Here is a 56598-nt window from a genome sequence, read left to right as displayed (position 1 = left end):
ACACCTCAAAAGGAGCTCCTGTTTTTACCGAAAAGGGAGTTTATGTCACCCGAGGCTGGACCGAGTGGACTCAGGGATTTCAGTTTGGCTCATCCATTTTACAGTTTGACGCTACCGGAGAAAAGGAATTCCTGGAGATTGGAAGGAAAAATACGGTCGAAAAAATGGCTCCTCATTTGACTCATACGGGCGTCCATGACCACGGCTTCAACAATGTGAGTACCTACGGAAATCTGCTCCGACTGATGCAGGAAGGGAAAATCGAGGGTTCAACTTGGGAGAAAGAGTTTTATCGGCTTGCTCTAAAAGTCACCGGGGCAGTCCAGGCGACTCGGTGGACCAAAATCCCCGGCGGAGGTTTTATTTACTCCTTCAATGGACCTCATTCCTTGTTTGTGGATACCATTCGCAGCTGTAGGGCATTGGTGGTTTCCCATCAGTTAGGCCATGTGCTGCAGGGTGAAAATGACGTCAAAATCTCTTTGATTCAGCGGGCCGTCCAGCATCTCCTGAGCACGGTGCGCTTTTCTGTTTTTTATGGAAAAGGAAGAGACAGCTACGATGTTCCCGGCAGAACGGCCCATGAGATCATTTTCAATACCAATGACGGAAACTGCCGCTGTCCCAATTCCCAGCAAGGCTACACCGGGTTCAGTACTTGGACGAGAGGCTTGGCTTGGGCAATTTGCGGAGTCGGAGAGACCTTGGAGATCTTGGATGAAATTCCGGAAGACGACTATGCCCCTGTGATCTCAAAAGCAGACTTGATTGCGGAACTTAAACAGGCTGCAGTTGCTACTGCCGAGTTTTATCTGGCAAATACGCCGACCGACGGGATACCTTATTGGGATACTGGAGCCCCGAATCTCCATCGAATGGGCGACTACCTCAACCGTCCTGCAGATCCCTTCAATGCCTTTGAACCGGTGGATAGCTCTGCGGCTTGCATAGCTGCACAAGGCCTCATTCGAATCGGGAATTTTCTAAAACCCTCGGATCCCGAACAGTCCAAGAGATATATTCAAGCGGGGATTCAGGTAGCGGGAGTACTTTTTGCCGAACCTTACCTTTCTACCGAAAAGGATCATCAGGGTTTGATTTTGCATTCGATTTATCACCAGCCCAACGGTTGGGATCATGTACCCGAAAAGGGGAAAGTCGCCCATGGTGAGTCCAGCATGTGGGGAGATTATCATGCTCGCGAATTGGCCCTGTTGATACAGCGAATGGCTAATAAGGACACCTATTACACCTATCTAAATTGCGTGGCAAAATGAGCGGAAAATACAAACCTCAATATCCCCGGGTGGCCCAGCTAAAGACTGCCGATCTGTTTCGACAGCATTTGGAGAAAGAGCGGATTCCTCTTGAATTTGATGAGGAACTGGAATCGGGAGACAAGTCTCCCTTTGCGAAGCCTCATATTCTCAAATCCGGCAAGAAAATCGGCAATGCCCTCTGCATTCTACCCATGGAAGGTTGGGACGGAACGGAAGATGGTCGGCCGAGTGAGTTGACCAAGCGCCGCTGGAAAAACTTTGCCCTCAGTGGCGCCAAATTGCTTTGGGGATGTGAGGCGGTAGCGGTACGCCCTGAGGGACGTGCCAATCCCAATCAGCTCATGCTGAATCCCTATACCTTTCCGGATTTTGTCGATTTATTCAAAATGCTTCAGGAAACGCATCAGGAGCATTTTGGGGATACATCGGACTTATTGATTGGCTTGCAGCTGACTCATTCGGGTCGCTTTTGCAAACCCAATGACAAGAAGAAGATGGAACCGAGGATTCTCTATCCCCACCCGGTTTTGAATTCCAAGTTTGGACTGCCAGAGGATTACCCAATCATGACTGACGAAGAGATAGAGGGGATCATAGAAGATTACATCAAAGCGGCGGTTTTGGCTCAAAAGGCAGGTTTTCACTTTGTGGATATCAAGCATTGTCATGGGTATTTGGGACATGAGTTTTTGAGTGCATACGATCGGGAGGGCAAGTATGGAGGAAGCTTTGAAAACCGGACCCGATTCCTAAGAGAGATTGTAGATGGCATCAGAAAAGCCGCTCCCGGACTGGAAATCGGGGTGAGAATGAGCATATTTGATTGGGTTCCTTTTCAGAAAGGGCCGGAGGAAAAGGGAATCCCGGCCATGGAAGCTCCCTACCGTTACGCTTTTGGAGGAGAGGAAAGCGGGATTCAAGCCAAAATGAGCGAATCCTTCCAGTTTATGGATGTCCTCAAAGAGATCGGGATCGAACTTTTCTGCACTACTGCAGGCAGTCCGTATTACAATCCCCACATCCAGAGACCTGCACTTTTTCCACCCTCTGACGGGTATTTGCCTCCTGAGGACCCTCTTCATGGAGTGGCCCGGCAGATTCAGGCTACAGCAGAGATCAAGGAGGCATATCCTGAGTTTTATGTGGTCGGTTCAGCTTATTCCTATCTACAGGAATGGCTTCCCAATGTAGGTCAGCACGTCTTGAGAACAGGAAAGGCAGATTCGATTGGCTTCGGGAGAATGGTACTCAGCTATCCGGACATGCCGGCAGATATCCTTAATGGGGAAGGATTGAAGCGGGGTAAAATCTGTAGAACCTTCTCCGATTGCACCACGGCGCCTAGAAATGGGATGATTTCCGGATGTTTTCCCCTAGATCCCCTATATAAGAAAATGCCTGAATACGAACAGCTAAAATTGGTAAAAGGAGAATGAGAAAAGTCGCACTAATCACCGGAGGCACCCGAGGCATTGGGCTTGGTATTGCTCAAAAGCTGGCTAAAGAAGGTATGGACTTGGCACTTAATGGAGTCAGGGCCAAAGAAGAGGTGGAGGAGGTGATCTCGGATTTGGAAAAAGAAGGCGTTCGAGTGGAATATTTTCCTGGAAATATTGCGGAGAAAAAGGACAGAGAATCCATTTTAGAAGGAGTCAAGGAAAAGTTTGGCCGGCTGAATTTCCTCGTGAACAATGCAGGAGTAGCCCCTCGAGTTCGGGCAGATGTATTGGAGGTGGAGGAGTCCGATTTTGATTACCTGATGGATATCAATCAAAGAGGAACATTCTTTCTTACCCAAGCAGTGGCAAAATGGATGGTAGAGCAAAAAAATGTTTCCCCGGCCTCTGACTTTGCTTTGGTGACCATTACTTCGGTATCGGCCAAACTGGCATCCACCAATCGGGTGGCCTATTGCATGTCCAAATCCGCTTTGTCCATGATGTCTCAGGTTTTTGCCGTGCGCTTGGCCAGTCAGCGGATACCGGTTTTTGAGGTGCAGCCCGGTGTGATCGAGACAGATATGACGGCCAAAGTGAAGGAGCTCTATGAGGAAAAAATCGCCCATGGCTTGACCTTGGAATCCAGAATGGGAACTCCAGAGGATGTGGGAAAAATCGTTGCAGCACTTTTGCGGGGAGATCTTTGTTATGCCACAGGTCAGATAATCGCCGTGGATGGAGGGATGATGGTGGGGAGATTGTAGTGAACCAATTTCATGCTCACTTAATTTAATGATTATCAGTTTTCTTTGTTAATTTATGCCATGCAAATTGAACGTTCAGATAAGGAAATAATCATTCGGGTTTCAGCAGAAACGGATTTAACCGGCTTGGAAAGAATTCTTGAATTTATCCGGTTTAGAGAGATTGCTTCCAAGAGTAAGGCTTCTTCAAAAGAAGTGGCAAAATTGGCAAAGGAGTCCAAAGAATCTTGGTGGGAGAAAAATAAGTCCAAGTTTTTGAAGTGAAAATTGTTGTAGATACGAATATAATTTTTAGTGGAATAATTAGCCCAAATGGTAAAATCAGCGATTTACTTTTGAATTCGGACGGTATTTATTCTTTTATCGCTCCGGAATTCATACTTGATGAACTTGATCGTCACCAATCCAAGCTTTTACACATCTCCAAATTGAAAGAGGACGAGCTTGAATTTCTAAAAAAGTCAATTTTTTCCAGACTTGAATTCTATAAATTAGAACAAATTGAATCGATTTTTTGGGAAAAGGCTTTTCAATTGACCTCCAAAGTCGATGAATTTGACACTCCGTTTGTAGCCTTAAGTTTAAAGCTAAAATCCAAATTATGGACTGGGGATCTCAAACTCAAAAAGGGCTTAGAATTGGCTGGTTTCAAGCTGATTATTGATACCAATCAACTGATTGAAGGCAGATTGCATTAATTCACTTTTTCTACCTATGAGATCCAATGAAAAGTCATTAAAAACCGAAATCCTAGCCGGCATCTCCACCTTTCTGGCCTGCTTTTACATCATCATCGTCAATCCGGCGATCCTGGCAGAAGCCGGAATGCCCTTTTCTGCAGTGCTTACGGCTACAGTTTTGGTATCGGCTTTCGGAAGCTTGATGATGGGGCTTTATGCCAAAAATCCCATCGTCGTCGCTCCGGGGATGGGCATCAACGCCTTTTTCACCTACACTGCCGTGATGGGCTTTGGATTGACTTTCGAGGAGGCTCTGGGAGCGGTCTTTTGGTCCGGGGTGATTTTCCTGGTTCTGTCGGTTTTCAAAACCCGGGAAAAAATCATTCAGGCTATTCCTCCGGCCATTCGGCACGCAGTTTCTGCCGGGATTGGCTTATTTATCTGCTTTATCGGCTTCCAAAACGCCCACTTTATTATCGGAAATGAGGCAACTCTGGTCGGAATGGCTGCATTCAAGGACCCTATCAGTCTCACCTTTTTGGCGGGACTCTTGTTTACCGGAGGATTGCTGGTTCGGAAGATTTCCGGTGCGATTATCTTCGGGATTCTCTTTACCACGGCCCTGGCTTGGCCTATCGGTCGATGGTGGGGAGATGCCTCCGCGGTGAATTTTGGGATACCCACTTTGGTCAACTTCTCCGGGGTCTTGGCTATGCCGGACTTCAGTTTGGTGGGAAAAGCGGATATCTTGGGTTCACTTCGGGTAGGTTACATTCCGGTCATTTTTGTATTCACCTTCACCATTCTCTTTGACGGGATTTCCACTTTTGTGGGGCTGTCGGAGGCTTCCGGTCTCAAGGACCCGGACGGAAGTCCGCAAAATATGCGCAAATCCCTGCTCACTGATTCCCTCGCCACGCTTTTTGCCGGACTGGTGGGAAGCAGCTCGGGTACGGCCTACATCGAATCCGCAGTGGGTATTGAAGAAGGAGGCAGGACAGGTTGGACGGCCGTGACGGCAGGCTTGCTTTTTCTTCCCTTTATGTTTTTCTCTCCGCTTTTATCCATCATCCCATCCATTGCGAGCTCGATTGCTTTGGTGTTGGTTGGGTCATTTATGGTGATTCCGCTGACCCAAATCCGCTGGAAAGATCCACAGGAGGCTCTCCCCTCTTTTTTGACCATTGTCCTGATTCCTTTCACCTATAGCCTTTCCGTTGGGATTTCATTTGGCTTTATTTCTTGGACGGTTTTACTTTTGCTCACCGGAAAAGCCTCCCAAATCAACCCCATTTTGGCAGTCATCAGCCTGCTTTCCCTCTTCTTCTTATGGATTTAAAAAAACTGATAATCACTCTTTTTCTATTTCTCTTCTTCGTAGAAATCCAAGCTCAGCGTATCGCCATCATGGGAGCCTTGGATGAAGAAATCGCCATTTTGAAGGAAGAGATGGGTAAATTCAAAACCCAAAACCGAGGAGGAATTGATTTCTTTTTGGGGAAGCTAAATGGGAAAAAGGTGGTCTTGCTGAAAGCCGGAGTGGGCAAGGTAAATGCCTCCTACAGCACGGCAGTCTTAACGGAAAACTATCAGCCCAAGGTCTTGATTTTTACCGGAGTTGCCGGCGGATTGGCGCCGGATGCCATGCCGGGAGATATTGTGATAGGCGACCAGTTGGTCCAATATGATTTTGGACAAATCGATTCCACGGGCTTTCAGGCATCTCCTTTTCGGAGGCTTACCGGAGGAAATCACGAGGATATTTTCATTTCGGCAGATCCTGAATTGGTTCAAAAAGCAAAAAATGCAGCCGAACAAGCCGACTTAGAAGCGATTTCTGGCCGAAAGCCGAGAGTTTTTCAGGGAGTCATCGCCACCGGAGATGTATTTGTCAGCAGCGATCAGAAAGCGAGGGAATTGTACGAGGAGTTTGGAGCTTTGGCTACAGAAATGGAAGGGGCAGCTATTGCCCACATTTGCCGGACTTTGGACATTCCCTTTGTCATTATCCGATCCTGCAGCGACAATGCCAACAATCACGCCCGCGTCATTTTCAATGCCTTTGTCGGCCCGGCTTCGGTCAACTCAGCCCGAATTGTGTTGGGAATTCTAGCTCAGTGATCCTGAGTATTTCACAAAACAGCTCTCAAGTGGCTTACTTTCCCTCGTATCCCACGTCCACTTTCAAATCTCGTCCTTCCGCCGCAGCCACCGCCAGCTGATCGCATCGCTCATTTTCGGGATGACCGGCATGGCCTTTCACCCAAAAAAACTTAGGCTTGAATTTGAGATGAAGGGGAATGTATCGCAGCCAAAGATCAGGATTCTTTTTGTCCTTGAAGCCCTTTTTTTGCCATCCCCAAAGCCAGCCCCTTTCGATGGCATCGACCACGTATTTGCTGTCCGAAAAAATCTGTACAGGATATTCTGTGGTATTCAATGCCTGAAGTCCTCGGATCACCGCCAAAAGCTCCATGCGGTTATTAGTCGTGAGCCTAAAGCCCTCAGAAAGCTCTTTTTCATGCTTGCCAAACTTCAGCACTACCCCATATCCTCCCGGACCTGGATTTCCCTTGGCAGCACCGTCTGTATAGATTTTGATCATAAGGAAAAAAGGAAAAGGTCACCCTTACATGGTGGAAATAGGGAAAGCATTGGATTTGAAAATCTTCACGGCAATGGACAGGAGGATGATTCCAAAAATCCTCCTCAGCACATCCACTCCGGTCTTGCCCAGCTTTCGCTCCAGCCAATTGGTGCTCTTGAGGACCACGTAGACAAAAATCAGGTTGAGTAATATGCCGATCGCGATATTGATCTGCTCAAATTCCGCCTTTAGCGTAAGGATCGTAGTCAAAGTACCTGCCCCTGCAATCAGGGGAAAAGCAATGGGCACGATGGAGGCACTGGAAGTAGCCTCCGGATCCGGCTTAAAAAGCTCGATCCCCAAAATCATCTCCGCCCCAAGGGCAAAAATGATCAAGGCACCGGCGATGGCAAAATCCTCCACTCCGATACCAAAAAGGCCCAAAATAGACTTTCCTACCAACAGAAAAGCAATCATCAAAACCCCTGCAGCCAGGGTAGCCTTTTCGGACTGGATATGGCCTACTTTTTTGCGGAGATTGATGATGATGGGAATAGAACCCAGAATATCAATCACCGAAAAAAGAATCAGGGAAACGGACAGAACTTCTTTCGCATCAAACATGCGGCAAAATTAAGGATTCCTTTTGGCCTAAGTGTAGAACATCCTATAAAGAAAAGGTAAATTCTAGGGGGCCAGTGTCTTAAGGTATTTTAATAGCTAATTGAAGAGCCAATTGTAAAAGGACTTCCAAACTATAAAAATGACTCACTTTGGAATAAGCTATAAAAAAACCCAAATCGGGGGATTTGGGTATTTGAGAATCACATCATTCGACTCCTCCGGTATGAATCTTCACTTCGTAAGCGGTAAATTTATGCTCGGGATTTAAGGAGCCTTTCACCAAATATTCATCTTGATAAATGATGTAGTACTTTTCATAGTTGAGCCGAAACCAATCCATATATCCCATTTCTGAATCAAACCAGACAATCATTTTATCCAATTCCCTTCTTTTTATTTGAATAGTATCCTGGTCAAGCCCATGAAATACACTGATATGAAGATTTGGATCATCGAAAGGAGGATCAAAATCCTCCCTCTTAAAATAGAAACTTTCTCTTGGATTATTTCCAAAACTATTTAACTCGGTTCTTTCTTTATTTCTGTCAAAAACAATTATTAGTTCGTTATTATTCAACTCCTGATTTATTATTTCAGAATCCATTACAACTGTTTTTTTTTCAGAACACAAACTAAATAGAATTAGAATAGAAAGAATGTAACAATTTCTCATGGTTAATTTTAATTACAATCATTACTCAAAGCAGCATTTGCTAGATCTTGATACTGTTCAAATGAATTTCTTTCAGGAAGGTTGTACTTCCACATATCAGTACTATGCAAACCCTTCCAAGCCAGCCCTTTATAGAAATTAGAATCAAATCCATTTTGGAAAACCATTTTAGTTTCTGGATGATTTAAAAATTGTTGCTTCCCCAAGTTAGAATGAATTAAAGAAAGTGTGGTAGCCATTTTATTGACAATATTCTCAGCCATGTAATTATGATGAACCACTGAATTCCCTTCACCATAATGTCTTTGAATATAAGTATTGAAATTGGCTTCAAAGTTTCCGTCAATTGAACTCCCTCCTTTATGAAAATTGGCCACAAAGAGTTCTGCATGGACTATTTCATGGAGAATGATTCTAGCTAGTTCGAGCGAACTTAGATTGACTCGATCTTTATTTATGGTTATTTGGATATGATACGGCCCTAAATCATCACTGGTTTCGGCGTTAGCTGCTGTCATTTGACCTGGCCTTTTTGGAACCTCACCAACTTTCAATATCACATTTCTCCCATTGGGAATTGTCCCGTCAAACAAAGCCAATCTTTCCACAAACTTTGTAAGCTGAAGTTTGCCCAAAATACAGTTTAAATACGCATTATCACTAAATGATTTATCTATTTGTATTCTCAAATTTGGACTAGGAGCAGGCACCTGAGGAGGATCATAGCAACTGCTACAAGTCCCGTTTCCATCTGTGGCTCCACCGGTACTAGAGGGCCCTCCTCCCGAAGGGAATCCGTAGTTACCTCCCGAGTTGATCCCTGATGAGCCTGAGCAGCTTGTGACGCCCACCATTCGCTCAATGGTCGTATGGCAAGTTCCGCCAGCACAGGTCTTGTATCCCACCGGATAATAAGTGATCGTGCATCGGATATCAAATCTGGAATAGTCCAGCTTCTTGTCTCCCTCATGGACTTGATATTGGTAGCTATGGTCCAATTCCCCTTCCAGAATGCGAAACCCAACAAAAAAACGCTCATCGTAGGTAAATAACTCCAACCTACCGCTCCATAGTAGAGGAATGCTCCCGTAGCTTATCCCCGCGAATTCCTCAATTTCATCTACTCCATCCGGATAATACCTCGCAATCAGCGGATCAAACCGCTCCTGTGTCGGATGCTTCACAAACAGTATATTCTGAATCACCAACTCCGCCGGATCTCTGTCAGGGAAGCTGTCCAGCATACTTGTCGGGAAATATTTGGTGGCATTTTCCAGGCTGACCTCAAAAACCTCCCGCCCATCGGGAAAGTAATAGTGATGAAACTGGTCCCAATCGGGTTCTTTTTCAAAAAAAGGCAAAATCAACTCCTGGGATTCCGTGCGGAAGTTGGAGCCTCGCTCGGGCAGACGGAGATTAGTTTTGTTTTCTTCAAACCAGCTCTTCACCTTGGCGAGCTGATCACTGGCATTAGGCTCAAGACGGGGAGCTTCGGGCTCTTGCACACAAGAAGTAAGCAGGGAATTCATGGTAATCAGGACAAGCAAAAGTGGTAAAAATCCGGATTTTCCTAATTTTTTGTACTTGGGGGGGCAAAAATGTTTTTCATAAAAAAGGGTTTTTGGTTGGTGAAAATTTGAACAAAAGATCAAAACGAATTTTATAAAAATCAAGGGTACAAACTACTTTTTTCCCCAAAAAACCCAAATCTCTCGACTAGTAAAGACCTCTACATCACCGATGCAAACAGTGGTCAGTCCAAAGTAACCATCGCAGATGTATGGCAGTCCAATGGAGTGATTCACTCAATGGATACTGTGGTGCTTCCTAAGATGTAATTGTTTGAATTCTATCCGAAAAGAAAAAATAGCCTAAATCAATCGATTTAGGCTATTTTGATTTATAATTCGAATTTTTGAATTGGATTTAACTTAGGTAATTCATAGCCGTGTTCAACTTATAAGTGCAACACCTAATTTTTGTTTGAGTTTTTGTATTGGACTAAGGTAATTAAACTTTCTAACGGGTCTGTTATTGATTTTAGCTTCGATTGCTTGTATTTGTTCTGTTGAGATTTCATTGAGGTCAGTTTTTTTAGGTAAGAAAGCTCTAATCAATCCTATTCTGTTTTCGACAGTTCCTTTATCCTGCGAAGTATATGGCCGAGTAAAGTAGGTTGGGATATTGTATTTGTCTCGAATCAAGTGATGGTTTGCAAAAGCCATGTCATTATCAAAGGTGATCGATTTGAAAAAGGAAGGCCCAATCCTTTCGATTCGCTTAGCTAATTTCTGTTCAATAGCATCAGCATTCTTACCGGATAATTTCTCCATAGTGGTAATCAGGGTAGCCCTATCTACCAAGACCAGAAGAGCAGACTGGTGGTTCTTACCCATCATCAGATCGACTTGTATATCGCCTATTCGCTCCCTTAGGGCTACAACAGCAGGTCGTTGTTCAATAGGCACTCTTTCCTTTATGATTCCTCTGGAATCTCTGTAATTGCCTCTTTTTCGCTTTCTTTTCCCATGGCGGAGGCATTTATAAAGCTCCCGATCTCTGGTCAATGACCAATGCTTACTTTTCTTGGCTTTCCAAATCCATTGATAAATGGTTTCATGGGACACGCCCGGGTTTCCATCCAATTCCCATTTGGCAGCAATCAATTCCGGACTCAGTTTTTCCTCCTTGAGCCAAACTCGAGCTTGTTCCTTTAGCTCAGCCTTGAAACGGATATTCTTGGGTTTAAGCTTATGCCGTTCATCGGTTCTGTTTTGAGCGACTCGAGCGACATATTCACCCACATTGCGCCCGCGTAGACCCGTGTTCCGACCAAGCTCCCGACAAATGGTGCTTTTATGAACTCTTAAAGCTCGGGCAATACCGGTCTGAGTCATCCCTTGTTTGATTAAAATTTCGATTTGGTACCTTTGCTCTGGGCTGAGATGATTGAATTTCTGCATGACAACACTAATTTAATTCTTCAGCCTAAGGAAGGAAGCCTAGGCTTCCTTCCTTAAACCTTTAGTGTTGCACTTATTACTTGAATCTGGGATAGTTTAAATTTCACCTTTTGAACTATAAGAAACTTCCAAGAACTGAAGGCTGTCTGAATTGGAATTAAACAGGTTTTTTTTTTCTATTAGGAAATAAGAATCATAGTTTACATAAAACCATTTAATGAAATCAAGTGCTGAATCGTATAGAATAGGATATCGATTTAGGTTTTCTCTCAAAATGATAATTTTTTTATGATCATAACTGTTTCCTATAGCGACTATTAGGTCTGGACTTCTCTTAAAATTTTTCCTGTAAGAAAACATTATTTTTTCCCCAATTTTCTCTTCTCTTTTGTAAGAAAGAGAATCTTCGGAGTCAAAAACAATTAGCAATGTATCTCCTTCTTCGGGATAGGTATTTGATTTATCTACATGAAAAGAATTCTTTTTATCGATTTGTTTGCAGGAGAAGATAAAACAAATGCAAATGATTGAATAAAAGCAAATTTTCATTGGATACAAGTTTTTGTTAACTCCCTGTCTAAATCTTGAAGATCTTGTAAAACCTTTCGATCGTTATATTTCATCTCATTCCATTCTTTTGTACTATTTAATCCATGCCAAGCTATTGCTGTATAAAAAGTTGGATTTATTCCTTTTTGCCATCGCGTTGTTCCTCCAACTTTCTGATAGAATTCACTAGCTCCCAATAATGGGTGAATTTCTTGAAGTGTTTTTGCGATTTTTTCAACTATATAATCGGCCATAAAATTGTGTTGCTGTAGGCTATTGTTGTTTGGATAAAGTTTTTTATACTCTTCGAAATTGTTCTGAAAATTTCCGACTAATAAGGACCCTCTTTTTTCACCAACTGCATTATAAATTTCTGCATGGATAATTTCGTGGAGCAAAACTCTAGCTACACCTAATGAACTCATATTATTCACTTTTTTTTCATTAAATGTGATTACAATATTATTGTGGCCATAAGTAGTCCCGTCAGTTTCAGCACTTGCATCTGGATTTTTTGTGGCTCCTATTCTCAATGTTACATTTTTTGGAGATGTTTTATTTGTAAACTCAGTTAGGCTATTAACAAATTTGGATAATGCCAACATCTCTTGAGCACACTTAAGGGTTTGGTTTTTTGAAAAACTAGAATCTATATAAATGGTCAACTTCGGCATAGGCACATCGGGTGGGCCATATCCTGCCGTTCCCCCACTGGTCACGAAGAAACCACCTCCATAGCTATAAGTGCCTGCACTTGGAGGTCCTCCTGAGTCATAGCTTCCCATGCCGCAAGAATACGAGTGGGTAGGTGAAAGTTGCTGAACCACCCAAGTGTTTGTTGCCTTCACATAGGAAATCTGGTACCAGTCTGTTGTCGTAATAGCGCACCTCACATCCTTGTTTTCTAGTCCAAGTGATTTACGGTTGTGGTCAGGTAGGGTCTCCATTTGGCGTGTAGCCAAAATCTGACCTTTGTGAATCTCAAAGCCCATAAAGTAATGCTCATCATAAGTGAAAAGGTCAACAGTGCCGCTCCACTTCTCATCGATCATTTGGTAATTGATCTCATCAAAATCCCTGGTTGAAGTTTCTTCATCAGGATAATATCGGACAATTAGGGGATCGAACCTGTTTTCTGAAGGGTGCTTTACAAAAAGAATATTTTGGATAATTCTCTGGGCGGCTTCCACATCAAAGGCTTCAGTTTCTGAGGATGGGAGGAATGCTTGTGCATTTTCCAGATTCATCTCAAATACCTCCCGCCCATCGGGAAAGTAATAGTGATGGAATTGGTCCCAATCGGGTTCTTTTTCAAAAAAAGGCAAAATCAACTCCTGAGATTCCGTGCGGAAGTTGGAGCCTCGCTCGGGCAGACGGAGATTAGTTTTGTTTTCTTCAAACCAGCTCTTCACCTTGGCGAGCTGATCACTGGTATTAGGCTCCAGCCGTGGAGCTTCGGGCTCTTGTACGCAAGAAGTAAGCAAAGAATTCATGGTAATCAGGAGAAGCAAAAGTGGTAAAAATCCGGATCTACCTAAATTTTTGTACTTGGGGGGGCAAAAATGTTTTTCATAAAACTGAGTTAGGTGGTTGATTAAAATTTCAGATCAAGATCAAAACGATCTTTTTAAAAGTCAAGCACTCCAGTAAAATTTGCCACAAAAAAAGCCCAAATCGGGGGATTTGGGCTTAGATTTTTTTGGAGATATTGGCACTCATTTACTCCATCCCCTTATCCCGCATCTTGGCGAATTCATCGAATCGACGGAAAATAGCCACGGTAAATCCTATCAACATCACGATAGTTCCTACCCAAAGCACATTGATATAAGGCTTCACGATAGCTTTCATCACCACGTAGTCCTTTTGGTACTGATTGACTTTGAAAACAAATTTGTTCTGATCAGGAAGGATATTCTCCAAGCTGACTCTGAGTCCCAACTCGGTATCAATCACCGGAAGCTTGCCCACTTGATTGTTTCGAATGATAAAGGTCGGCTCAAGCAGTTTTTCCACGTCATAATCCAACACTCTCAATTTTGCCTTGACTGCGACATCCCCTTCCTGTAGGACATAGCCTTCGATCTCCTTCATCACTTCCGCTCCGTCAAAATAGGTCACGAAATCCGCAATATGAAACTGCTCCCCGGGACTCACTTCATAAACTTCGTCCTCTTTCCATTCCGGATCGGAATAGTCATTCATCGCTGCCACATAGGTATACAGGTCCCGATTGAGGTAGATTTTCGAATCTGGAGAAGAGATTAGCCCTCCCATTCCTTCATTGAATTGAGACATGGGATTCAGGGAAAACTTCAAAGCCTCATTCTGAAAATAGTCAATCTTGAAGTAGTCATTTTCCTCCAAAACCAAATTGACCACATCCCCTTTTTTGAAGTAATCCTTGTAATCAACCAATGCAACCGCTTCGTTGACATTGCCGGTAGACTCCAGATACTTGGCAGGGACATACTCGGGAACGCCAACCACTTTCTTTTGTCTGCCGCGATAGACTACCGTGTAGTCCTTCATCTGTGTGGGCTTGTTGATCCAAAGCAGCACGTGCTCCTTGTTCATCTCGTCCTCCCAGCTGTTGCTGTAAGTCAATCCGGACATGTTGATGGAAATCACATCGGAATAGCCGGAGCTGAACATGATTCCGATCAGAATCATCCCCAAGCCGATGTGGGCCAGTGAGCCTCCTGCCAGTTTGAAGGTGGACTTTTTTAGCAGCTTAGCCAAAATCACCGAGTTGGCGACGATGGTAAACATCCCAGCCAATACGATAATGATGTATTTCCAGTCATAGACCTTAGCCAATACGATCACTGCAGCCGAAAGCAATACAGAGATGATGTAGGGAGTGACCAAAGCATCCTTGAGGGCTTTTTTGTCCATCTTTTGCCACCAGAAAAACTGCCCCACTGCAGTCAGCAGAGCCAAAGCAACGGCAAACCACAACTGGAACTTGGTATAAAACTCCACCTGATCCGCAGGAGGAGCCATATTGGAGATGCCTCCGAAGATTTCGACCAAAGCATTCCAAGCCGGAATCGAGGTAGGCAAAATGACTTGAAAAGACATCAATCCCAAGGTCACCGCACCCAAAAAGATCCAAAACTCACGGGAGTAGACGGAGGCTTCTTTTTCCGAAGTAGGAATATGCTTCCAAGCCCGAACCGCCAAAAAGACGGCAATAACGAGGAAAAACAACATGTAAATCAGCAACTGACCGGAAAGTCCCAAATCGGTAAAGGAATGCACCGAAGCATCACCCAAGACCCCGGATCTTACGAGGAAAGTCGCATACAAGACCAGGATAAAGCTCAGAATCACCAAGACGATCGATGTCTTCAGGGCGGTAGCGCTTTTCTTGAAAGTGATCATAGTATGAATAGCAGCCACCAAAATCAACCAAGGCACATAGACGGCGTTTTCTACCGGGTCCCAGTTCCAATAGCCTCCAAAGTTTAGGGTCACATAGGCCCAATATGCTCCCATAATGATTCCCATTCCCAAAATCATGGCAGAGAAGATCGCCCACGGCAAAGCCGGACGGATCCACTCCGAATAGCGCTTGGTCACCAATCCGCCTATCAGGAAGGCAAAAGGCACCAAAGTAGAAGCATAGCCCAAAAACAGTGTTGGCGGATGGATGACCATCCAGATATTCTGCAAAAGCGGGTTAAGGCCAGTGCCATCCTCCGGAACAAAGTCTGGATTCAACTCAAAAATCGGTGCTTGAGTAGCATCTCTCAACAGGATAAAAGGGGAACTGCCGATTTTCAAATCGCCAATTACTACACCCAGAATCATAGACACCAAGAAAGCCTGCACCAAAGCAAAAACCACCATTACAGGACCTTCCCAAAACTTATTGGTCTGAATCAGAATGATGCCCAAGACCACATTCCAGAAAGCCCAAAGGATAAACGCTCCCTCCTGTCCTTCCCAGAAGCTGGAAATCATGTAGTGAACCGGGAGTGCCTTGGAACTGTGGGAATAGGCGTAGAAATACTCGAAGCGGTGATTGTAGATGATTTCAAACAGGGAAAAAGCAATCATCGCCGTAGAACCGGCGTGAATGTAAAAACTGATCCGGCTGAATTTTCTCCAGCTGGCCTTTTCAATTTCATTGGCTCTGAAATACTGAAAATAGGCATAGGCGGTAACCAATGCACTGACGAAGGCCACGATGGTCATCAAGTGGCCCAGATTACCCATAAAGGTATTGATCATGATTTTTCCTTAGATAATAATCCCAACATCACATTCCTGCCGCCTGCACGTCTGTCTCCTGATATTTGGATGGACACTTCATCAGAATCTTATCAGCGACGAAGATGTCTTTGTCTCGATAAGATCCAATGACGACCACCTGCTCGGAGCGCTGGAAATCAGCCGGAACAGGCTCATTGTAAAATACTTTTTGCTCAGTACCCTCATTATCCACAAGGAGGAAAGTAAAGGAAGTTTTGTCTTCCCGCACCTCAATTCCAGTGACTTGACCGGCCATGTCTTTTTTGAGCTGACCCACCACATGAATGGCTTTATCTTCTCCATCTTCCTTCATTTCCCAAGCAGTATTGAAGCTTTCGTAGCTACTCGCATCGCCGATGGAGGTCATGATGATCACGATAGCAATGGCAATGATGCCCAATCCGATGATATGTCCTTTTTTCATGGTATGACTGATTTAAGAAGGAAGATTCTTTTCTAGTTTGGAGATTTTTCGATCCGTATTGATGATATAAACCACCATTCCGGCGAAAATGATCAGAATGATGCCCACCAATACATAAATTTTTCCATCGGCACGCATCTGATCGGCCATTTCCACTGTGTTGTTACTATAGTCAGCTTCAGTGACCTCGATTTTATCCTGAGCCTTGAGATTCAGGGAAAATAGAAGGAAGATTATTGCAAATAATTTTTTCATCAATCAGGAATTAAGAAATCTATCATGGATAACCCGCTCTACCCTACGAATTCTGACCCGAACGGTTGCCAGCCAAGCCCCCAAAAGAGTCCAAGCCAGGATTGCCGGGTAAAAGACCAGTCTGAGTTTGGAGTCCAGGTCATAGGCATTGAATCCGGGATTTCCCCCATTGCCGGGATGAAGGCTGTCTGTAAGCCTAGGGAGTACAAAAATTAATGGGATAAAGGCTGCAAAAGCGAAAATATTGTAAACGGCGCCGATTCTGCCTCGCTGCTGCGAATCTGCCAAGCTGCCCCGGAGAATCAGATAGGCAAAATACATCAAAAGCCCAATCGCAGCAGCGTTTTGCTTCGGGTCTCCACTCCAATAATCTCCCCAAGTAAATTTCGCCCAAAGCATTCCAGTCACAATACCCAATACTCCGAAAAGAATGGCCGCATTGGTAAATTCCAAAGCGAGATCATCATCTTCAAGTCGATTGCTACGCAAAAACCGAATGCTGTAATAAACTGAAACCATCAGCATCAGAATCATTCCAAACCACATGGTCACATGGAAATGCAGGGCTCGGATGGTCTCATTGAGAATCGGAAGACGGGGTACGTCCATCAATAGACCGGCAGTCAGGGTATAGATCAGCAAAGCGACCGCCAGGATTTTCCACCAGGATTGGCGCATAGGTTATTTTTGAATTGCAAGCGCAAAAATAAGGCATAAGTTCCTGAATCCCCCCTTTTTTTATGATAAAAGGCTCAAACCTACTTCATGAAAAAAACTTATTGAAATGAACTGAAGTCAACTTCCTAAAAGCTTAAAATCAGCAATTTTCCAATTTTGAAATTTTTCAATTTTCCAATCCTTAACTTTGCCCCGTGGAAAATCAAAAACAGGACATCCGAAAGCTATCTCTCGAAGAACTGGAAGCCTTCTTTTTGGCACACGGAGAAAAAAAATTCCGGGCCAAGCAGGTGTATGAGTGGCTTTGGCACAAGTCCCTGAAAAACTTTGATGACATGAGCAATATCTCCCTAGCTACCCGGGAACTGCTCAAATCCCACTTTATCATCAATCACATCCGGGTGGACCTCATGCAGCACAGCAATGATGGCACGATCAAAAACGCCGTCAAGCTTTTTGACAACAAAATCGTGGAGTCTGTGCTCATTCCCACCTCCAAGCGAATCACCGCCTGTGTATCTTCTCAGGTGGGATGCAGCTTGGATTGTAACTTCTGCGCCACAGCCCGACTGAAAAGAATGCGCAATCTCAATCCGGATGAGATCTACGATCAGGTGGTGGCAATCAAGGACGAAGCTGAAACCTATTTCCAGCGGCCCCTGACCAACATTGTCTTTATGGGAATGGGCGAGCCTCTGCTCAACTACAGCAACGTAGTCGAAGCCATAGATAAAATCACCTCTCCGGAGGGTCTGGGAATGGCTCCACGTAGAATCACCCTATCTACCGTTGGAATCCCAAAAATGATTCGGAAAATGGCAGATGACGGGGTGAAGTTCAATTTGGCCATTTCCCTCCACTCCGCAATCAATGAGACCCGTTCCCGGCTGATGCCCATCAACGATTCCAATCCTTTGGAAGACCTAGCTGAAGCGCTGAAGTACTGGTATCAGATGACCAAACGAAAAGTCACCTACGAATACGTCATCTGGGAAGGGGTCAATGACGATGAAAAACACGCCCGTGCACTTGCTAAGTTTTGCAAAATCATCCCCTCAAAGGTCAACATCATTCAGTACAATCCGATTGATGAGGGAGAATTTCGTCAGGCTAAGCAAGAGGCAGTAGACATGTACGTACGCATCTTGGAGTCGCAGGGAATCATCGCAAAGGTCCGAAAATCAAGGGGTCAGGATATCGATGCAGCCTGTGGGCAACTGGCCAATAAAAATGAAGTGGCAAATTTGGCGTAAACGTCGAATAATTTTTCTTGCAGTTTTATCAAACCTTAGTTTATTTACGGCCGTTTTTTAACCAAACCAACTATTTTAAAATGCCCAGATTTACTTTGAGAGCCATTCTGGCTGTCCTGTGCCTTTTCCCCTTCTGTCTAAAGGCTCAAGATGACCTCCCAACCCAAATCCAAAATTACCTTTCAGCCTATCAAGAGGAGTTTCCTGTAGAAAAAGCCTACCTCCATTTGGACAAGCACACCTTCACCCTGGGGGAGGATATTTGGTTCAGCGCCTACTTGGTGGCAGGAGGCACTCAGGTTCCTTCCCCGCTGAGTAAGACCCTGTATGTGGATTTTTTTGACGGGGATGGACTTTTGCTCTCGCAAAGAATCATTGAAATCGAAAACGGAAGAGGTGCAGGGGAATTCCAGATTCCCCGCTACGGAAAAACCGGTTTGTACCAAATAAAGGCATATACCTCTTGGATGCGAAATTTTGGTGAAACGTACTTTTTTGACCAATACATTCAGGTCGTAGACGGCGCAGGTGGATCTTTTCTCCCACAAATAGAATTCAAATCGGTCAGTTCTGAAGCTGGAAAAGCCAAATACGAAGTAGAACTCGTAGCGGTAAGTGCCACCGGAGAGCCTTTGGCCAATCAGGTACTTCAGCTGAGTGCCATAGCCGGACAGGAGCAGCTTTATCAACAACAAGTCCAACTGAATGGGCAGGGACAAGCTTCTTTCAGCTTCAGCATACCTGAAAAAGACCATCCCGAACAACACCTTGAGCTGAGCTATGAAGAAAACCCTGACTACATAGTCACCCAAAAAATCCAGCTTCCCTACACCCTCAATCAGGTCGATATCCAGTTCCTTCCCGAAGGTGGGAATTGGGTTCAGGGGAAAAAAGCCACCCTGGCATTTCGGGCTATTTATCCAGACGGAAGTCCTGCCCAAATATCCGGTTTAATCGAAGGAGTGGAAGAATCCTCGTTTGAGAGTCAATTTGGAGGTTTGGGCAAAATCACATTCACTCCTGAAAAGGCTAACTACACTGCACTGGTCAAGAGTCCCAATTCAAATGCGGAACGCAGGATTTCACTTCCCGCAGCAGCTGAGACTGGATTAAGTATCCAAGTTCAAAATAACCCAGATGCCTCCTTTATTTCCGTGTTTATTCAGGGAAATGGAGATCCCGGAGAGCTATTGCTTTTTTCCCATATTCGTGGCCTTCTCAACTACATGATTCAAGGTAAGCTCACCAATGGGGTTTGGGGAGTACGTATCCCGAAGCAAAATCTTCCTTCAGGAATCAACACAGTGACTGTGCTCAAAAAAGATGGGACTCCACTCCTCGAGCGCCTCATCTTTGTGCAAAATGGAGACAGACTGAACTTGAATGTGGAAAGTAAAGGAAATCTAAGCCCCAGAAGCAAATTCCAACTGGAACTGAAAAGCAGCAGCGGAGATACGCCAGCTCCGGGAAGTTTCTCCATAGCGGTGGCTGATGCGGATCAGGTCAAGGATGAAAGCCTGATTCACGGCACTATCTTTTCCCACCTGCTATTGACCTCTGATTTGCAGGGAAAAGTCTATCAACCGGGATATTATTTTCAGAATCAGGAACCTGCCACCTTGGAGCAGCTTGATTTGGTCATGATGACCCATGGTTGGAGGAGATTTACTGTTCCAGAGATTTTGGAGGAGGAGTTTCCCGAAAATGGCTTCTACATCGAGCAGGGAATCACCATCACAGGTCAGGTCAAGGAGCAGATAGAAACCAAAAAAGGCCTAGGCGGAGGAAAAATCAGCGCCTTGATCGGAGATGGAATTGAGCTGGTCGGCTCAGAATATGGACCTGACGGCAAATTTGTTTTTTCAGGGCTGAACTATCAGGATTCGGTCAGTGTGACTATCACTGCAGAAGATCAACGTGCCAAAAACTACATTGACTTAAGCGTGGAACAGCCTAAGCCAGTCTTTCCTTCTCTATCAGGAAGATATCCGGAAAAAATCATTTGGCCGGAAGAACTAGTGGCAACCTATCAGGCCCGAACCCTTATGCAGCAAATCACCGCCGAAGACGGAATTACAGACTTGGAAGGGGTAACCATAGAAGCTCAGACTCTTCAGGAAGAAGCCACTACCGCAAGAAAATTCTACGGAGAAGGGGATGCTTCTATTGAGCCCGACAAAATACCCGGCAGTGTAGGCTTTACCAATATCTTCCAGATGATTCAGGGAAGAGTAGCAGGGGTACGGGTAAGCATAAACGGAAATGGAGCGAGTGTCCAAATCCGTGGAGTAGGTTCCATTCAGGCAGGAACAGAGCCTTTGTATCTCTTGGACAATGTGCCGGTAGATGCTTCCCTCCTTTTCACCATCAACCCAAGGGATGTGCAAAGCATCGACGTGTTCAAAGACCCGGCAAGGACGGCCATTTTTGGGTCACAAGGAGCAAACGGAGTCATTGCCGTGTACACCAAAACCGGGGCTGGAATCAGTTACCAAAGTGTAGGGGGCACTCTCGTGGTCCAATATGGGGGATACCATGCCAGCAGGGAATTTTACTCCCCAAAATATGATCAGGTCACTCCCCAAACAGCCATCACTGACCAGAGGGCTACCCTCTTCTGGAATCCTTTGGTAGAAACGGATGCCAATGGTCAGGCTTCACTGGAATTTTTCAATTCGGATTTAGCCAAAAGACACCTCATCATCATCGAAGGAATGGATTCCTTGGGCAGACTCGGTAGAACCGTCAAATTGATCGAATAAGTATTGCATAGCTGAGCAAAGCCTTTTACCTTTTAGAAAAATCAGAACTTATGAAAAAGGCTTTGCTCGGTTTGTTTTTTTTGGTGCTTGTTTCCTTCACAGCATTGGCTCAGGAGAAAGGGGAAGCTCGAATCCATGCTTTTGGCACATATGGACTTAGAAATGATCAATTTGGATACGGGGGAGGAGTTGAATACTTTTTTGCAGACAAATTTGCCCTCATGCCCTCCTTCACCTGGATCAAACCCGAAGTAGGTAACCTGTCCAACTTCAGTTTTGATCTCCGCTACTACTTCACAGAAGGAGTTTCTCAAGTGTACGTTTTGGCAGGATACAGCCAAACCTTCGAAAACACGCAGCCAGGCAGTCCCGGTACGAGAAGGAATTTGGTTGGAGGGAATTTCGGTGCAGGCGCTTACATTCGGATTACCGACTGGGTAGGCTTTGTTTCAGAATTCCGCTTCCAAAGTCAGGGAATCCAACAAGTCGTAGCCAAAGCAGGCTTGGCCTTTCCGCTCTAGAATCCCACGGCTTTGTATAAGCCTGCAGCCAGCAATGCTCCAAGTAGAGGACCTAGAATCGGCACCCAAGAATAGCCCCAATCCGAACTTCCTTTTCCCTGAATCGGCAATAGCTGATGCATGAGTCGAGGTCCGAAATCTCTGGCTGGATTGATCGCATAGCCGGTTGTACCTCCCAAAGCCAAACCAATCACCCAAACTACAAAAGCTACTGGCAAAGCTCCTACAGAACCCAAGCCAATCGGGGTACCTTGCTCGTCCTCGATTTTAGCACCGGTGATGTAGAGGACTGCCAAAATCAAGACAAATGTGCCCAGAGCCTCGGAAATCACACTCGTCGGGAAATTTCTTATGGCAGGATCGGTGCAAAAGGAGGCTCTTTTCAGCTCGGGATTTTCTTCCAGGTCAAAGTGATGACGATACATCAGCCAAGCCAAGCCCGAACCCAACATAGCCCCTGCCAGCTGAGCTATAATATATCCCGGAGCCATACCCCAATCAAACTTACCAACTGCTGCCAGACCTATGGTCACGGCTGGATTCAGATGAGCGCCACTGTAGGGACCGGCTATGACCACCCCACAAAACACGGCCAAGGCCCATGCTGTGGTGATCACCATCAGCCCTCCACCATTTCCTTTTGTACCCGGTAAGAGGACGTTGGCTACGACTCCTGTCCCCAAAAGAAGCAGCACTCCCGTCCCGATCAATTCTGCAATGTATGGATTCATTCTTCTACCCAGTTTTTAGCTCGTTCTACAGCTTTGTTCCAAAAATGCACCAATTTTTCTTTTTTGGCTGAATCCATTTGGGGATGAAATTCCTTTTCCGGTTGCCAAAGATCCTGTAATTCTTCCTGATTTTTCCAAAATCCCACGGCCAAACCTGCTAAAAAAGCTGCCCCAATCGCAGTTGTTTCAATAATTTGGGGTCTTTTGATTTGGCAACCCAAGATATCTGCCTGAAACTGCATCAAAAAATTATTGGCTGTAGCTCCTCCGTCCACTCGAAGTTCTTGCGTGGGTTTTCCGGAATCTTTTTCCATAGCCTTAAGCACATCATGAACCTGATAGGCGATTGCTTCCAAGGCGGCTCGGGTCATGTGCGCAATGGTGGTGCCTCGGGTGATTCCAAAGAAAGCCCCCCGGGCATTTTGATCCCAATGAGGCGCTCCCAATCCAGCCAAAGCCGGAACAAAGTAGACCCCATCGTTGTCTTCCAGGCTGCTCGCCAATTTTTCAGTTTGCTTGGCATGGCTAAACAATTCCATCCCATCTCTCAGCCACTGAATCGCCGCTCCTCCGATAAAAACAGAGCCTTCTAAAGCATAATTGATCTCGCCCCCGATCTTCCATGCTACCGTGGTGAGCAATTGGTTTTTGGACCTTACTGCCTCTTTTCCTGTATTCATGACCAGAAAGCACCCCGTACCATAGGTGGTTTTGGCCATTCCCGGCTCTGTACATAACTGACCAAAGAGCGCCGCCTGCTGATCTCCGGCAACTCCGGAAATAGGGATTTTGGTTTTCAGCACATCTCCGGCTGTTTCGGTAAATACCTCGCTGCAGCTTTTCACCTCAGGAAGCATGGATTCAGGAATGCCAAAAAGATCCAGCAACTCCTTGTCCCAATCCTGAGAATGAATATTGAAGATCATGGTTCGGCTGGCATTGGTGATATCGGTAAGATGGCTTTTCCCGGCTGTGAGCTTCCAAATCAGCCAAGAATCAACTGTTCCAAAGGCCAATTCTCCGGCTTCTGCCTTTTCTCTTGCTCCCTCCACATTTTCCAGAATCCAGCGGATTTTGGTAGCAGAAAAGTAAGCGTCTATAATCAGCCCGGTTTTGCTTGCGATAAGCTCTGCATGACCTTTTTCTTTCAGCTCATTGCAATAGGCGGCAGTCCTTCGGTCTTGCCATACAATGGCGTTGTAGATGGGCTTACCCGTTTTGCGGTCCCAAACGATAGTCGTTTCCCGCTGATTGGTGATCCCGATTGCGGCAATCTGATCTGCACGAATTCCCTTATTGACCAGAGATTCGATCAATACCGCTGATTGGCTGGTCCAGATTTCTTCGGGGTCATGTTCTACCCAGCCCTGCTTGGGAAAATACTGTTTGAATTCCTTTTGGGCTACTGAGACTATCTGGCCTTTTTTATCAAAAATAATGGCTCTTGAGCTAGTAGTACCTTGGTCGAGAGCGAGAATGTAAGATGGATTTTGGGTCATTGTCGGGTTAATTTGGAAAAAGGAATCGAAAAAACTTCATTTTCCGATTAGGTTTTTATCAGATACTTGGTTGCTGTTTTTTGGAAATCTTCAAGTTCAGATGATATCCAGACTTCATCCTTTCCCATTTCCAAAGCCATCAGCTTGGCCACTTTTTCTGCAGAATCCAGTGCAGCTTTTGCATCCAGAATCAACATTCGAATTCTTCGTGACAGCACGTCATCGACTTTTTGAGCCATTTCATTTCTCACAGCCCAAATCACCTCAGCCCCGATATTCGGGAAATCAGGATGGATCTTTTCGGCCCAAGCTGGATTTTTCTTTGCCAAGTCTTGGATTTTTTGAGCATCAGAACCGTAGATTTTCCAGTGCCCCCCAGCTATTTCCTTGGAATATCCGTGCAAAAGAATGTCTTGAGACTTGGAGTCCGGCAAATTGAGTCCGGTGACTTTAGGAAAATAATCCACCGTATCCTCTCCCATTTTTCGAAAAGTAGTCCATTTTCCTCCAGTAATGGACACAAGACCGCTTTCAGAAAGGATAACTTTATGAGATCTGGAAATCTCTTTGGTCTTGGTGCTGCCTTCTTTAGGCCTTGCCAAAGGTCTCAAGCCAGCAAAGACTGCTTTGACATCCTCCCGGGTGGGTTTTCGGGTAAGATAGCCTGAGGCGGTTTCGAGCACGAAGTCAATTTCCTTTTGCAAGGCTTCCGGCTCAAGTTTCGCTTTTTCCCGAAGCGTGTCAGTCGTCCCTACTACCAATTTTCCGTGCCAAGGTACAGCAAATAGCACACGACCGTCTTTTGTCTTAGGGATCATCAGTGCGTCTTTTCCTCCTAAAAAACTCTGATCCAAAACCAAATGGATTCCCTGACTGGGCTGTATCGTTTTGGGAGCTTCCGGATTGTCCATCTGAAGGATTTTATCCGCAAAAACCCCTGTGGCATTGACGATCATTCGGGCCTGAATGGGATATTTTTTCCTGGAAATCTCGTCCTGAACATTCAATCCGGTGAGCTTACCCTGATCGTTTTTGTGAAGAGAAGTCACCTTGGTGTAATTGAGGATGCAAGCTCCTGCATGATCCGCAGTTTGGGCGATGGACAAAGCCAATCGGGCGTCATCAAACTGCCCATCGTAATACACAATCCCCCCAAAAAGATTTTTGGGCTCAATTCCAGGCATCCTTTTGAGCGTCTCCTCTTTGGATATGTAGCGGGAAGGCCCCAAGCTCAGATTGGCCGACATGTAATCGTAGATCTTCAGTCCGGCACTATACTGCACCCGATCCCAAAAATTATAGACAGGGATAATAAATGCCTGACTTTGGGTAAGATGAGGAGCATTTTTGATTAGCCGACCCCGCTCTTTTAGCGCTTCCAAAACGAGAAAAACATCTCCCTGAGCCAAATATCGAACCCCTCCGTGGAGAAGCTTGGTACTTCGACTTGAAGTGCCTTTGGCAAAATCCGCCTTTTCAAAAAGTGCTACGGAAAGCCCGCGGGATACGGCATCTAAGGCAACGCCTAAGCCGGAGGATCCCCCACCGATCACTGCGATATCCCAGATTTTATCCTTGTTGCTAAGTTGGTTTATGTTTTCCTCCCGGTTCATATTCTTTTCCTAATCTCGTCTTTCAAGATAAACGAAATGAAAACTTAACGGAAGAATACGGCTAAAAATCCTTGTAAACTTTGCGATTAACAGAAGACCCGCTTTTCTCTAAGGTCACCTCATAGATAAAATCATATTCTACATCCTGGAGGTCAGCATACTTCTCCCCTTCTCCTACAAAATAATTGGCCAATTGACTGACCGTATTGCTGTGCCCGACCACCAAGATATTTCCTTCCAGACTTCTTAACTGCTCAACTAGTGCATCCTGATTGGAAGGGTCGTAGGATTGAATAGTCAAGCCGGCTTGTTCCGCAGTTGGAGAAGCCGTTAGTCTAGTCCGCTTGTAATCGGTGCTGAAGACATGCTTGATATCCTTATTTTGGAGAATTTGGGCAAGTTTTTTAGCGCGAACCTGTCCCACCAAAAGCAGCTCGGGGTCATTGCCTGAAAGTTGCTTTTCGGCATGACGGACGATGTAAATGGTCTTGGGGGAATTCTGAGGGGTGCAGGAAAAGACAATCCCTAAAAGAATAAAACACGCTAGTAATTTTCGCATTTGAGCAATTAAATGGATAAGACTTTGGATACAAATTCACTCGGCCCCAGAATCAGGGTATTTCTGAAACTTGAAATCGAAAAATCCTGAAAATTTCCTGTAATCAAATAATCAGCCTTGGATTCTAGGCATAGTTCCAAAAATTTATTGTCACTCTGATCTTTTATGAGGCTTACTTTTCGTTTGGGTTGGAAGTAAAGACTGTGATTTTTCAAGAAGTGGAGCAAAAAAAGGGAATTCTCCACGAATTGTGGATATTTTGAAAATTTTGGCCTCTTTAGCACTTGTTGATATTCATCCCATACAGCATCTGAAAGACAAATTTTAACTTGATTTCCTTCGATTACTTTGTTTAAAATAATTGAAGAGGAGCCCTGTTTGATCAAGGCAGAAATAAGAATATTGGTATCAAGAACCACCCTCATTCCGGAAAGCCTTGATTTCATCGTTTATCTCCTCGATAGAGAGCTTATCCAAACCGGCCTTTTGGGATTCTTCATGAGCTTGCTGAAGGGCCGTTTTTGCAAAATCAATGGTTATCTTCTCCACTAAGTCCTTGAATTCCATGGTCAATTTGTCTTCAAGGCCATACTTAGAGGCATCTTTAGAATTGATTTTCACGGAAATTGTCTTCATAGGACAAAGAGAGTTAAGTTAAACCTTCGTTAGGAAAGATGGATATCCTCTTTTTTGTAGCAGAGTCATTGGGATTCAAATTAAAAAATCCTCCCGAATTAATTAAAAATATCCATTACTAATCCACTTCGGAAATGGAATTACCCTGAAAAGGTATTATCCAAGTGCTGATCCTTGGCTTTGATGTTTTCAAACTCCAAAAACTGCTCCCAAAACTCATTTTCTGGAAGGGCGGCTCTCATGTAGAGCTTTTCTTTTCGGATCGGATGCACAAATACCAAGTGAAACGCATGGAGATTGATGCTTGCGTCAGGATTAGGCTTAGCAAACCCATACTTCACATCTCCCCGAATCGGACAGCCCATGGAAGCCAATTGCACCCGAATCTGATGCGGGCGACCTGAAATCGGACGTACCTCGAGCAACCAATGGTCATTGAGCGTACCCAATACTTTGTAATTCAATTCTGCCTTCTGTGACCCCGGAACCTCACGTTCATGAGCGGTTACGAAGTTTTTTGCCTCGTCCTTGGTCAGCCAATGGGTAAGTTTGCCTTGCTCTTCGGGCGGACGACGCTTTACCACCGCCCAATAAACTTTATGAATATCCCTTTTCCGGAACAGCTCCATCATCCGTTCCAAGCCTTTGGAAGTACGGGCAAAAGCCACTAAACCGCTCACAGGGCGGTCAAGTCGGTGAATGGGATGAAGAAAAACCGCTCCTGGTTTCTCGTATTTTTTGGCAATGTAGTCCTTGCAGTAGTCCGTCAGCGTCTTGTCTCCGGTTTTATCCCCTTGTACCAAGACCCCTGCCGCCTTGTTGACGATCAGGAGGTGGTTGTCCTCATAGACAACAGAAAATGGTTTTGTTCTCATAATGAATCACAAAGGTAGGGGAATATGTTGGATGACCGATGTCGGATGTCAGATGCATCGGTCATCGGTCATCCATCACCCAACATTTTTTTTATCTCATAATCCTGCAAATGCGCATTGAGCCAGCCGGCTTCGAGGTAGGCTCCGTATTTCTTGTAAAAGTTGATGGCAGGTTCATTCCAGTCCAGCACCTGCCACATCATCCCCGTACAGCCTTCTTCCAGACTTTGGGCCATCACCCGGTCAAAGAGCATTTTCCCGGCTCCGTTTCCTCTTTCGGACTCGGTCACGACGATATCTTCCAAATACAGCCGCTTACCCTTCCAGGTAGAATAGCGGAAGTAGTAAATCGCAATGCCGATTATTTCTCCCCTAGCCTCTTTTTCGCATACAAAAAGTCCATAGACTGGATTGGGTCCAAATCCGTCTTTCTCCATCATCTCCACCGTATTGGTGACTTGCTCGGGGGCCTTCTCATAGAGGGCTAGTTCTTTTATCAATTCGAGCACTCGAGGCAGGTCTTGGATGGTTCCTTTTCGGAGAGAATACATGGTATTGGCGGATAAGTAATTTGTTTATTTCTTTGGAATGGCCCTAAATTAGTCAAAACCTAAGAAACGAATGTTTTTAGCCATTGATGCCGGCAATTCCAATGTAGTATTTGCGCTTTTTGATCCCAAAAACGGCAAATGGACCAATCAATTCCGACTGGAAACTCAAACGCCTAAGCTGATTTCCCAATTGGGAAAAAAGGTCCCCCTATATTTTTTGGAACATGGCATTTCTCCCGCAGAGATATCACAAATCGGTTTCAGCTCGGTCGTCCCGGAGATCAATGGAGTGATTACCCAGTTTTGTGAGGGATTTTTCGGACAAGCACCTTACCTCATCAGCCCGGAAAGCTATAAAAAACTCCCGGTGAAGCCGGTTCGCCCCAATGAAATCGGAAGCGACCTGATGTGCAACGTGATGGCTGCCTATTCCCGAGTTAAAGGTCCTGTGATCGTAGTCGATTTTGGTACGGCTTTGACCTTCACCACGGTGGATGAAAAAGGAAAAATCCTAGGTGTAAGCATCGTTCCCGGACTGCATACGGCAATCAAGGCGCTGTTTATGAATACCTCAAAGCTTCCCGAGGTGGAGTTAAAGCTTCCCGAGTCTGTCTTGGGGAAAAATACCATTCACGCCATTCAGTCAGGCGTGCTTTATGGCTATACCGGATTGGTCAAAGGGATGCTGGAATCCATCCAAAAAGAAACCGGGCTTGAATTTACCATCCTGGCAACCGGGGGATTATCCTCCATTCTGACCAACCTTCAGGATGAGTTTGACCAAGTAGACAAAAATCTCACACTAGACGGTCTCCGCCTGATAACAGAAGCAAATTTGGTTTGATCTAGAAAATCGATTTCAATCCTAAGAATTGTACAAAAGGAGCAAAATCACGATCTGCATGAAGAATTTTTAGATCCTTTTGAATGCAAAATGTAGCCAAATAACAATCGATCGTCTTCCGGACGGTAATTCCCTTTTTGCGTAGCTCTCTGAAATTACGAGCAGACAGCAAAGCCAATTCTTTCCCACCTAATTCGGCAAAAGGGAATTCATCCAAAAATGTCTTCACTTCCTCAAAAGATCGATCCTCTCGAAACCCCTGAAGGACTTCCATATAAACCAAATCCGGAATCAGGATGGGGATTTGACCCAAAGTTTCATCCAAAAAATCGGTTTCCCTACTCCGAATTCCATTGAGGTAGGAAATCCAAACCGAGCTGTCAACCAAAATCATCTGTCCTTCGCATTTCGTCCAAGTTCCCTTCCCAACGGAATTTACCCCTCAGCTCACGGATTCTTTCCTGTTTTTTCAAGGAAACCATCTGCTTCAAAGCAGCTTCTACAGTGGCTTTTTTTGTGGCATTGCCCGAAAGTCGCATGGCTTCCCGAATCAATTCCTCATCTATGTCAATATTGGTTCGCATGTGTATCTTTTTCTCAAATATACACATAAAGCCCTTCCTCCTATTTTGTCCCAAGCCGAAAAGTAGATTTTACACCTCACTAATTTTCCAATCTTCCAATTTTCCAATCCTGCAATTCTTACCTTTGCCTTAACCAAACCCTTCCCAAGCTATGAACGAGCGCTACATGCAGCGCGGTGTTTCCGCCTCCAAAGAAGATGTTCACCAGGCCATTTCCAAGCTAGATAAGGGCCTTTTTCCCAAGGCTTTTTGCAAAATCGTAGAAGACACACTAGGTGGGGACCCGGATTATTGCAATATCATGCATGCAGACGGGGCCGGAACCAAGTCCTCTTTGGCTTACCTCTATTGGAAAGAAACCGGCGATCTCAGCGTGTGGAAGGGAATCGCTCAGGACGCCATCATCATGAATACCGACGACCTGCTTTGCGTAGGTGCGATCAATAATATTTTAGTATCCTCGACTATTGGCAGAAATAAGAATTTGGTTCCAGGAGAAGTCATCTCCGCCATCATTGAGGGTACGGAGGAGGTATTGCAGATGCTTCGGGACAAGGGTGTGAATGCCGTCCTGACCGGTGGAGAAACTGCGGATGTGGGAGATTTGGTCCGAACGATCATTGTAGACAGCACAGTGACCTGCAGAATGCGAAGAGACGAGGTCATCAGCAATCACAAAATTCAGGCAGGAGACGTGATCGTAGGATTGGCCTCTTATGGTCAAGCGAATTACGAAAAGGAATACAATGGAGGCATGGGAAGCAATGGCTTGACCTCAGCCCGACATGATGTCTTCAATAAGGTTTTGAAGACCAAATACCCCGAAAGTTTTGACCCTGCTGTGCCGGATTCCTTGGTCTACACCGGAAAATACAACCTGACTGACCCTGCACCAGGTGCACCTGTGGATATGGGTAAGCTGGTTTTATCTCCTACCCGAACCTATGCCCCGATCATGGTTGATGTCTTGAATTATTTGAGACCACACATTCACGGCTTGGTGCATTGCAGTGGTGGGGCACAGACCAAAGTCCTCCACTTTGTAGACCAAGTCCATGTGATCAAGGACAATCTTTTCGAGACTCCTCCCCTTTTCCGCATTATTCAGGAAGAAAGCGGCACAGACTGGAAAGAGATGTACAAGGTCTTTAACATGGGTCACCGGATGGAAATCTACCTTGATGAGCGCTACGCAGATGAAATCATCGATATCGCTGAATCCCACGGAGTCGAGGCTCAAATTATCGGTCGGGTAGAGCCTCATGAAGGTAAAAAAGTGACCATTCAGAGCCAATACGGAACCTTTGAGTATTGATTGTTCGACATGCTCATTCAGAAAAGGTTATTGGTTATTGGTTATTGGTTATTGGTTATTGGTTATTGGTTATTGGTTATTGGTTATTAATAATTGAAAATTGATCATTGAGCATTGAAAATTGAACATTGATCATTTTTGTCCCTATTCATGAATAAGTCCTCATCCACATTTACTAAAGCCCTGAAGATTTTTCTTTGGGCTTTTCTTTTTTTGGTGTTGCTGGGATTTGTTCTACTCACTACCGTGGACCGTTCTCCGATTGAGGACCAGGATTTTTATCGAGAAACTCTCAACAGATTGGATCAAACTCCATGGATGGAAACTCAAGGTGAGGCTTGGCTGGCCGGCTGGGCAAAAGTCAATGTCACCCCTGACCAAGCCGTGGATTTGGTGGGCTATGCTCCCCGAGGTCCTTACGAGTTTGTTCAGGATAGCAGCATGGTGAAGGCCCTGACGCTTAGCAATGGAAAAAGCCAATTGGCTTGGTTGAATTTCGAACTGCTTATCGTCCATCCTGCATTGGCTAAAGCGGTGGAAGAAGGGGTAAAGGATGCCGGACTTGGTATCGACCAATTGATCTTTACCGCAACACACACCCACTCCGGAATGGGGGGATACATGCCCGGCCCCTTGGGAGAATTAGCTTTTGGAGGATACGATGAGCAAATCGTAGAAGGTTTGGTGGAAAAGTCAGTCCAAGCGCTTCAAACTGCCCTCAGCACTCAAGACACCGCTTCCATTTCCTATCGTAAAACCAATGCACCTGATCATGTCTCCAACCGGTTTATTAAGGACGCACCCTATGATCCCTTTGTCCGCCAATTGATTTTTACCCGGAAAAAGGATGGGAAAAAAGCCCTTTTCTTCACTTACTCCGCACATGCCACCTGTCTCAGTAGCAAATTCATGGGACTGTCAGGGGATTATCCCAAGTTTCTGACCCAACGATTGGAAGACAGAGACTATGACTTGGCGCTCTACGCAGCAGGAACGGTAGGAAGCCATCGCCCGATGGCAAAGGGAAATACTCCTGAACTGGTCCAATCCTACGCTGCCTCTCTGGATTCGGTGATTTGGCTGCGCATGACCAACTTTGCTTCCAATAAAAACCCAAAGGTCAACTATTCCCGGCTGGACCTTTCCTTGAGATCCCCTCATCTTCGGGTTTCCGACAACCTGAGGATTCGCCCTTGGCTATTTGACTACCTCGTAGGAGATACCAATGCCCATCTTGATATTACTCTGATCGGCAACATTCTGATGATTGCTTCCAGCGGAGAGATTTCAGGTGTGTTCTATGAGGAATGGGAAAAACTGGCCCAGGAAAATGGCCTCAAACTGATCATTACCGTCTTCAACGGAGGCTATATTGGATACATCACTCCCGACGAGCTTTACGATGAGCATTTTCATGAGGTGAGAGAAATGAACTGGTATGGGCCGGGAAATGGACACTACTTTGATCAGCTGATCCAAAATACCATAAAGAAAGTGCGATGAATACCGACTCCACCTCATTTCCTTCCCTTTGGAAAAGCCTCTTTGGAATGTATTGTCCAAAATGCCGTAAGGGTAAACTTTTTCAGCCCATTCAGTGGGGAAGGCCTTCCAGTTTCTTTGAAATGAGGAAAAATTGTGAAAACTGCAGTCAGTCTTTCGAACCCGAACCGGGGTTTTACTTTGGTGCTATGTTTATCAGCTACGCCTTGAATACCGTGCTGTTTATTGCGGTTTGGGTCGCCTATTCAACCTTGGTCGAGGAATTTTCAATTCTGGAACTTTTGCTTTTGATCGGCATGTCGGCTTTGCTTCTTTTGCCGGTATTTTTCAGGCTGAGCCGATCGATTTGGATTACGATTTTTGTTCCTTTTCAGGGGAAAAATCAATCGGCCAACTCGTAGACCTGCGCCTTAATCCAGCCCCCTTTCCAGGATTTTTCCTCCAAAAGTTGCCAGCCTGCCTTTTCAAAAAATCGGGAGTATTCCGGTATTTCCTTTCTCCGGTAATCTGAAAAAAGACGATGAAAACCAATCATCAACCCGTGAACTACCTTTTGTCTAAAACCAACAGGAGGAAAAAAATCGCTAAAAACCAGCCTCCCATTTTCCTTTAGGTTTACGGTAATTTTTTTTAGAAAAACCTCCAATTCCTCATCCTTGAAAGAGTCCAGGACAAAGGGAAGGCAAATCAGATCGTATTTTCCATTCCCTGAAAAATGCCCCAAATGAAAGTCCAAGCTGGTTTCTTTTAAATTTCGACTGGCCAAAGCCAACATAGATTGGGATCTTTCCCAATAATCTCCTGATAGTTTTTTGCTCAAAAACTGATAGTCAGACCCATCCCCTCCCCCGATCATCAAGACCTTGTCAAACGGAAGTATTTCTAAAAAATATCGATTTGCTTCTTTTCTATTTTCTCCAAAAACCCATCCGGAAATTTGGGAGTAAAATGGAGCCAGTAATCGATAGGCGTCTTTCATAAAGCCCAAAGCAAAAGCGGAAGCATAAATGCAGCTTCCATTCGCCCTCTTTTAGCTTCCGTGGAAATCCCTGCATGGAAAAAACTGAGGTAATGAATCAGCGTCATCAGCAGAAGCAGGCATGCAAAAGGACGGTAGAAAGAGGGTAGAAGAATAAATCCTGCCAAACTCAGGAAAATGAGGGCAAAGGCCAGCTTTCTTATCCAGCCCAACAATTTGCCGGGTTCGATGGTCAAAGCCGCGGAGGCAAACCCCTGCGTGGCATCATCCTTTCGGTCCAAGAATGAAAGCATCAACAGATTCAAAAATGCCAAGGCGATGTAGGCAGGAATAAAAATCAGATTTTGCCAGGTCCAATCAATCCCTTCCAGTCGAAGCAGAGGAAGCCAGGCAATGCCCAAAACGTAAAAAACAGCCGTGCTGAATTCCTTGATCAGTCCCGCTGCTTGGCCGGCTTTTCTCAGGAGAAGCATGGTCAAAAGAATCGCCAGTCCCAAACCCAAACTGAAATACAACTCCTTTCCCAAACCCAAAACCCGAAACGCCAGGAAAAGCCCAAATAGTACTGTGGGAACTACAAAAAACCATAAAATCCCACCATATTTTTGGTAAAACGCATGTCGGGAAGAAACTGGAGATTTTAGCTTTCGGGCGTCCAAGATGTGGTCTAGCGTGTAAATGCACCACACTGCCATGCCCAAAAGCTGATAGACCAAAGGGTCCAACTCCGTGTGAAAAAGTCTGGAAAAAAACAGAAGTCCAGCTACTGCTCCGGCTACTACATCCAAAGAAAGCCGGGAAATTAAGCGGTAGGTGGATTGAAGAAAAGCCATGGCCGAAAATAAGGCGGAATTCTGAAATCTTAACTTCCCTTGGTCACTTTGGGGAGTTTAACTCAAATCTCCCACTTCACTCGTGGAATTTGTGAGTTTTTCATTGGCAGAAAAAGTATATTCAAGGCTGCAACTCAACCCAAAAACCGATGAAAAAACTATTCTTACCCCTATTTGCCTTCCTTTTGAGTCTATCCACTTTTGCCCAAAGCCCCATCAAAGTGGCTTTTGTGGGAAACAGCATCACCCAAGGTCCCGGTCGGGACAATCCGGATTCCTACCCACTTCAAGTTGGTGCACTCCTCGGAGATGCCTATGAAGTCAAAAATTTTGGAGTGAGTGGAAGAACCTTGCTGAGAAAAGGGGATTACCCATTTTGGAACGAACCACAATTTCAGGAAGCCAAGGATTTTCATCCTGATGTGCTTTTGATCAAACTGGGCACCAATGACTCCAAACCCCAAAACTGGGCGCATAAAGAAGATTTTGTCAAGGACTATCTGGATATGATCGCGGAGTTCCGCGAGAATATGCCCAAAGACGGAAAAGTCTATGTGATTTTCCCAGTCCCAGTCACTCGGGAAAACTTCGGCATTACCCCGGAGGTAATGAATAATGAGCAAAGACTCATGCTCTTTGAAGTGGTTCAAAAATCCGGAGCGGAGATGATCGACCTTTACACACCCCTGATGGACAAGCCCGAATTGCTGCCGGACGGAGTTCATCCCAACAAAGAAGGCCTGACCATCATGGCAGAGGTGATTGCGAGAAGGATTAGGCTTTAAAACCCATTAAATTATTGGCAGGCGAAGTGGATTTTCGTCTGCCTTTATTTTTCCATAAACCACACCTGCTTCCATTCCCCATCATAAGGATCGTTGGCTTGTGGGATACCGGGGGTACTTCTCCCTTCACGGATATATTTCGAAAGCAAAGCTGTCAATTCCTGCACTTTTTCTCGTTGCTCGGCTTGAAGATTACTCGTTTCTCCCGGGTCTGTCGCCAAATCATACAACTGTACCTCAGGAAGGTCTGCGGCAGCAGGGTCTCCGGGACGTGGAAAACTCCACCCTCCCGAACCAGGGGCCAAAATCAGCTTCCAGTCCCCTTTTCGGATAGCAAAAGTTCCGTTGACCGAATGGAATACCGTGCCCTCCCGGAATTCTCCTTGTCTGCTTTCCTGACGAAATAGCGGAAGTAAGGAATAGCTGTCCTCTCCTTCATTTTCCCCCACTTCATAGCCTGATAATTCCGCAGCAGTGGCAAAAAAATCGACCAAAGAGACAGTTTCCTCAGCACTGCTACCTGCTTGGATTTGCTTGGGCCATTTGGCGATAAAGGGCACCCGATGCCCACCTTCATAAATATCCGCCTTATGCCCCCGGAATTGAGCGCTTGGCAAATGTCCCATTTCTACCAGTTTGTTGAAACCAGCCGCTGGGGCACAGCCATTGTCACTGCTGAAAATGACAAGCGTATTTTCCTCAAGACCTGCTTCCTTCAAGGCTTGATTGACTTGTCCGATGTAGTCATCGATCATCATGACAAAGTCGGCATAGGGCAGCAAGCCGCTTTTTCCCTGCCATTCTTCTTTTGGAAGAATGGGCGTATGAGGAGAAGGCAAAGCGAGGTAAAGAAAGAAAGGCTTTTCCTGACCGGATTGATTTTGGATGTATTGGATAGTCCGGGTGAAAAAGTTGGGGGTCACCTCTTCATGGATAAAATCCGGAGAAGTGGGTCCTTTTCTCCACCAAGAGTATTCCCCTTCGTCTATGGTCTCCCTATTGGGTACTTGAGTGACTTGTTCGTTCTCTACATACACATAGGGCGCCATATCCAAAGACGCCGGTAGGGCATAGCTGTAGTCAAAGCCCAAGACATTCGGCCCGTTTTGAACCGGCTTAGAAAAGTCCACCAAACTGAAATCCGCCGAATACCCTTCCCCGACTTGCTCGATGGAATCCACTTTCAGCCCCCAATCCATACCCAAATGCCACTTTCCGATAAAGGCCGTCTGATATCCTTTGGATTTCAAAAGGGAGGCCACGGTTGTTCTTTCCTTGGGTATCAAGGCTTGCGACTCTCCGGTCAAAACCCCTTGCTTTAGCCTGCTTCGCCAATTGTACCGCCCGGTTAGGAGAGCATACCTTGAAGGAGTACAAACCGCTGAAGTGGTGTGGGCATCAGTAAACCTCATCCCCTCAGCCGCCAATTGGTCCAAATGAGGGGTGGAAATTTTACTTTCCGGATGAAAGGCTTTCAAATCCCCGTAGCCCAAATCATCAGCCAAAATGAAGATAATATTGGGCGGAGTCTCCTCTTTGGGCGGGGAAGTGCAGGAAGAGATCGCCCAAATGATCACCGAAAATAGAGCCGGTAAAAGTAGGTTTTTCATGGGTTTTAGAGGGATAGGCTTTTAAGCTAGCCAATTATCTTCGATTTTCTAGCCTGCTAAATGCTATTCAAGTAGGCTTTATTAAAAACCAATCAATTAACTTTTTGTAAATTACCTTTGGTAAATTACCTTTGGTGAATCATTCATTGAAGGTATGCCCATCCGATACAAAAAGCCCCTAAATCCTTTTCCTACCTCAGGATACTATGGCCCTAGCTACTTCTGTGACCGAGAAGCAGAAACCAAACAGATTACCCAACTGCTTCAAAATGGGCAATCCTGTCTACTGATTGGAAAAAGAAGATTGGGAAAAACCGCCTTGATTCATCATATCCGGCATTTTCTTCCCAAAACTTGGGGCTTTGTGTATTTGGATATTTTGGCCACCGAAAACGAACAGCAGCTCCTCAATGCCTTGGGAACTGCCCTGCTTCAGCAATTTCCGGAAAAAGATCCTTTGGGAAAGCGGATATGGGATTTCGTCAAAACGCTCCGCCCCATTATTTCCTTCGATCAGCTTAACGGAATCCCTCAGGTGAGTTTCCAAATCAGCCAAGCACAAAGGCCTGTAGTGGATATTTTGGATTTCCTTTCCAAACAGGAAAATCCCGTGGTAATCGCAATCGATGAGTTTCAGCAGATTCACTCCTATCCCGAAAAAAATACAGACGCTTGGCTAAGGTCGGCTATCCAACAGCTTCAAAACGTGTTTTTCCTGTTTTCAGGAAGTCAGCAGACCTTGCTGAACCAACTCTTTTCAGACCCTACGCGGCCCTTCTACCGTAGCGCCAATCCCTTTGTCCTGAAAACGATAGATCCGCTCGTCTATAGGAAATATATCCTCTCCCAATTCAAAGCCCATGGAAAGAGCTTAAGCCCGGAGATTGCCGAACAAATCCTCGATTGGACCAAAGGCCATACCTACTATGTGCAAGCTCTCTGCAACCGGGTTTTTCAGTTGGACAAAGCAGCCTACGAAGAGGAAGACTGGAAAAGCTGTGCACAAAAAATACTGGATGAAGGCGAGACCTTTTTTCTCTACTACCGTACCCTACTGAGTCCACAGCAGTGGAAGCTTGCCGTAGCCATCTCCAAAGCAGGAAGGGTCTTCTCTCCCACCTCCAAAAACTTCATCCAAGACCATCAACTCGGAAGTGGGGCCACGGTACTCAAATCGCTACAAGCCCTGATCGATAAAGAAATCGTCTCTCAGGACAGCGACCCGGAAGGAAAGTCCTACTACGAGGTAAATGATGTGTTTTTCGAGCGATGGGTTCAGGCGACTTACGGCAAAGCCTAGGCTTGAAGCCATTGGCTTTCTTTTCTCCGAAAAAAGTGAACAGAAGCCCAGAAACCCCCGAAAAATTCAGCCGCCTTGGCTTACCTTTGCCCCCGAAAAACTCGATAGACTGACTGTGGGCGTGCTGCTTTTGGACCATCAGGATTCCTTCACCTACAATTTGGCTGAACTGATCGCTGAGGTCTCTTCCCTTCCTCTTACGATTGTACCCTCTTCGGAATGGTATCCTGAACTTTTGGAAGGAAAAAAGGGAGTCATTCTCTCCCCCGGCCCCATGCGGCCCAAGGACCATCCCGGCCTTTTCCCCTGCATTGCTGCCTGTACCAACCGGAATGTCCCCCTACTTGGTGTTTGCTTGGGTCATCAGGGCATAGGTGAGTATTTTGGGGCTAAGCTTACCCGATTGCCTCAGGTCATTCACGGACGAAAGAAAACCATTCAAATCCAACCTTCCTCCCCACTCTTTGCCGGAATTCCCCAAGCCATGGAAGTGGGTCTATATCACTCTTGGATGCTGGAAAAAGAATCGGTGCCTGAAGAATTGGACATCATTGGCCTGTCGGCTGAAAATGAGATTATGGCCGTACAGCATCGAGAAAAGCCCATTTTCGGCATCCAATTCCACCCGGAGTCCTTCCTTTCTCCTACCGGGGCCCAATTGATGCGCAACTTTATCCGCTTATGTTCATGACTAGGGAAGAATTCTGCAGGCAGACCGAGGAATGGGGAAAAAGCCGGACTCCATTTTTCTTCCTTCTGGACTTTGAGGGGAAAAATCCTCAGGCCTACACTTGGGAGGAGGCTGAAAAGCTTGGAATCTATTTTCGAATCGGTCAGCGAAGCAATTTCGTACCTCAAGCTGTTCCCTCGAGGGTAAAATGGGCATATTCCCCCATTTCCTATGAAGAATATCAGTGGAGGTTTAAGCAAGTTCACGAACATATTTTGCAGGGAGACAGCTATCTACTTAACCTGACTTTCCCATCAAAAGTCAAGACCGACCGGAGTTTGGCAGAGCTTTTTCACCTGGGCAAGGCTCCCTATCAGCTGCTTTTCCAAGACCGCTTTGCTGTATTTTCTCCGGAAGGCTTTGTAAAAATGGAAGGGGAGGAAATCGCCACCTTCCCAATGAAAGGAACCCTCGATGGAAGCGTGGAACGTGCTGAGGAGGTCCTTTTGGCCAATACCAAGGAAGAATGGGAGCATAATACGGTGGTGGATTTGCTGCGCAATGACCTGGCTATGGTCGCCAAAAAAATCCGGGTAGCCCGCTACCGCTATACCGAACGGATTCCTGCCGGAGGCAAGGAAATCGTGCAAACCAGCTCAGAAATCCGGGGAACCTTACCAGAAAACTGGCATGAAAAGATCGGAGAAATCCTCCTGCGTCTCCTGCCTGCAGGTTCGGTGACCGGTGCCCCAAAGGTCAAGACCGTAGAAATCATCCAAGCAGCCGAATTGGACGAGCGAGGGTACTATTGCGGGGTATTTGGGCTATTTGACGGGGAGAAAGTAGAGAGTGCGGTGGCCATCCGCTTTTTGGAAAACCGGGATGGAGAGTTTTACTTTCGAAGTGGAGGAGGAATCACCGCCCTCAGCCAAGCCGAAGAGGAATATCAGGAACTGCTAACCAAAATCTATGTACCCTTTGTTTGAAACGCTTTGTCTCCTCGAGGGGCAGATTCGGCATGCAGAGTGGCATGAGCGGAGGTTTGCGCATTCCTATTTCCGGGAATTCGGTCGGCTTCCTTCCTTTTCCCTTTTGGAAGGCGTCTGTATCCCTGAGGAGTTTCAAAAAGGCAAAAACAGGCTTCGGATCCTCTATAATTCCGAAGGGACCAAGGCGGAAATTGAACCCTATCAAACAGCCCCTTTAAACCGACTTCGACTGATCGAAGCTCCGGAGATTGATTATTCCCTGAAATGGAGGGACCGAAGTGCCCTCGACCAACTCAAGCAGCAGCGGGGAGATGCGGATGATGTATTGATTCTGCAGCATGGGGCTATTCGGGACACCTCGTACTGCAATGTGGTCTTTTTTGACGGAAAGGATTGGCTGACTCCCGCCACGCCCCTGCTCGAAGGGACCGCCCGCGCCCGACTCATTGCAGAAGGGAAAATAGTCCCTCAGGAACTTACCCTTTCCGACCTTCCCAAGATGCAGGGATTCCGGCTGATTAATGCTTTGAGGGAGTTTGAAGAGGAAGAGACAAGAGGGATGGAAAACTTGGTTTTCTAATCTTCTTTCTGGAAAAACATCCCAACCCCATTTCCAAACCAAAGGCCCCGACAGTTTCCCACCGAGGCCTTTGTAAAAAGCTCAAAATCCCCCTTAAAATCAATCTCTTTGAGGGTTAATCAACAAAGGAGCCTTGCCATCTGTGATGATGATTTTGGCATTGGGGGAGTTGGCCAACTCCCGGAAGGCTTCGATGCTGCGTAGTTCGATGATTTCCTTGACCAATCCCTCGGCTAGTATTTTCTGGGCTTCCCGGGTACCTTGGGCTTCGATTTTTCGGCGTTCGGCTTCTTTTCGCTCCCGGTCCAGGATGTATTCCATTTGCTGCGCTTCCTGTTCGGCGGCAAGCTTGCGCTCTATAGCCCGGCTAAGTTCATCGGGTAGCTTGATACTTTTCATCAATACGCGCTCGACTACCACTCCTCTTGACCTCAGAGATTCATGCATTTTTTCCTGGATTTGTTGCTCAATTTGACTTCGCATACCGGAGTGCATGTCCTTGGCCATGTATTGGGCACTGACATCGGCAGCTGCGGAGCGAAACACATTCATAATCAGCACAGAAGAGAAATTCTGTCCCACATCTTCAAGGATATAAGGGACTTTGGCTTTCTCTACGCTGTAGAGGATAGAGATTTCCGACTCTACCGTCAGGCCTTCTTTACTAGGCAGGTTCATTCTGACCTCCTGATTGGTGGTCCGAATGGGAACTTTCAGGACTCGAGTGGAAAATGGATTGTAAGAAACCAAGCCTGCATCAAACACATTGGGATTCAGCTTACCATATTTTCTTTTTACTCCTACTTCTCCTTGTCGGATCACCGTACACGAAGACAACACCGCGGCCAAAGCCAGTACAAACATGGATTTTTTCATAGGGATATCGGTTAAATTTGGGTCTATCCGAATGGCAATCTGCCATTTTCCCCATGTAAAAAGACCGGGGTAAAAAGCCATTATCTACCAGTCGAACTTGCTTTTTTTAACGAAGATTATCTGTGGTGAGGTTACCTTAATTGGTGTAAAAATTTAGGGGAGAGGAAAGATAAAACTCTAGAAAATTGGAACTTGAGAACTAAGTTCAGTTCAATACAGTTTTCTCAAAGGTATTACACCCCTTACACCACCTCTAGGGTCATCCACATCACCTGAATATCTTGGAATCAAATGGATATGTACATGGAAAATAGTCTGTCCGGCTTTCTCTCCAATATTGATTCCCACATTAAACCCATCGGGGTTAAATCGCTTTTTAAGCATCTTTTTGGCCTCATTAAGCATAAATAAGCAAGAGGATTGCTCTTTGAAGCTTAACTCAAAATAATCTTCCACATGCCTCTTTGGAATGATCAATGCATGACCGGGATTGACAGGGAATTTATCCAGAATGGAAAAAGCCTGAGCGGACTCTAAGATTAATTCGAATTCCGAACTTGGATTACAAAACGGACAGGCTGAAGAAGGCTTTTCTACTCGATTGAAATGCTGATATGAGTAAATTTCACAATTCTCATTTTTGAAAATCGATGCAAAAGGTAAAATGACGTTGGTTTGAAAAGTTTGTTTTTGATGGATTTTGTGCATTCGAAATCCTTCATAAACCAAATCCCTTCTCACAGCAAAGTAGGCCTTTCCTGATGGCTTAAGTAAGGAAGATACCTCCATCAACACTAATGCTTGCTCTTCCGGAAGAAGAACATTCAATACATAAAAACAAAGAATCGTATCAAATCTCTTTTCTGGAAATCTGGGAAAGTAATGCTTGTCATATCCCTCAATTCGAAAGCCTTGACTTTTCAGAATTTCCACATCTTTCCCAAATCCACATCCAAAATCCAATATCTCCCCTGCCAATAGTCCTTTTTCCTTTACCATTCTGGCTGGAAAGGAAAGACTTTCTCGTTCTTTAGCAGTGAGGTGAGAGAATTGATTAGCGTTTTGGCTCATAAAATTGAAAGCCGTTATTGTGGGCAATAGTGATTAATGGTTCAATCGTTTCCCGAAATCTAACTTTCGAGTTGTCGTCACCAGTAAATTCCTCGAGAGAGGGAAAAACGGTCAAATAATCTTCAATTATTTTGGAATTACCAGCCCTTTGAAAGACAATTTCAAAGCTTCTTTTCTGGATTTCAAAAAAGGCATCAAAAAAGTCGGAAAGCCTTGGAAGTTTATCACTTTTTGAGGAGTTCACAGAAGAGTGAGCCGGAATCAAATTCCAGTTTAAATCATGAGAAACAAAATTATAGGGCACAAAATGATCCAAAGCATAATTTCCTATTGTCAATTTTTCTCCAGAATAAATACACTTCTGTTCCCCAACTTCTTCAAAGTAATAATTCCAAAAATTCCTTTTTTGTCTTCTCAGTCCTGTTCTGCTGATTGGCTTGATAAGTTTATTGGGGATATCAGGAACATTTGGATTGTGCTTTTGCAAAAACAAACTCAAATTCCAGAAACAAAAATCTTTTAGAATTGAGGCATTTTTCATAAGGTATTCTTTCCATTCAGGATTAATCTCCAAATAATCAGAATTCAAAAAATACAGACATTTCTTTTCTGGATCAGAAGAGTTAAGGTAAATATGTCGTCTATTCAATTCACCAAACCATGGAGATAGAAACCAATGCGGTACTTGCTTATCGAAATGTGAAATCTTCGACAGAGATTTTGAATCTTTGAAAGAAAGAATTTTTTCCCAAACCCTGTCAAGGCCCAAGTCAACAGGAATTTTCTTTTCCTCTAAAAAGTAGACGATGGAATCTTGAATTTTATCCTGCTTTCCGAAGGAAACCTTGAAAAAGTTAACTGTATACCAAGCATTCGCTAACATCCTAGCGAAAATTTTATTTTTCTCAATTTTTGCCCCCTCTTCCTCCAATAATTGAATGATTGAAAGAAACCAATAGTATTTATAGGTGGCAGAAGTATTGTTAAATGTCGAGGATAAGAATTGAACAGGAAGGGTCTCGTTTTCAGGTAAGTTGAATTTCATATCTTAAAAACTTTAGTTCAATTTATAGAAAAGCAACAAAAAAACCACAACCCTTGCGAGCTGTGGTTCCGATTTGGGATCTATTGTTGTTTATTTTCCGCCGAGGGCATTCGCTCCAGCTACAATTTCCAAAATTTCGTTGGTGATCGCTGCCTGACGTGTTCTGTTGTACATCAGCTTCAATTCCTTCAGCAATTCACCGGCGTTTTCGGTAGCCTTATCCATTGCAGTCATTCGTGCACCATGCTCGGAAGCGTTGCTTTCCAAGAGAGCTTTGTAAAACTGCACACGAAGGGCCTTTGGTACCAACTCCTGAATGATAAACTCACGAGAAGGCTCAAGGATATAATCCGTCTCCGTTGTAGCCGCTTCGGTAGACTCCATCGGGGCCATAGGAAGAAACTGCTCAGTACGGATAATTTGGGTCGCCACGTTTTTGAATTCGTTGAACACCAAAAATACCTGATCGAACTCCCCGGCTACAAAGGCATCCATTACCTCATTGGCTGCATTCCATACGGCATCCACACTCAAGTCCTGAAACAGCTGTGCATGGTTGCCTTTGATGCCATAACGGGTCTTTTTGAAGAAGTCCATGGACTTTCTGCCGATTGGCATGATGGTCACTTCGGCTTGAGAGAAATTCTCCCGGATAGCAGCCTGAGTAGCTTTGATGATATTGGAGTTGAAAGCTCCGCAAAGTCCCTTGTCAGAGGTCACTGCCACGAAAAGCACTTTTTTGACCTCTCTTTTTTGGGCATATACCAAATCCGCGGTCCCTTCTGCTGATGCAGAAACATTGTTGAGGACTGCAGTCAGCTTTTGGGAGAAAGGACGCATCTGCACGATCTTGTCCTGCGCTCTTCTCAGCTTGGCAGCGGACACCATTTTCATGGCTTTGGTAATCTGCTGCGTGGACGTGACCGAGGTGATCCTTTGCTTTACTTCCTTAAGGTTAGCCATCTGTGCTTACTTTGTATCGATCTAAATCCAGGTGGGGATTAGCCCACCCGGAAGGAATGGTTGATTTATGCGTACTTAGGTGCCAATTCTTTGGCTGCTTGAGCCAGGATTTGACCTGCACCGTCGATATCTCCTTTAAGGATTTTTTCCAAAGCCTCAGGATAAGAAGTATCCAACAGGGTGTAGAATTCCTTCTCGAATGCTCTTGCTTTTTCTACAGGCACGGAATCCATCAAGCCTCGGGTAGAAGCATAAATGATGGCTACCTGATGCGCCACAGATACCGGAGAGTATTGAGGCTGCTTCAGAATTTCCTGGTTTCTACGGCCTCTTTCGATGGTACGCTTGGTAGAAGCATCGAGGTCGGAACCGAACTTGGAGAAAGCCTCCAATTCACGGAACTGTGCCTGATCGAGCTTCAAGGTACCGGCTACTTTCTTCATCGCTTTGATCTGCGCGTTACCCCCTACTCGGGATACGGAGATACCCACGTTGATGGCAGGACGGATACCGGAGTTGAAAAGGTTGGTTTCCAAGAAGATCTGACCGTCGGTAATGGAGATTACGTTGGTAGGGATATAGGCGGAAACGTCACCTGCCTGAGTTTCGATCACCGGAAGGGCAGTCAAAGAACCACCACCTTTCACCAAATGCTTGATGGAATCGGGAAGGTCGTTCATTTCCTGAGCGATCTTGTCAGACTTATTGATTTTTGCAGCTCTTTCCAGCAATCTGGAGTGCAAATAGAATACGTCACCAGGATACGCTTCACGTCCCGGAGGTCTTCTCAATAGAAGGGAAACTTCACGGTAAGCCACTGCCTGCTTGGAAAGGTCATCGTATACCACTAGGGCAGGACGTCCGGTGTCACGGAAGAATTCTCCGATAGCCGCGCCCGCAAATGGAGCAAAGAACTGCATCGGTGCAGGGTCTGAAGCCGCTGCAGAAACGATTACGGTGTAAGGAAGTGCTCCGCCTTTTTCCAAAGCAGCCAAGATACCTGCTACGGTAGACGCTTTCTGTCCGATAGCTACGTAGATACAGAATACAGGCTCGCCTTTTTCGTAGAAGCTCTTTTGATTGAGGATGGTATCGATCAAAACGGCAGTCTTTCCAGTCTGACGGTCACCGATTACCAATTCCCGCTGACCTCTTCCGATTGGAATCATGGCATCGATAGATTTGATACCGGTCTGAAGCGGTTCGGTTACCGGTTCACGGTAGATTACACCTGGAGCTTTTCTTTCCAAAGGCATCTCGTACAATTCACCGGTGATAGGTCCTTTACCGTCGATAGGGTTACCCAAAGTATCCACTACGCGACCCAACATGCCTTCACCTACTTGGATAGAGGCGATTTTCTTGGTACGCTTTACGGTATCTCCTTCTTTGATTTCTTTGGAATCCCCAAAAAGTACAGCACCCACATTGTCCTCTTCGAGGTTGAGCACCATGGCTTTGGTTCCATTGTCAAACTCCAGCAATTCCCCTGCTTGAGCTTTGGAAAGTCCATAGATACGGGCTACCCCGTCACCCACTTGGAGTACGGTACCCACTTCTTCGAGTTCAGCTTCAGTTCTGACACCGGAGAGTTGTTCTCTCAAGATCGCCGAAACTTCATCAGGTCTTACTTCTGCCATGATAGTAGTATATAGATCGTTTTAAAACTGTTTGACGTATTGATTGTGTGTAATCTGACTCTTCAACTTTTTGAGTTTACCACTTAGGGACTCATCAAGCTGCTTGTCATTCACTGTAAGGATATAGCCACCGATAAGTTCAGGGTTGACTTTTTCGACAAGCTGAACCTCCTTAGCATTGGATATTTTCGCGATGACGGCTTTGAATTCCTTTCTCAGCTTTTCGTCAATCGGGAAAGTAGTAGTTAACTCAGCTACCTGAATCGATTTTTCTACCTGATAGAGCTTGACAAAATACTTTGCCATTTCAGTCAGGATATTCTCCCGGCCTTTTCTGCAGATGATTTCGTAAAATTTCATCGTAGCTTCGGTAGCTCCCCTTTTTTTATAAAGAGCCTTGAGAATATTCAATTTCTTCTCCGAGCTGATGATGGGATTGCGCATGACCAACTTCAGGTCTCTATTGGAATCAGACATCGCTTTCAGATGAAGAAAGTCCTGATAGACTTCCTCTACCTGTCCACGTTCTTTAGCCAGTTCCATCAGAGATTTGGCATAGGCGTACGCTACTCTTTCGTTGGACATGGATGATTAGTTGAGCTTAAGGTCTTTTACAAATTCCTCCACAAGCTCTTTTTGAGCTTTTTCGTCGGCTAGGTTCTTTCTGAGGAGCTTCTCAGTCACTTCCAAAGTCAAAAGAGCCACCTGATTTTTCACTTCAGTCAAGGCTGCTTTTTTCTCTGTCTCGATGACAACTTTTGCATTTTCAATTTGCTCAGCAGCCACCTTGGAAGCTTCATTTTTCGCATCTTCAATCATCTTGACGGAAGCATCCTGCGCTTTTTTCAGGATAGAATCCCGCTCAAGTCTGGCTTCCTGAAGGAGCTTTTCATTTTCTGCCTTAAGGTTGGCCATCTCGTTTCTGGCTTGTTCGGCAGCCTTGAGAGAATTCTCAATGCTCGTCTCCCGCTCTTCCAATGCAGCAAGCATAGGCTTCCAGGCAAACTTGATCAGGATAAACAATAACCCTAGGAAGCCAAACAGCTGCCAGAAAATAAGTGCGGAACTGGGAGTAATCAAATCCATGATATATGATTTATTTCAGATTGTTCAATAGAGGAAAGAAAGAAAGGGGAAAGGCCTAGCGCCAGTCCCCTTCCATTTTGGTTTAGCTGATGCCCGCGATATTCAACGCGATCAACAGACAGATTACCGCTGCGAACAGGGAAACCACCTCGATCAAAGCTGCGATGATCAACATTGCACCTTGGATCTTACCAGCAGCTTCTGGCTGACGAGCAATAGATTCCATTGCCTGACCACCGATACGACCGATACCAAGTCCTGCGCCAATCGCAACAATACCAGCACCGATACCAGCACCCATAAGTGCATAACCAGCAGTCAACAAGATAGACATTAACATAAGAGTTAGATTTATAAATTGAACAAAGAAATTTCTACTTAATGATGATCGTCATGCGCGTGTTCGGCCACCGCTGAACCGATGTACATCGCTGTAAACAGCGTAAATACATAAGCCTGAATCGTGGCTACGAGCAATTCGATGATATTGATAAAGGTCACCATCAGCGTACTCACTACCCCAATAGCGTAGGATTCGAAGATGAAAACCAAAGCAATAAAGCCCAAGATCACAATGTGACCTGCAGTGATCGCCACGAAAAGTCGGACCATCAAAGCGAAAGGCTTGGTAAACAAACCGATGATCTCCACAGGCACGATAATCAGCAACATAGGAATCGGCACTCCCGGAGTAGCAAACACGTGCTTCCAGTAATCCTTGTTTCCATTGACGTTGGTCAGGATAAAGGTCAGAATAGCAAGAGTAAAGGTCACCCCGATGTTTCCGGTCATATTGGCTGCACCTGGCAAAAGACCCAGAAGGTTACCAAACCAGATAAACAAGAATAAGGTCAATAGATAAGGAACGAACTTCTTATACTTAGGACCGATGGAATTTTTGGCGATCTCATCTCTCACGAAGATCACAATCGGCTCCAATAGAGCTGCAGGTCCTTTGGGAGCAACTGCCCCGTTTTTCTTGTAATAATTCCCTGCGGAAATAGCCAAAACAGCCAAAATAATCATAACCAAAAACATCATGACCACGTTTTTGGTGATGGAAAGCTCGATAAAGCTCGCCCCGTCTACTCTTCCCAAGTGGTCATGCTCATCAATAAAATATCCTTCGTGAGCATATTCCTTACCGAAAGCGTGCGTGTCATGATTCTGAAAATCGCTGGATTTGAAAAACTCCAAACCCCGATCGGAAGAATAAACAATAACCGGTAATGGAAGGGTAACGTGAGTGTGCCCAAAGGTCGCAAAATGCCACTCATGAGAGTCCTTCACGTGGTGCATGATAAAGCTTGTCTTATCTTCTTCTGAACCTGCCGCAAAAGTGGGGGTAGAATTAATCAGCAAAAATGCTGAAAATAAAAGACTTAAGGCCAATAATTTACGCGTCATCAACTCTTGTTTTTGAGGGCTACTTCGAAATCGGCCGCAAGTTAGATAGAAAGGCGTAGATATCAAAAACTAAGTAGAACAAAAAAATCACAAAGAAATCGGCGATAAACAAAATAATATTTTCCATGCCTGGCCATACTTCCACCCCTATAAAAACCAGGGAACCAATCAGCCTCAGAACCATCGCCAGGACAGAAATCTGAAAAAAACTATCCGGGAGCATTTTCAGCAAGAAAGAATTGAGTAGCTGTATAAAAAAGAAAAACAAGACGAGGAAAATCAGGATTTCCCAGATTTTGGGATGGATGATTGCAGGAAACACCTGCTGAAGTACCCAAATTATAAGCCCCAGTCCCAGAGAAAAGAGCCAAAAACGTACATGTATATTAGTAAGGAGTGCCACTTTGGTCGACTTTCGCACAAAGCTACTTCATTCTGCTGAAATGCTACCCATCTCTTTTCATGGAAAGCCAAAGCTGATAAAAAGCAACAAAAACGGACAGAAAACTGAATAGAAGCAACCAAAGAGGAAACTTCATGGTGCTTTTTTGCTGAATCCACCATCCCAGCCAAGTGCCTCCCCCGATGATTCCAAATAACTGAAAGGATAATCCGATGTATTTCACATAAACCGGAGGACCGGAAGAGTTGGGCTTGTTTTTGGGCTTGGAATCAGGCATAAGTGAAGTTAGGGAAAGTGGGGAAAATATAACAATGACCAATTCGTTCGCTAAGTAAGGCAAAAAGCCTATTTTGGTATTCCATTTGGGTAAAATGTAGAAATGAGAAAAATTTTCGGCCTTTTCGGGGTCCTTATGTTTTTTGCTGTGGCCTGTTCTTCCGAGCGGGACACTTTTACCAATAGGGCCTTTCATAACCTTACGGCTCATTTCAACGCCTATTACCTCGCAGATCAAAAAATAAAGGACGTAGAAACTCAGGTCCGGACCAATTACAAAGAAGATTACACTCAAGTATTACCGGTATTCGTACCCATTGATTCGGCTACGATTCAGCAAAACAAGGCCAAACTGGACTCTGCACGGGATATGGCTTCCAAGGCCATCGAATGGCACAAAATATCCAAATGGAAGGATGACAGCTATTACCTATTGGGGAAAATAGATTACCTCCAAGCCCAGCAGGATGATGCCCTGAATGCTTTCAAATATGTGAATAGCACGAGCAAAGACAATGATTTGCGGCATCAGACCTTAATCAGTCTTCTGAGACTCTATATTGACAAAGGAGAAATCGAAAATGCCAATTTCACCATCGACTACCTCTCCAAAGAGTCGGGAATCAGTGACGAAAACCGCTACGAGCTCTATCGAACTCTCGCCTATTATTATGAAGTCCGGGATGACGCCAATGGCATCATCGGGGCTTTGGACCGGGCATTGGAATATGGGGAGGATAAAAAGGAAAAGTCCAGAATCAATTTCATCCTTGCACAGCTGTATCAGCGGGAAGGCTTGGATGCTTTGGCCTACGATTATTACAAAAGAGCTTTAGATGGAAATCCTCCTTACGAACGGAGTTTTTTCGCCACCCTCTATGCACAGCAAGTGGCTGAACTCAACGCCTCCAAAGACCTGAGAAAGGTCCGCAATTACTACGAAGACTTATACAAGGATCCTAAAAACAAGGACCTGAAAGATGTGGTGGTTTACGAACAGGCACTCTTTGAAGAAAAACAGGGAGACATTCCTCTCACCTTGGACCTGCTGCATCAAGCGGCCAAGGAGCCCGGAACCAATCCCAGAATCAAGGGATATATTTATCAAAAACTGGCAGAAATTCACATTGAAGAATTCAAAGACTACCGGGCCACCAAATACTACTTGGATAGTGCATTGACTTTCATCAAAGCGGATGACCCGGCTGCATCGGTCATTCAGGAGAGAAAAATCACTCTTGACAATTATGTATTTCATCAAGAACGAATTCAGCTTAATGATAGCTTGATTATCCTTGCCGAAAAAACACCCGAAGAACAGGAAGCCATTGCCTTAGCCTACATCAAATCTGAAGAAGAGCGTCTAGTCAGAGAGGCAAGGGAAAAAGAACAGCCCAAGAACAGTAATATTTTCAATAACCTTTTGGCATTTAGCGGAAGAGATGCGGGTTCAAGCTTCTATTTCGACAATGGAGTCGCTATGCAACAAGGAGCGATTGAATTCAACCGGAACTGGGGTAGTCGACCCCTTCAGGACAATTGGAGAAGACGCTCTGCGATCTTTCAAACCTCCGCACAGCCTGAGGAAATTAAGGCAAGTGAGGATTCCTTGGCCAATCAGGAAAACCCGATTTTAGCAGGATTGCCTACCAAAGAAAGCTTATTAGCTCAAATTCCAACTACTCCCGAGATTAAGGAACAGATCAATTTGGAATTGGAGGAGTCTTATTTTGAACTGGGCAAATTGCTCTATTTCGAATTCAATGAACCTCTGCTGAGTATTGAAAATCTTGAGACACTCATCCGAAATTATCCCAATTCGAATAAAAAACCGGAAGCTTACTACTTGCTCTTTTTGGGACAAAGAGATACCGGAGGCAACTCCCAGCAGTATGTTTCCCGACTCAATCGGGAGTTTCCGGATTCTCAGTACACCTTTTCTGTAAACAACCCAAATGCTGCCTCCGGGAATGTAGCTTATCTCGCTGCTTCCAAAGACTATGAGGAAGCCTACAATGCCTACTATTCGGGACAATATTCACGGGCTTCCCAAATCATCCGCTCTACTTTGGAGCAATATCCTTTGACCAGAACTACAGAAAAGCTGCTTCTTTTGGACATCATGGTCATCGGAAAAACCCAATCCAAGGACCGGTTCAAGGAGCGATTGGAAGGCTATATCGAAAACACCAAAGACGAAAGCCTTGTCGCTTTGGCCAAGCAAATGCTCCGCCCACTTTTGTCTGCAGAAGAATTGGCAGCATTGGCCCCCAAAGAAGAGGAAGAGGCCGACTCCACTGCCACTCCAGCCGAAAACCTGACACCGGAAAATCTTAAAATTCCTGAAAATTCGCCTTATAAAATAAACGACGCACAAACCCATATTTTTGTGATTTCGATGAGTCCTGAGGAATCCGAAAAAGCCAAAAATCTCTTGGGAGACCTGGAAAACTTCCACGGGCAAAACTTCAAAAACTCTCGATTGAGAACCGGAAACATGAATATGAGCACAGAGGAGGCCATTTTCATCATTAGCCCATTCTCCAATTCGGAAGCCGCTTATGAATACTACAAGAAATTTTCAAGTGACTTTAAATCGGAGGGATTACCGGATGAAGTCAAAGCAAAGGCCTTTTTCATTTCTATAGAAAATTTCCAAATCCTGAATAAAACCAAAAATGTGGAAGAGTATTTGTTATTCTTCCGAAGTCTGTATCAGTAAACTATGTCTAAAACTACCAAACCCACCCTTGCTGCTTGGGCCGGTAAAACCATAAAATATCTCTGGATCGCCTTTATTGCCGGCGTTCTGTTTTTCATCCTATTTGTGTGGATGGTTAGTATCAATTTCCTGGGGCTTTTTGGTTCTCTTCCTGACTTCAAAGCCTTGGAAAATCCAGAAAGTGAAATTGCCTCCGAGCTATATTCTTCAGATGGAGTGCTTTTAGGCACTTACTTTCGGGAAAACAGAAGTCCTGTAGACTACGAGGACCTTTCTCCAAACTTGGTCAACGCCCTCATCGCCACGGAAGATGTGCGCTTCGACAGCCACTCCGGAATAGACATGACTGCCATGATCCGGGTGATTGTGAAGTCCTTGATCTTGGGCCAAGATGCAGGAGGAGGCTCCACTCTTTCCCAGCAAACAGCCAAAAACCTCTTTAAAACCAGAACAGATGCAAGTCAGGGAGTGCTTAGCAATGTTCCGGGCCTGAGAATGCTTATTATCAAGACCAAGGAATGGATCGTGGCTACCCAGCTGGAAAAAGCCTATACCAAAGATGAGATCCTGACCCTCTATTTGAATACTTCTGAGTTTGGGTCCAATGCCTATGGGATCAAAACTGCAGCTTCGACCTTCTTCAACAAGACTCCGGCTGAGCTAAATGTACAGGAATCAGCAGTTTTGGTAGGACTTTTCAAGGCTCCAACCTATTACAGCCCTGTTTTCAATCCGGATAATTCTCTTCGAAGAAGAAACACCGTCTTGTACCAAATGGTAAAGAATGAAGCCTTAACTGAAGCGGAATATGACTCCATTTCCAAGCTTCCTATCGAGCTGGATTACAAAGTTCAAAACCATAACATTGGTTTGGCGACCTATTTCCGCGAAATAGTAAAAGCGGATATGATCAAGTGGACCAAAGAGAATCTCAAATCAGATGGGACTGCCTATGATCTTTTTGGTGATGGGCTGAAAATCCACGTGACTATTGACAGTCGAATGCAGCGATACGCTGAAGAAGCCGTGGCAGAACACATGTCTGAATTGCAAAAGGCCTTTTACAAAGAAATGGGAAGCCGGGATCCTTGGATTGATGAAAATTGGCAGGTGATTCCCAACTTCATTGAAGACGCCGTCAAAAGAACTGAAGCCTATCGTCTTCTAAGGAACCGCTACGGAAATGATACCGATTCTATCGACATCAAACTCAACGAGAAAAAGAGAATGCGGGTATTCTCATGGGAAAGAGGGGAAATAGACACCCTCATGAGCACCATGGATTCGCTTCGGTATTACAAAAAGTTCCTTCAAACCGGATTTGTCAGCATGGATGCTCATACCGGACACATCAAAGCTTGGGTGGGAGGTATTGATCACAAATACTTCAAGTTTGACCACGTCAAGCAGAGTAAGCGGCAACCAGGATCTACATTCAAACCATTCGTCTATGCAGCAGCGATAGAAAATGGATACAGCCCATGTTATTCAGTAGTCGATCAACCAGTAGAAGTCTACATTCCCGGACAACCTGCTTGGAGTCCTTCCAATGCAGACGGAAAGTTTTCTTATCAGAAAATGACCATCCGTAGAGCAATGGCACAGTCGATCAACTCTGTGACCGCTTACATGATGAAAAAGCTAAGTCCCAAAATCGTGGTAGAGACCGCCAAGAGAATTGGGGTGACGAGTGATTTGGAAGAAGTGCCTTCCCTAGCCCTTGGAGTAAATGATGTATCCGTTTTTGAAATGGTCGGAGCTTTTGGAACCTTCGTGAATAAGGGTGAGCATACCACACCTTTCTATATCGATCGGATCGAAGACAAAAACGGAAATGTCATTCAACAATTCACTCCCAAAAAACGCCCTGCGATGACCGAGGAACACGCCTACTTGATGCTCTACATGCTTCGGGGAGGATTTGAGGAGGAATCAGGTACTTCCCAAGGAGTGCCTTGGACACTTCGAGAAGGCAATGAATTGGGAGGAAAGACGGGTACCACGCAAAATGCTTCCGATGGATGGTACATGGGTGTCAGCAAAGACTTAGTATCAGGCACATGGGTTGGCGGAGATGACCGCGCTATCCACTTCCGAAGCTGGACAGCAGGTCAGGGTGGAAGAACAGCTCGTCCCATTTGGGTCAAATATATGTCCAAAGTCTATGCAGATCCTTCACTCGGCTACACCAAAGGGCCGTTCCCAAGACCAGAGAGGCCACTTAGCATTGAAATAGACTGTGACAAATACGAGCAGGAAAGTCAGCGCTTTGCCGACTTTGACTACGATGCCAAGAAAAACGATTTCTAATTCAGACAATTTTCATCCAATAGAAAACAGATCGATTCCCGGTCTGTTTTTTTATTTTTGACCCATGGAATCTTCGTCCTTTTTGCCTTCTGATCATCTTCAGCTTCCCGACCATCCGGGGGTGTATAAGTATTTCAATCATGAAAATGAACTGATCTACGTGGGCAAGGCCAAAAGCCTTAAAAAAAGGGTCAGTAGCTATTTCAACAAACTTTCCGGCAGCAACCTGAAAACCCGAAGAATGGTCAAAGAGATTGCTAGGATAGAAATCACCTTGGTCAATTCGGAACTGGATGCGCTCCTTTTGGAAAACAACCTGATCAAAAAGATCCAGCCCAAATACAATATCCTGCTGAGGGATGACAAGACCTACCCTTATTTGCTCATTACCAGGGAAAACTTCCCAAGGATATTCCCAACCCGGAAACTAATCCCCAAAAGGGGAACCTACTTCGGGCCTTTTGCAAGTGTCAAGGCCATGAACAATGTGCTGGATCTAATCCGTGAGCTTTTTACTATCCGAACTTGCAGCTTGGACCTTTCTCCTTACAAAATTGATGAAGGAAAGTACAAAGTCTGCTTGGAATACCACATTGGCAACTGTCAAGGTCCCTGTGTAGGCCATCAGCGAGAAGCTGCCTACCTGAAAGATTTAGAACAAGCCAAGCATATCCTGAAAGGTAATCTTGGCGTGGCTAAGTCCTATTTCAAACAAGAGATGCAGGAGCATGCTGAAAAATTGGAGTTTGAAAAAGCTCATCGGATGAAGGAAAAATTGGATTTGCTTGAAAAATATCAGGCGAAGTCACTCATTACTAATCCTGGCATTTCAAATCTTGATGTTTGTACCTTGGTAGCTGATGAAAAAACGGCCTACGTCAACTACATGCGAGTCAAAAACGGGGCGATGATTACTTCCAAGAATGTGGAATTGAAGAAGAGACTGGATGAATCAGAAGAAGAATTGCTCATCACGGCATTGATACGCCTGCAGGACCAGTTTCAAAGTGATGCAACGGAAACTCTAACCAATATCAATCTTGAAAATCCAATCGAAGGACTCGATCTCAGCGTTCCGAAAATTGGTGATAAGAAAAAGCTGATTGAGCTTTCTCTGAAAAACGCCTTGTATTACAAAAAGGAAAAGGCCCTACTGCAGGGACTCAATCAGGATAAAAAGGACCGGGTCATCAAGCAGCTTCAGCAAGATTTGAGTCTTCCGGAAATCCCTGACCACATCGAATGCTTTGACAATTCCAACATCATGGGTACTAGCCCGGTGGCAAGCATGGTTTGCTTCCTTAATGGAAAGGCTGCTGTCAAAGAATACCGTCACTTTCATATCAAAACTGTCGAAGGACCCAACGATTTTGCAAGTATGAAAGAAATTGTCGGCAGGAGATATAAACGACTAATGGAAGAGGAAAAGCCCCTACCCAAACTGGTGGTAATCGATGGAGGAAAGGGACAACTTTCATCTGCGGTGGAGGCCTTGCAAGAATTGGGCATCTACGGCAAAATGCCGATTATCGGCATTGCCAAAAGACTGGAAGAAATCTATTTTCCAGGAGACTCCTATCCTATTCATATTGACAAGAAGTCCGAGAGTCTCAAATTACTCCAACGAATTCGTGACGAAGCACACCGATTTGCCATCACCTTCCACCGTAAAGTAAGGAGCAAAAATGCTTTTGGAACCCAGCTTACGGCCATTCCTGGAATAGGTGAGAATACAGCGGAGAAACTATTGAAGCACTTCAAATCAGTCAAAAAAATAAAGGCTGCAAACCTCGAAGAATTGAGTGAAGTGATAGGAATGAGCCGAGCACAGAGTCTGATGGAATGGAAAGAAAAAAATAAAGGGGCCTAAGCCCCTTTTATTTTTTACCACTCCCAGAGTGAATTTTCAAATTCTAATAGTTTGTATTCAAAAGCCAGAGAGTTGAGATAGGCTTGCATCTCAGGATTAGGATGCTCACCATCTATCAAATCGGCAATCAAAGCCTCATCTGGATTGGTAAACCTTCTAACTACTGACCTGAAAAGACGGGACTCAAAAGCTTCGTCATAGGTCAAACTTTTAGAGATGTTTTGATAATTTAACCATCTAGCTTCAGGATGATTTTTGAAATAATTGACAAAGTCCTTGTACCTAATGTAAGCGATGGTCTTTTGTCCAGCGTTGGCATTGGTCGCAGATGGCATCACCAATTCCAAATATTTGATATCGAAGATGGTCTTTGAATGATGCTTTTCAAACACAAAGTCCTCTTTGAAATCCAAGTAATACAGCTGCTTGACAAAAATGGAATCCCCGTTGGCGGAAATCCAGAAATTCTCCTGAAACTCTGCGATGGATAAAGGCTGGGTGAAATTTTCATCCCCAAATACTTCAAGGGCATTTTCATCTACAACTGCCTTGTAAATTTGATTTACGATTCCATTGGCTTTGTTATCACCAGAACCATAGAGTGAAAGATTATATTTCTCTCTCAGGTCAATTCTTCTCCATACAGAGATTTGATACATTTTATCATCTTCCCTGATTCTTTTCACAGAATAGACAGTATCCATATCAAACTGCCGATCCCCAAAACCAGATGGGTTGACACTTGTGGCTACTTGCGCCTC

Annotated in this window: 57 protein-coding genes (2 of these 57 running past the window's edge); 22 read left to right on the top strand and 35 right to left on the bottom strand. The window is 45.0% G+C overall.

The window, feature by feature from the left end; all coding sequences use genetic code 11:
* The 7 genes in view from AAA938_RS00695 to AAA938_RS00670 are tightly spaced (at most 60 nt apart) and all read left to right on the top strand, a layout consistent with a single transcriptional unit that may run on beyond the window.
* On the top strand, positions 1-1277 hold the 3' portion of the coding sequence (locus AAA938_RS00695) for a glycosyl hydrolase (protein WP_338226720.1). 103 nt of this gene lie to the left of the window's left edge; only the last 1277 of its 1380 coding nucleotides appear in the window; the start codon falls outside the window, past its left edge; the stop codon is at positions 1275-1277.
* Positions 1274-2716 carry an oxidoreductase gene (locus tag AAA938_RS00690; protein ID WP_338226719.1) on the top strand — a complete coding sequence of 481 codons (1443 nt, stop codon included), beginning with the start codon at positions 1274-1276 and terminating at the stop codon, positions 2714-2716. The genes AAA938_RS00695 and AAA938_RS00690 overlap by 4 nt, the downstream gene beginning before the upstream one ends.
* Positions 2713-3483 carry a 3-ketoacyl-ACP reductase gene (locus AAA938_RS00685; protein WP_338226718.1) on the top strand — a complete coding sequence of 257 codons (771 nt, stop codon included), beginning with the start codon at positions 2713-2715 and terminating at the stop codon, positions 3481-3483. The genes AAA938_RS00690 and AAA938_RS00685 overlap by 4 nt, the downstream gene beginning before the upstream one ends.
* Positions 3484-3543: 60 nt before the next feature.
* Positions 3544-3747: a hypothetical protein gene (locus AAA938_RS00680; protein ID WP_338226717.1), complete on the top strand. Its 204-nt coding sequence runs from the start codon at positions 3544-3546 to the stop codon at positions 3745-3747.
* Positions 3744-4181: a PIN domain-containing protein gene (locus AAA938_RS20235; protein ID WP_420915719.1), complete on the top strand. Its 438-nt coding sequence runs from the start codon at positions 3744-3746 to the stop codon at positions 4179-4181. The genes AAA938_RS00680 and AAA938_RS20235 overlap by 4 nt, the downstream gene beginning before the upstream one ends.
* Before the next feature lie 16 nt (positions 4182-4197).
* Complete coding sequence (locus AAA938_RS00675; RefSeq protein ID WP_338226716.1) at positions 4198-5502, top strand: NCS2 family permease; 1305 nt, start codon at positions 4198-4200, stop codon at positions 5500-5502.
* Positions 5493-6284 (top strand): 5'-methylthioadenosine/adenosylhomocysteine nucleosidase, encoded by a 792-nt coding sequence (locus tag AAA938_RS00670; RefSeq protein WP_338226715.1) that lies wholly within the window; start codon positions 5493-5495, stop codon positions 6282-6284. The genes AAA938_RS00675 and AAA938_RS00670 overlap by 10 nt, the downstream gene beginning before the upstream one ends.
* Before the next feature lie 34 nt (positions 6285-6318).
* Here AAA938_RS00670 and rnhA read toward each other — a convergent pair whose 3' ends face one another.
* The 11 genes from rnhA to ccsA (AAA938_RS00615) form a co-directional block, all read right to left on the bottom strand.
* Positions 6319-6768 (bottom strand): ribonuclease HI, encoded by a 450-nt coding sequence (gene rnhA, locus AAA938_RS00665; RefSeq protein ID WP_338226714.1) that lies wholly within the window; start codon positions 6766-6768, stop codon positions 6319-6321.
* Between the two features lie 24 nt (positions 6769-6792).
* Positions 6793-7374, bottom strand: coding sequence for a MarC family protein (locus tag AAA938_RS00660; protein ID WP_338221174.1), 582 nt, complete (start codon positions 7372-7374; stop codon positions 6793-6795).
* Positions 7375-7579: 205 nt separating this feature from the next.
* The gene (locus AAA938_RS00655) at positions 7580-8047 is read right to left on the bottom strand and encodes a hypothetical protein (RefSeq protein ID WP_338226713.1); all 468 of its coding nucleotides are present in this window, start codon (positions 8045-8047) and stop codon (positions 7580-7582) included.
* An 8-nt stretch (positions 8048-8055) separates the two neighbouring features.
* On the bottom strand, positions 8056-9576 hold the full coding sequence (locus AAA938_RS00650) for a hypothetical protein (protein ID WP_338226712.1): 1521 nt from the start codon (positions 9574-9576) through the stop codon (positions 8056-8058).
* A gap of 423 nt (positions 9577-9999) precedes the next feature.
* Positions 10000-11010, bottom strand: a complete 1011-nt coding sequence (locus AAA938_RS00645; RefSeq protein WP_338226711.1) for an IS30 family transposase — start codon at positions 11008-11010, stop codon at positions 10000-10002.
* A 96-nt stretch (positions 11011-11106) separates the two neighbouring features.
* Positions 11107-11559: a hypothetical protein gene (locus AAA938_RS00640; protein ID WP_338226710.1), complete on the bottom strand. Its 453-nt coding sequence runs from the start codon at positions 11557-11559 to the stop codon at positions 11107-11109.
* Positions 11556-13052 carry a hypothetical protein gene (locus AAA938_RS00635; RefSeq protein ID WP_338226709.1) on the bottom strand — a complete coding sequence of 499 codons (1497 nt, stop codon included), beginning with the start codon at positions 13050-13052 and terminating at the stop codon, positions 11556-11558. Before AAA938_RS00635 ends, AAA938_RS00640 begins: the two co-directional genes overlap by 4 nt.
* Positions 13053-13278: 226 nt before the next feature.
* Complete coding sequence (gene ccsA / locus AAA938_RS00630) at positions 13279-15798, bottom strand: cytochrome c biogenesis protein CcsA (protein WP_338226708.1); 2520 nt, start codon at positions 15796-15798, stop codon at positions 13279-13281.
* Between the two features lie 28 nt (positions 15799-15826).
* Positions 15827-16243 (bottom strand): cytochrome c maturation protein CcmE domain-containing protein, encoded by a 417-nt coding sequence (locus AAA938_RS00625; RefSeq protein ID WP_338226707.1) that lies wholly within the window; start codon positions 16241-16243, stop codon positions 15827-15829.
* Positions 16244-16255: 12 nt separating this feature from the next.
* Positions 16256-16498 carry a CcmD family protein gene (locus AAA938_RS00620; RefSeq protein WP_338226706.1) on the bottom strand — a complete coding sequence of 81 codons (243 nt, stop codon included), beginning with the start codon at positions 16496-16498 and terminating at the stop codon, positions 16256-16258.
* Positions 16499-16501: 3 nt separating this feature from the next.
* Positions 16502-17176: a cytochrome c biogenesis protein CcsA gene (gene ccsA / locus AAA938_RS00615; protein WP_338222769.1), complete on the bottom strand. Its 675-nt coding sequence runs from the start codon at positions 17174-17176 to the stop codon at positions 16502-16504.
* Positions 17177-17370: 194 nt separating this feature from the next.
* On the opposite strand from ccsA (AAA938_RS00615), the gene rlmN reads away from it, so the two are divergent.
* The 3 genes from rlmN (at position 17371) to AAA938_RS00600 (ending at position 21712) form a co-directional block, all read left to right on the top strand.
* Entirely contained in the window at positions 17371-18429 is a 1059-nt protein-coding gene (gene rlmN, locus AAA938_RS00610; protein ID WP_338226705.1) for a dual-specificity RNA methyltransferase RlmN, read from the top strand.
* An 80-nt stretch (positions 18430-18509) separates the two neighbouring features.
* Positions 18510-21191, top strand: a complete 2682-nt coding sequence (locus tag AAA938_RS00605; protein ID WP_338226704.1) for a TonB-dependent receptor plug domain-containing protein — start codon at positions 18510-18512, stop codon at positions 21189-21191.
* A gap of 50 nt (positions 21192-21241) precedes the next feature.
* Positions 21242-21712 carry a porin family protein gene (locus AAA938_RS00600; protein WP_338221185.1) on the top strand — a complete coding sequence of 157 codons (471 nt, stop codon included), beginning with the start codon at positions 21242-21244 and terminating at the stop codon, positions 21710-21712.
* Here AAA938_RS00600 and AAA938_RS00595 read toward each other — a convergent pair.
* The 8 genes from AAA938_RS00595 to AAA938_RS00565 all read right to left on the bottom strand — a co-directional run bounded on the left by AAA938_RS00595 (position 21709) and on the right by AAA938_RS00565 (position 28176).
* Positions 21709-22443 (bottom strand): MIP/aquaporin family protein, encoded by a 735-nt coding sequence (locus AAA938_RS00595; RefSeq protein WP_338226703.1) that lies wholly within the window; start codon positions 22441-22443, stop codon positions 21709-21711. The two genes, AAA938_RS00600 and AAA938_RS00595, sit on opposite strands and share 4 nt — an antisense overlap.
* Entirely contained in the window at positions 22440-23942 is a 1503-nt protein-coding gene (gene glpK, locus AAA938_RS00590; RefSeq protein WP_338226702.1) for a glycerol kinase GlpK, read from the bottom strand. The genes AAA938_RS00595 and glpK overlap by 4 nt, the downstream gene beginning before the upstream one ends.
* 47 nt (positions 23943-23989) lie before the next feature.
* Positions 23990-25555, bottom strand: a complete 1566-nt coding sequence (locus AAA938_RS00585) for a glycerol-3-phosphate dehydrogenase/oxidase (protein ID WP_338226701.1) — start codon at positions 25553-25555, stop codon at positions 23990-23992.
* 61 nt (positions 25556-25616) lie between these two features.
* Entirely contained in the window at positions 25617-26114 is a 498-nt protein-coding gene (locus AAA938_RS00580; protein ID WP_338226700.1) for a SixA phosphatase family protein, read from the bottom strand.
* Positions 26115-26122: 8 nt separating this feature from the next.
* Positions 26123-26539 carry a putative toxin-antitoxin system toxin component, PIN family gene (locus tag AAA938_RS20230; protein WP_420915720.1) on the bottom strand — a complete coding sequence of 139 codons (417 nt, stop codon included), beginning with the start codon at positions 26537-26539 and terminating at the stop codon, positions 26123-26125.
* Entirely contained in the window at positions 26523-26750 is a 228-nt protein-coding gene (locus tag AAA938_RS00575) for a hypothetical protein (protein WP_338226699.1), read from the bottom strand. Before AAA938_RS00575 ends, AAA938_RS20230 begins: the two co-directional genes overlap by 17 nt.
* 140 nt (positions 26751-26890) lie before the next feature.
* Entirely contained in the window at positions 26891-27625 is a 735-nt protein-coding gene (locus tag AAA938_RS00570; RefSeq protein ID WP_338226698.1) for an RluA family pseudouridine synthase, read from the bottom strand.
* Between the two features lie 68 nt (positions 27626-27693).
* The gene (locus AAA938_RS00565; RefSeq protein WP_338226697.1) at positions 27694-28176 is read right to left on the bottom strand and encodes a GNAT family N-acetyltransferase; all 483 of its coding nucleotides are present in this window, start codon (positions 28174-28176) and stop codon (positions 27694-27696) included.
* 70 nt (positions 28177-28246) lie between these two features.
* Between AAA938_RS00565 and AAA938_RS00560 the strand changes: the two genes are divergently transcribed.
* Positions 28247-29020, top strand: a complete 774-nt coding sequence (locus AAA938_RS00560) for a type III pantothenate kinase (RefSeq protein ID WP_338226696.1) — start codon at positions 28247-28249, stop codon at positions 29018-29020.
* A 1-nt stretch (position 29021) separates the two neighbouring features.
* Here AAA938_RS00560 and vapC read toward each other — a convergent pair whose 3' ends face one another.
* Positions 29022-29414, bottom strand: a complete 393-nt coding sequence (gene vapC, locus AAA938_RS00555) for a type II toxin-antitoxin system VapC family toxin (protein ID WP_338226695.1) — start codon at positions 29412-29414, stop codon at positions 29022-29024.
* Positions 29401-29604: a type II toxin-antitoxin system VapB family antitoxin gene (locus tag AAA938_RS00550; protein WP_338226694.1), complete on the bottom strand. Its 204-nt coding sequence runs from the start codon at positions 29602-29604 to the stop codon at positions 29401-29403. The genes vapC and AAA938_RS00550 overlap by 14 nt, the downstream gene beginning before the upstream one ends.
* Positions 29605-29755: 151 nt before the next feature.
* Between AAA938_RS00550 and AAA938_RS00545 the strand changes: the two genes are divergently transcribed.
* From AAA938_RS00545 to AAA938_RS00535, 3 genes are all read left to right on the top strand, one after another.
* A complete protein-coding gene (locus AAA938_RS00545) occupies positions 29756-30919 on the top strand; it encodes an AIR synthase related protein (RefSeq protein ID WP_338226693.1) in 1164 nt (387 codons plus the stop codon).
* A gap of 150 nt (positions 30920-31069) precedes the next feature.
* Entirely contained in the window at positions 31070-32422 is a 1353-nt protein-coding gene (locus AAA938_RS00540; RefSeq protein WP_338226692.1) for a neutral/alkaline non-lysosomal ceramidase N-terminal domain-containing protein, read from the top strand.
* A gap of 122 nt (positions 32423-32544) precedes the next feature.
* Positions 32545-32823 (top strand): DUF983 domain-containing protein, encoded by a 279-nt coding sequence (locus AAA938_RS00535; RefSeq protein WP_338226691.1) that lies wholly within the window; start codon positions 32545-32547, stop codon positions 32821-32823.
* Here AAA938_RS00535 and AAA938_RS00530 read toward each other — a convergent pair.
* The gene (locus tag AAA938_RS00530) at positions 32805-33401 is read right to left on the bottom strand and encodes a methyltransferase domain-containing protein (protein WP_338226690.1); all 597 of its coding nucleotides are present in this window, start codon (positions 33399-33401) and stop codon (positions 32805-32807) included. The two genes, AAA938_RS00535 and AAA938_RS00530, sit on opposite strands and share 19 nt — an antisense overlap.
* A complete protein-coding gene (locus AAA938_RS00525) occupies positions 33398-34234 on the bottom strand; it encodes a hypothetical protein (RefSeq protein WP_338226689.1) in 837 nt (278 codons plus the stop codon). The genes AAA938_RS00530 and AAA938_RS00525 overlap by 4 nt, the downstream gene beginning before the upstream one ends.
* 149 nt (positions 34235-34383) lie before the next feature.
* Between AAA938_RS00525 and AAA938_RS00520 the strand changes: the two genes are divergently transcribed.
* A complete protein-coding gene (locus AAA938_RS00520; protein ID WP_338226688.1) occupies positions 34384-35019 on the top strand; it encodes a GDSL-type esterase/lipase family protein in 636 nt (211 codons plus the stop codon).
* A gap of 44 nt (positions 35020-35063) precedes the next feature.
* Here the strand turns inward: AAA938_RS00520 and AAA938_RS00515 are convergent, their stop codons facing one another.
* On the bottom strand, positions 35064-36629 hold the full coding sequence (locus AAA938_RS00515) for a sulfatase family protein (protein ID WP_338226687.1): 1566 nt from the start codon (positions 36627-36629) through the stop codon (positions 35064-35066).
* 154 nt (positions 36630-36783) lie between these two features.
* Between AAA938_RS00515 and AAA938_RS00510 the strand changes: the two genes are divergently transcribed.
* From AAA938_RS00510 to AAA938_RS00495, 4 genes are read left to right on the top strand one after another with little or no spacing between them, the layout of a single operon-like run.
* Positions 36784-37929, top strand: a complete 1146-nt coding sequence (locus AAA938_RS00510; protein ID WP_338226686.1) for an AAA family ATPase — start codon at positions 36784-36786, stop codon at positions 37927-37929.
* Positions 37880-38620, top strand: a complete 741-nt coding sequence (locus AAA938_RS00505; RefSeq protein WP_338226685.1) for an anthranilate synthase component II — start codon at positions 37880-37882, stop codon at positions 38618-38620. The genes AAA938_RS00510 and AAA938_RS00505 overlap by 50 nt, the downstream gene beginning before the upstream one ends.
* A complete protein-coding gene (locus AAA938_RS00500) occupies positions 38617-39585 on the top strand; it encodes an aminodeoxychorismate synthase component I (protein ID WP_338226684.1) in 969 nt (322 codons plus the stop codon). The genes AAA938_RS00505 and AAA938_RS00500 overlap by 4 nt, the downstream gene beginning before the upstream one ends.
* The gene (locus tag AAA938_RS00495; RefSeq protein ID WP_338226683.1) at positions 39569-40168 is read left to right on the top strand and encodes an aminotransferase class IV; all 600 of its coding nucleotides are present in this window, start codon (positions 39569-39571) and stop codon (positions 40166-40168) included. Before AAA938_RS00500 ends, AAA938_RS00495 begins: the two co-directional genes overlap by 17 nt.
* Before the next feature lie 99 nt (positions 40169-40267).
* Here AAA938_RS00495 and AAA938_RS00490 read toward each other — a convergent pair whose 3' ends face one another.
* The 10 genes from AAA938_RS00490 to AAA938_RS00445 form a co-directional block, all read right to left on the bottom strand.
* Positions 40268-41044, bottom strand: a complete 777-nt coding sequence (locus AAA938_RS00490; RefSeq protein ID WP_338226682.1) for a prohibitin family protein — start codon at positions 41042-41044, stop codon at positions 40268-40270.
* A gap of 210 nt (positions 41045-41254) precedes the next feature.
* A complete protein-coding gene (locus tag AAA938_RS00485; protein WP_338226681.1) occupies positions 41255-42115 on the bottom strand; it encodes an HIT domain-containing protein in 861 nt (286 codons plus the stop codon).
* A complete protein-coding gene (locus AAA938_RS00480) occupies positions 42099-43160 on the bottom strand; it encodes an HNH endonuclease domain-containing protein (RefSeq protein WP_338226680.1) in 1062 nt (353 codons plus the stop codon). The genes AAA938_RS00485 and AAA938_RS00480 overlap by 17 nt, the downstream gene beginning before the upstream one ends.
* Before the next feature lie 90 nt (positions 43161-43250).
* Complete coding sequence (atpG, locus tag AAA938_RS00475) at positions 43251-44123, bottom strand: ATP synthase F1 subunit gamma (protein WP_338226679.1); 873 nt, start codon at positions 44121-44123, stop codon at positions 43251-43253.
* A gap of 65 nt (positions 44124-44188) precedes the next feature.
* Positions 44189-45763, bottom strand: a complete 1575-nt coding sequence (gene atpA, locus AAA938_RS00470; RefSeq protein WP_338221210.1) for a F0F1 ATP synthase subunit alpha — start codon at positions 45761-45763, stop codon at positions 44189-44191.
* Between the two features lie 21 nt (positions 45764-45784).
* Positions 45785-46348: an ATP synthase F1 subunit delta gene (atpH, locus tag AAA938_RS00465; RefSeq protein WP_338226678.1), complete on the bottom strand. Its 564-nt coding sequence runs from the start codon at positions 46346-46348 to the stop codon at positions 45785-45787.
* Positions 46349-46354: 6 nt separating this feature from the next.
* Positions 46355-46849 carry a F0F1 ATP synthase subunit B gene (gene atpF, locus AAA938_RS00460; RefSeq protein WP_338226677.1) on the bottom strand — a complete coding sequence of 165 codons (495 nt, stop codon included), beginning with the start codon at positions 46847-46849 and terminating at the stop codon, positions 46355-46357.
* Positions 46850-46931: 82 nt separating this feature from the next.
* Positions 46932-47189: an ATP synthase F0 subunit C gene (atpE, locus tag AAA938_RS00455; protein ID WP_026947636.1), complete on the bottom strand. Its 258-nt coding sequence runs from the start codon at positions 47187-47189 to the stop codon at positions 46932-46934.
* A gap of 38 nt (positions 47190-47227) precedes the next feature.
* Positions 47228-48256 carry a F0F1 ATP synthase subunit A gene (gene atpB / locus AAA938_RS00450; RefSeq protein ID WP_338226676.1) on the bottom strand — a complete coding sequence of 343 codons (1029 nt, stop codon included), beginning with the start codon at positions 48254-48256 and terminating at the stop codon, positions 47228-47230.
* A 446-nt stretch (positions 48257-48702) separates the two neighbouring features.
* Positions 48703-48936 (bottom strand): AtpZ/AtpI family protein, encoded by a 234-nt coding sequence (locus AAA938_RS00445; RefSeq protein ID WP_338226675.1) that lies wholly within the window; start codon positions 48934-48936, stop codon positions 48703-48705.
* Between the two features lie 102 nt (positions 48937-49038).
* On the opposite strand from AAA938_RS00445, the gene porW reads away from it, so the two are divergent.
* From porW to uvrC, 3 genes are all read left to right on the top strand, one after another.
* Positions 49039-51657 carry a type IX secretion system periplasmic lipoprotein PorW/SprE gene (gene porW, locus AAA938_RS00440; protein WP_338226674.1) on the top strand — a complete coding sequence of 873 codons (2619 nt, stop codon included), beginning with the start codon at positions 49039-49041 and terminating at the stop codon, positions 51655-51657.
* A 3-nt stretch (positions 51658-51660) separates the two neighbouring features.
* Positions 51661-53967, top strand: coding sequence for a penicillin-binding protein 1A (locus tag AAA938_RS00435; protein ID WP_338226673.1), 2307 nt, complete (start codon positions 51661-51663; stop codon positions 53965-53967).
* Positions 53968-54031: 64 nt separating this feature from the next.
* Positions 54032-55837, top strand: coding sequence for an excinuclease ABC subunit UvrC (gene uvrC, locus AAA938_RS00430; protein ID WP_338226672.1), 1806 nt, complete (start codon positions 54032-54034; stop codon positions 55835-55837).
* A 14-nt stretch (positions 55838-55851) separates the two neighbouring features.
* On the opposite strand, the gene porN is transcribed toward uvrC, so the two are convergent.
* On the bottom strand, positions 55852-56598 hold the 3' portion of the coding sequence (gene porN / locus AAA938_RS00425; protein ID WP_338226671.1) for a type IX secretion system ring subunit PorN/GldN. Its footprint extends 69 nt past the window's final position; the window shows 747 of its 816 coding nt (coding positions 70-816); its start codon lies beyond the right edge, outside the window; the stop codon is at positions 55852-55854.

The sequence above is a fragment of the Algoriphagus taiwanensis genome, assembly GCF_036245645.1.
In the GTDB taxonomy this organism is placed as follows: Bacteria; Bacteroidota; Bacteroidia; order Cytophagales; family Cyclobacteriaceae; genus Algoriphagus; species Algoriphagus taiwanensis.
The sequence above is the reverse complement of the archived record's forward strand: the minus strand, read 5'-3'. Positions and strand labels throughout refer to the sequence as shown.

Bases quoted from the DNA above. Each gene is read 5' to 3' on its own strand.
- AAA938_RS00690 (WP_338226719.1), top strand. From the start codon at position 1,274: ATGAGCGGAAAATACAAACCTCAATATCCCCGGGTGGCCCAGCTAAAG.
- AAA938_RS00685 (WP_338226718.1), top strand. From the start codon at position 2,713: ATGAGAAAAGTCGCACTAATCACCGGAGGCACCCGAGGCATTGGGCTT.
- AAA938_RS00680 (WP_338226717.1), top strand. From the start codon at position 3,544: ATGCAAATTGAACGTTCAGATAAGGAAATAATCATTCGGGTTTCAGCA.
- AAA938_RS00675 (WP_338226716.1), top strand. From the start codon at position 4,198: ATGAGATCCAATGAAAAGTCATTAAAAACCGAAATCCTAGCCGGCATC.
- AAA938_RS00670 (WP_338226715.1), top strand. From the start codon at position 5,493: ATGGATTTAAAAAAACTGATAATCACTCTTTTTCTATTTCTCTTCTTC.
- rnhA (WP_338226714.1), bottom strand. From the start codon at position 6,768: ATGATCAAAATCTATACAGACGGTGCTGCCAAGGGAAATCCAGGTCCG.
- AAA938_RS00660 (WP_338221174.1), bottom strand. From the start codon at position 7,374: ATGTTTGATGCGAAAGAAGTTCTGTCCGTTTCCCTGATTCTTTTTTCG.
- AAA938_RS00655 (WP_338226713.1), bottom strand. From the start codon at position 8,047: ATGAGAAATTGTTACATTCTTTCTATTCTAATTCTATTTAGTTTGTGT.
- AAA938_RS00650 (WP_338226712.1), bottom strand. From the start codon at position 9,576: ATGAATTCCCTGCTTACTTCTTGTGTGCAAGAGCCCGAAGCTCCCCGT.
- AAA938_RS00645 (WP_338226711.1), bottom strand. From the start codon at position 11,010: ATGCAGAAATTCAATCATCTCAGCCCAGAGCAAAGGTACCAAATCGAA.
- AAA938_RS00640 (WP_338226710.1), bottom strand. From the start codon at position 11,559: ATGAAAATTTGCTTTTATTCAATCATTTGCATTTGTTTTATCTTCTCC.
- AAA938_RS00635 (WP_338226709.1), bottom strand. From the start codon at position 13,052: ATGAATTCTTTGCTTACTTCTTGCGTACAAGAGCCCGAAGCTCCACGG.
- ccsA (WP_338226708.1), bottom strand. From the start codon at position 15,798: ATGATCAATACCTTTATGGGTAATCTGGGCCACTTGATGACCATCGTG.
- AAA938_RS00625 (WP_338226707.1), bottom strand. From the start codon at position 16,243: ATGAAAAAAGGACATATCATCGGATTGGGCATCATTGCCATTGCTATC.
- AAA938_RS00620 (WP_338226706.1), bottom strand. From the start codon at position 16,498: ATGAAAAAATTATTTGCAATAATCTTCCTTCTATTTTCCCTGAATCTC.
- ccsA (WP_338222769.1), bottom strand. From the start codon at position 17,176: ATGCGCCAATCCTGGTGGAAAATCCTGGCGGTCGCTTTGCTGATCTAT.
- AAA938_RS00605 (WP_338226704.1), top strand. From the start codon at position 18,510: ATGCCCAGATTTACTTTGAGAGCCATTCTGGCTGTCCTGTGCCTTTTC.
- AAA938_RS00600 (WP_338221185.1), top strand. From the start codon at position 21,242: ATGAAAAAGGCTTTGCTCGGTTTGTTTTTTTTGGTGCTTGTTTCCTTC.
- AAA938_RS00595 (WP_338226703.1), bottom strand. From the start codon at position 22,443: ATGAATCCATACATTGCAGAATTGATCGGGACGGGAGTGCTGCTTCTT.
- glpK (WP_338226702.1), bottom strand. From the start codon at position 23,942: ATGACCCAAAATCCATCTTACATTCTCGCTCTCGACCAAGGTACTACT.
- AAA938_RS00585 (WP_338226701.1), bottom strand. From the start codon at position 25,555: ATGAACCGGGAGGAAAACATAAACCAACTTAGCAACAAGGATAAAATC.
- AAA938_RS00580 (WP_338226700.1), bottom strand. From the start codon at position 26,114: ATGCGAAAATTACTAGCGTGTTTTATTCTTTTAGGGATTGTCTTTTCC.
- AAA938_RS20230 (WP_420915720.1), bottom strand. From the start codon at position 26,539: ATGAGGGTGGTTCTTGATACCAATATTCTTATTTCTGCCTTGATCAAA.
- AAA938_RS00575 (WP_338226699.1), bottom strand. From the start codon at position 26,750: ATGAAGACAATTTCCGTGAAAATCAATTCTAAAGATGCCTCTAAGTAT.
- AAA938_RS00570 (WP_338226698.1), bottom strand. From the start codon at position 27,625: ATGAGAACAAAACCATTTTCTGTTGTCTATGAGGACAACCACCTCCTG.
- AAA938_RS00565 (WP_338226697.1), bottom strand. From the start codon at position 28,176: ATGTATTCTCTCCGAAAAGGAACCATCCAAGACCTGCCTCGAGTGCTC.
- AAA938_RS00560 (WP_338226696.1), top strand. From the start codon at position 28,247: ATGTTTTTAGCCATTGATGCCGGCAATTCCAATGTAGTATTTGCGCTT.
- vapC (WP_338226695.1), bottom strand. From the start codon at position 29,414: ATGATTTTGGTTGACAGCTCGGTTTGGATTTCCTACCTCAATGGAATT.
- AAA938_RS00550 (WP_338226694.1), bottom strand. From the start codon at position 29,604: ATGCGAACCAATATTGACATAGATGAGGAATTGATTCGGGAAGCCATG.
- AAA938_RS00545 (WP_338226693.1), top strand. From the start codon at position 29,756: ATGAACGAGCGCTACATGCAGCGCGGTGTTTCCGCCTCCAAAGAAGAT.
- AAA938_RS00540 (WP_338226692.1), top strand. From the start codon at position 31,070: ATGAATAAGTCCTCATCCACATTTACTAAAGCCCTGAAGATTTTTCTT.
- AAA938_RS00535 (WP_338226691.1), top strand. From the start codon at position 32,545: ATGAGGAAAAATTGTGAAAACTGCAGTCAGTCTTTCGAACCCGAACCG.
- AAA938_RS00530 (WP_338226690.1), bottom strand. From the start codon at position 33,401: ATGAAAGACGCCTATCGATTACTGGCTCCATTTTACTCCCAAATTTCC.
- AAA938_RS00525 (WP_338226689.1), bottom strand. From the start codon at position 34,234: ATGGCTTTTCTTCAATCCACCTACCGCTTAATTTCCCGGCTTTCTTTG.
- AAA938_RS00520 (WP_338226688.1), top strand. From the start codon at position 34,384: ATGAAAAAACTATTCTTACCCCTATTTGCCTTCCTTTTGAGTCTATCC.
- AAA938_RS00515 (WP_338226687.1), bottom strand. From the start codon at position 36,629: ATGAAAAACCTACTTTTACCGGCTCTATTTTCGGTGATCATTTGGGCG.
- AAA938_RS00510 (WP_338226686.1), top strand. From the start codon at position 36,784: ATGCCCATCCGATACAAAAAGCCCCTAAATCCTTTTCCTACCTCAGGA.
- AAA938_RS00505 (WP_338226685.1), top strand. From the start codon at position 37,880: ATGATGTGTTTTTCGAGCGATGGGTTCAGGCGACTTACGGCAAAGCCT.
- AAA938_RS00500 (WP_338226684.1), top strand. From the start codon at position 38,617: ATGACTAGGGAAGAATTCTGCAGGCAGACCGAGGAATGGGGAAAAAGC.
- AAA938_RS00495 (WP_338226683.1), top strand. From the start codon at position 39,569: ATGTACCCTTTGTTTGAAACGCTTTGTCTCCTCGAGGGGCAGATTCGG.
- AAA938_RS00490 (WP_338226682.1), bottom strand. From the start codon at position 41,044: ATGAAAAAATCCATGTTTGTACTGGCTTTGGCCGCGGTGTTGTCTTCG.
- AAA938_RS00485 (WP_338226681.1), bottom strand. From the start codon at position 42,115: ATGAGCCAAAACGCTAATCAATTCTCTCACCTCACTGCTAAAGAACGA.
- AAA938_RS00480 (WP_338226680.1), bottom strand. From the start codon at position 43,160: ATGAAATTCAACTTACCTGAAAACGAGACCCTTCCTGTTCAATTCTTA.
- atpG (WP_338226679.1), bottom strand. From the start codon at position 44,123: ATGGCTAACCTTAAGGAAGTAAAGCAAAGGATCACCTCGGTCACGTCC.
- atpA (WP_338221210.1), bottom strand. From the start codon at position 45,763: ATGGCAGAAGTAAGACCTGATGAAGTTTCGGCGATCTTGAGAGAACAA.
- atpH (WP_338226678.1), bottom strand. From the start codon at position 46,348: ATGTCCAACGAAAGAGTAGCGTACGCCTATGCCAAATCTCTGATGGAA.
- atpF (WP_338226677.1), bottom strand. From the start codon at position 46,849: ATGGATTTGATTACTCCCAGTTCCGCACTTATTTTCTGGCAGCTGTTT.
- atpE (WP_026947636.1), bottom strand. From the start codon at position 47,189: ATGTTAATGTCTATCTTGTTGACTGCTGGTTATGCACTTATGGGTGCT.
- atpB (WP_338226676.1), bottom strand. From the start codon at position 48,256: ATGACGCGTAAATTATTGGCCTTAAGTCTTTTATTTTCAGCATTTTTG.
- AAA938_RS00445 (WP_338226675.1), bottom strand. From the start codon at position 48,936: ATGCCTGATTCCAAGCCCAAAAACAAGCCCAACTCTTCCGGTCCTCCG.
- porW (WP_338226674.1), top strand. From the start codon at position 49,039: ATGAGAAAAATTTTCGGCCTTTTCGGGGTCCTTATGTTTTTTGCTGTG.
- AAA938_RS00435 (WP_338226673.1), top strand. From the start codon at position 51,661: ATGTCTAAAACTACCAAACCCACCCTTGCTGCTTGGGCCGGTAAAACC.
- uvrC (WP_338226672.1), top strand. From the start codon at position 54,032: ATGGAATCTTCGTCCTTTTTGCCTTCTGATCATCTTCAGCTTCCCGAC.